65 protein-coding genes and 6 pseudogenes (2 of these 71 cut by a window edge) are annotated in these 55,079 nt (G+C 41.8%); 55 read left to right on the top strand and 16 right to left on the bottom strand.

What is annotated here, in order from left to right; translation table 11 throughout:
• The 21 genes and pseudogenes from NP165_RS17935 to NP165_RS18050 form a co-directional block, all read left to right on the top strand.
• Positions 1-281, top strand: partial view of a hypothetical protein gene (locus NP165_RS17935; protein WP_025580527.1) — the 3' portion only. The gene continues 67 nt to the left of window position 1, outside the view; the window shows 281 of its 348 coding nt (coding positions 68-348); its start codon lies beyond the left edge, outside the window; it ends in the stop codon at positions 279-281.
• Positions 282-415: 134 nt separating this feature from the next.
• On the top strand, positions 416-892 hold the full coding sequence (locus NP165_RS17940) for a hypothetical protein (RefSeq protein ID WP_050905149.1): 477 nt from the start codon (positions 416-418) through the stop codon (positions 890-892).
• A gap of 119 nt (positions 893-1,011) precedes the next feature.
• The gene (locus tag NP165_RS17945; protein ID WP_257085872.1) at positions 1,012-1,467 is read left to right on the top strand and encodes a GNAT family N-acetyltransferase; all 456 of its coding nucleotides are present in this window, start codon (positions 1,012-1,014) and stop codon (positions 1,465-1,467) included.
• A 65-nt stretch (positions 1,468-1,532) separates the two neighbouring features.
• A complete protein-coding gene (locus tag NP165_RS17950) occupies positions 1,533-1,940 on the top strand; it encodes a hypothetical protein (protein WP_257085876.1) in 408 nt (135 codons plus the stop codon).
• A gap of 164 nt (positions 1,941-2,104) precedes the next feature.
• Positions 2,105-2,635: a GNAT family N-acetyltransferase gene (locus NP165_RS17955; RefSeq protein ID WP_257085875.1), complete on the top strand. Its 531-nt coding sequence runs from the start codon at positions 2,105-2,107 to the stop codon at positions 2,633-2,635.
• A 729-nt stretch (positions 2,636-3,364) separates the two neighbouring features.
• Positions 3,365-3,658, top strand: coding sequence for a hypothetical protein (locus NP165_RS17960; RefSeq protein WP_140263346.1), 294 nt, complete (start codon positions 3,365-3,367; stop codon positions 3,656-3,658).
• 247 nt (positions 3,659-3,905) lie between these two features.
• Positions 3,906-4,223 (top strand): antibiotic biosynthesis monooxygenase family protein, encoded by a 318-nt coding sequence (locus NP165_RS17965; RefSeq protein WP_029801295.1) that lies wholly within the window; start codon positions 3,906-3,908, stop codon positions 4,221-4,223.
• 158 nt (positions 4,224-4,381) lie between these two features.
• A complete protein-coding gene (locus NP165_RS17970) occupies positions 4,382-4,894 on the top strand; it encodes a GNAT family N-acetyltransferase (RefSeq protein WP_257085874.1) in 513 nt (170 codons plus the stop codon).
• A 205-nt stretch (positions 4,895-5,099) separates the two neighbouring features.
• Complete coding sequence (locus NP165_RS17980) at positions 5,100-5,390, top strand: YkgJ family cysteine cluster protein (protein ID WP_077281659.1); 291 nt, start codon at positions 5,100-5,102, stop codon at positions 5,388-5,390.
• 201 nt (positions 5,391-5,591) lie between these two features.
• Positions 5,592-5,951: a VOC family protein gene (locus NP165_RS17985; protein ID WP_029841057.1), complete on the top strand. Its 360-nt coding sequence runs from the start codon at positions 5,592-5,594 to the stop codon at positions 5,949-5,951.
• A 640-nt stretch (positions 5,952-6,591) separates the two neighbouring features.
• Positions 6,592-7,545 carry an IS1595 family transposase gene (locus NP165_RS17990; protein ID WP_257085860.1) on the top strand — a complete coding sequence of 318 codons (954 nt, stop codon included), beginning with the start codon at positions 6,592-6,594 and terminating at the stop codon, positions 7,543-7,545.
• Between the two features lie 87 nt (positions 7,546-7,632).
• On the top strand, positions 7,633-8,055 hold the full coding sequence (locus NP165_RS17995; protein WP_140314137.1) for a hypothetical protein: 423 nt from the start codon (positions 7,633-7,635) through the stop codon (positions 8,053-8,055).
• Between the two features lie 164 nt (positions 8,056-8,219).
• A complete protein-coding gene (locus NP165_RS18000) occupies positions 8,220-8,570 on the top strand; it encodes a DUF3147 family protein (RefSeq protein WP_257085878.1) in 351 nt (116 codons plus the stop codon).
• Positions 8,571-8,718: 148 nt separating this feature from the next.
• On the top strand, positions 8,719-9,231 hold the full coding sequence (locus NP165_RS18010) for a GNAT family N-acetyltransferase (protein ID WP_023585849.1): 513 nt from the start codon (positions 8,719-8,721) through the stop codon (positions 9,229-9,231).
• A 159-nt stretch (positions 9,232-9,390) separates the two neighbouring features.
• A complete protein-coding gene (locus tag NP165_RS18020) occupies positions 9,391-9,753 on the top strand; it encodes a hypothetical protein (protein WP_257085879.1) in 363 nt (120 codons plus the stop codon).
• Positions 9,754-9,874: 121 nt separating this feature from the next.
• Positions 9,875-10,015 (top strand): annotated as a pseudogene (locus NP165_RS18025) (GNAT family N-acetyltransferase); the annotation flags it as partial.
• A 70-nt stretch (positions 10,016-10,085) separates the two neighbouring features.
• Positions 10,086-11,039: an IS1595 family transposase gene (locus tag NP165_RS18030; protein WP_257085860.1), complete on the top strand. Its 954-nt coding sequence runs from the start codon at positions 10,086-10,088 to the stop codon at positions 11,037-11,039.
• Positions 11,040-11,041: 2 nt separating this feature from the next.
• A pseudogene (locus NP165_RS18035) lies at positions 11,042-11,365 on the top strand (GNAT family N-acetyltransferase); the annotation flags it as partial.
• Positions 11,366-13,101: 1,736 nt separating this feature from the next.
• On the top strand, positions 13,102-13,560 hold the full coding sequence (locus tag NP165_RS18040) for a GNAT family N-acetyltransferase (RefSeq protein ID WP_257085880.1): 459 nt from the start codon (positions 13,102-13,104) through the stop codon (positions 13,558-13,560).
• Positions 13,561-13,719: 159 nt separating this feature from the next.
• Entirely contained in the window at positions 13,720-14,124 is a 405-nt protein-coding gene (locus NP165_RS18045; RefSeq protein ID WP_257085873.1) for a DUF1801 domain-containing protein, read from the top strand.
• Positions 14,125-14,273: 149 nt separating this feature from the next.
• Positions 14,274-14,915, top strand: coding sequence for a hypothetical protein (locus tag NP165_RS18050; protein ID WP_257085881.1), 642 nt, complete (start codon positions 14,274-14,276; stop codon positions 14,913-14,915).
• 137 nt (positions 14,916-15,052) lie between these two features.
• On the opposite strand, the gene NP165_RS18055 is transcribed toward NP165_RS18050, so the two are convergent.
• Positions 15,053-15,331, bottom strand: coding sequence for a type II toxin-antitoxin system RelE/ParE family toxin (locus NP165_RS18055; RefSeq protein WP_257085882.1), 279 nt, complete (start codon positions 15,329-15,331; stop codon positions 15,053-15,055).
• The gene (locus NP165_RS18060; RefSeq protein ID WP_005483196.1) at positions 15,328-15,612 is read right to left on the bottom strand and encodes a type II toxin-antitoxin system TacA family antitoxin; all 285 of its coding nucleotides are present in this window, start codon (positions 15,610-15,612) and stop codon (positions 15,328-15,330) included. Before NP165_RS18060 ends, NP165_RS18055 begins: the two co-directional genes overlap by 4 nt.
• Before the next feature lie 194 nt (positions 15,613-15,806).
• Between NP165_RS18060 and NP165_RS18065 the strand changes: the two genes are divergently transcribed.
• From NP165_RS18065 to NP165_RS18085, 4 genes are all read left to right on the top strand, one after another.
• Positions 15,807-16,484 carry an HNH endonuclease gene (locus NP165_RS18065; RefSeq protein ID WP_257085883.1) on the top strand — a complete coding sequence of 226 codons (678 nt, stop codon included), beginning with the start codon at positions 15,807-15,809 and terminating at the stop codon, positions 16,482-16,484.
• Positions 16,485-17,100: 616 nt separating this feature from the next.
• Positions 17,101-18,081 (top strand): hypothetical protein, encoded by a 981-nt coding sequence (locus tag NP165_RS18070; protein WP_069540583.1) that lies wholly within the window; start codon positions 17,101-17,103, stop codon positions 18,079-18,081.
• Between the two features lie 661 nt (positions 18,082-18,742).
• Positions 18,743-19,177, top strand: a complete 435-nt coding sequence (locus NP165_RS18080; protein ID WP_257085884.1) for a GNAT family N-acetyltransferase — start codon at positions 18,743-18,745, stop codon at positions 19,175-19,177.
• A 139-nt stretch (positions 19,178-19,316) separates the two neighbouring features.
• Positions 19,317-20,078: a hypothetical protein gene (locus tag NP165_RS18085; RefSeq protein ID WP_050907847.1), complete on the top strand. Its 762-nt coding sequence runs from the start codon at positions 19,317-19,319 to the stop codon at positions 20,076-20,078.
• 183 nt (positions 20,079-20,261) lie between these two features.
• On the opposite strand, the gene NP165_RS18090 is transcribed toward NP165_RS18085, so the two are convergent.
• The gene (locus tag NP165_RS18090; protein ID WP_031778212.1) at positions 20,262-20,501 is read right to left on the bottom strand and encodes an RNA recognition motif domain-containing protein; all 240 of its coding nucleotides are present in this window, start codon (positions 20,499-20,501) and stop codon (positions 20,262-20,264) included.
• Positions 20,502-20,747: 246 nt separating this feature from the next.
• Here NP165_RS18090 and NP165_RS18095 point away from each other — a divergent pair, with 246 nt between their 5' ends.
• Positions 20,748-21,032, top strand: coding sequence for a hypothetical protein (locus NP165_RS18095; protein WP_257085885.1), 285 nt, complete (start codon positions 20,748-20,750; stop codon positions 21,030-21,032).
• Between the two features lie 142 nt (positions 21,033-21,174).
• On the opposite strand, the gene NP165_RS18100 is transcribed toward NP165_RS18095, so the two are convergent.
• Positions 21,175-21,567, bottom strand: a complete 393-nt coding sequence (locus NP165_RS18100; protein WP_257085886.1) for a hypothetical protein — start codon at positions 21,565-21,567, stop codon at positions 21,175-21,177.
• Positions 21,568-21,757: 190 nt separating this feature from the next.
• Between NP165_RS18100 and NP165_RS18105 the strand changes: the two genes are divergently transcribed.
• Positions 21,758-22,624 (top strand): FRG domain-containing protein, encoded by an 867-nt coding sequence (locus NP165_RS18105; RefSeq protein WP_257085887.1) that lies wholly within the window; start codon positions 21,758-21,760, stop codon positions 22,622-22,624.
• 1,295 nt (positions 22,625-23,919) lie between these two features.
• The gene (locus NP165_RS18110; RefSeq protein WP_257085888.1) at positions 23,920-24,405 is read left to right on the top strand and encodes a lecithin retinol acyltransferase family protein; all 486 of its coding nucleotides are present in this window, start codon (positions 23,920-23,922) and stop codon (positions 24,403-24,405) included.
• A 757-nt stretch (positions 24,406-25,162) separates the two neighbouring features.
• Here the strand turns inward: NP165_RS18110 and NP165_RS18120 are convergent.
• The gene (locus tag NP165_RS18120; RefSeq protein WP_140278164.1) at positions 25,163-25,555 is read right to left on the bottom strand and encodes a hypothetical protein; all 393 of its coding nucleotides are present in this window, start codon (positions 25,553-25,555) and stop codon (positions 25,163-25,165) included.
• Between the two features lie 702 nt (positions 25,556-26,257).
• On the opposite strand from NP165_RS18120, the pseudogene NP165_RS18125 reads away from it, so the two are divergent.
• The 12 genes and pseudogenes from NP165_RS18125 to NP165_RS18180 all read left to right on the top strand — a co-directional run bounded on the left by NP165_RS18125 (position 26,258) and on the right by NP165_RS18180 (position 35,380).
• Positions 26,258-26,753: pseudogene (locus NP165_RS18125) on the top strand (GNAT family N-acetyltransferase).
• 136 nt (positions 26,754-26,889) lie between these two features.
• On the top strand, positions 26,890-27,675 hold the full coding sequence (locus NP165_RS18130) for a hypothetical protein (RefSeq protein ID WP_257085889.1): 786 nt from the start codon (positions 26,890-26,892) through the stop codon (positions 27,673-27,675).
• A 679-nt stretch (positions 27,676-28,354) separates the two neighbouring features.
• On the top strand, positions 28,355-29,062 hold the full coding sequence (locus NP165_RS18135) for a phospholipase D family protein (protein WP_140309016.1): 708 nt from the start codon (positions 28,355-28,357) through the stop codon (positions 29,060-29,062).
• Between the two features lie 142 nt (positions 29,063-29,204).
• Entirely contained in the window at positions 29,205-29,555 is a 351-nt protein-coding gene (locus tag NP165_RS18140; protein WP_257085890.1) for a hypothetical protein, read from the top strand.
• Between the two features lie 149 nt (positions 29,556-29,704).
• The gene (locus NP165_RS18145) at positions 29,705-30,262 is read left to right on the top strand and encodes a hypothetical protein (RefSeq protein WP_257085891.1); all 558 of its coding nucleotides are present in this window, start codon (positions 29,705-29,707) and stop codon (positions 30,260-30,262) included.
• 247 nt (positions 30,263-30,509) lie between these two features.
• The gene (locus NP165_RS18150; protein ID WP_257085892.1) at positions 30,510-30,803 is read left to right on the top strand and encodes a hypothetical protein; all 294 of its coding nucleotides are present in this window, start codon (positions 30,510-30,512) and stop codon (positions 30,801-30,803) included.
• A 665-nt stretch (positions 30,804-31,468) separates the two neighbouring features.
• Positions 31,469-31,822, top strand: a complete 354-nt coding sequence (locus tag NP165_RS18155; RefSeq protein WP_257085893.1) for a hypothetical protein — start codon at positions 31,469-31,471, stop codon at positions 31,820-31,822.
• Between the two features lie 160 nt (positions 31,823-31,982).
• The gene (locus tag NP165_RS18160; protein ID WP_023585733.1) at positions 31,983-32,318 is read left to right on the top strand and encodes a hypothetical protein; all 336 of its coding nucleotides are present in this window, start codon (positions 31,983-31,985) and stop codon (positions 32,316-32,318) included.
• Between the two features lie 173 nt (positions 32,319-32,491).
• Positions 32,492-32,926 (top strand): GNAT family N-acetyltransferase, encoded by a 435-nt coding sequence (locus NP165_RS18165; protein ID WP_257085894.1) that lies wholly within the window; start codon positions 32,492-32,494, stop codon positions 32,924-32,926.
• 268 nt (positions 32,927-33,194) lie between these two features.
• Entirely contained in the window at positions 33,195-34,148 is a 954-nt protein-coding gene (locus NP165_RS18170) for an IS1595 family transposase (protein ID WP_257085860.1), read from the top strand.
• 4 nt (positions 34,149-34,152) lie between these two features.
• A pseudogene (locus NP165_RS18175) lies at positions 34,153-34,470 on the top strand (GNAT family N-acetyltransferase); the annotation flags it as partial.
• A gap of 136 nt (positions 34,471-34,606) precedes the next feature.
• A complete protein-coding gene (locus tag NP165_RS18180) occupies positions 34,607-35,380 on the top strand; it encodes an aminoglycoside phosphotransferase family protein (protein WP_257085895.1) in 774 nt (257 codons plus the stop codon).
• 611 nt (positions 35,381-35,991) lie between these two features.
• On the opposite strand, the gene NP165_RS18185 is transcribed toward NP165_RS18180, so the two are convergent.
• Both NP165_RS18185 and NP165_RS18190 read right to left on the bottom strand, forming a co-directional pair.
• Complete coding sequence (locus NP165_RS18185) at positions 35,992-36,282, bottom strand: type II toxin-antitoxin system RelE family toxin (protein ID WP_005377002.1); 291 nt, start codon at positions 36,280-36,282, stop codon at positions 35,992-35,994.
• Positions 36,272-36,520, bottom strand: a complete 249-nt coding sequence (locus tag NP165_RS18190) for a type II toxin-antitoxin system Phd/YefM family antitoxin (protein WP_040528287.1) — start codon at positions 36,518-36,520, stop codon at positions 36,272-36,274. The genes NP165_RS18185 and NP165_RS18190 overlap by 11 nt, the downstream gene beginning before the upstream one ends.
• 749 nt (positions 36,521-37,269) lie before the next feature.
• Between NP165_RS18190 and NP165_RS18200 the strand changes: the two genes are divergently transcribed.
• The 6 genes from NP165_RS18200 to nadS all read left to right on the top strand — a co-directional run bounded on the left by NP165_RS18200 (position 37,270) and on the right by nadS (position 39,826).
• On the top strand, positions 37,270-37,692 hold the full coding sequence (locus NP165_RS18200) for a GNAT family N-acetyltransferase (protein WP_193297996.1): 423 nt from the start codon (positions 37,270-37,272) through the stop codon (positions 37,690-37,692).
• A 144-nt stretch (positions 37,693-37,836) separates the two neighbouring features.
• On the top strand, positions 37,837-38,283 hold the full coding sequence (locus tag NP165_RS18205) for a GNAT family N-acetyltransferase (RefSeq protein ID WP_053316779.1): 447 nt from the start codon (positions 37,837-37,839) through the stop codon (positions 38,281-38,283).
• A 210-nt stretch (positions 38,284-38,493) separates the two neighbouring features.
• On the top strand, positions 38,494-38,745 hold the full coding sequence (locus tag NP165_RS18210) for a type II toxin-antitoxin system Phd/YefM family antitoxin (RefSeq protein ID WP_017038856.1): 252 nt from the start codon (positions 38,494-38,496) through the stop codon (positions 38,743-38,745).
• On the top strand, positions 38,735-39,022 hold the full coding sequence (locus NP165_RS18215; protein WP_257085870.1) for a type II toxin-antitoxin system RelE family toxin: 288 nt from the start codon (positions 38,735-38,737) through the stop codon (positions 39,020-39,022). Before NP165_RS18210 ends, NP165_RS18215 begins: the two co-directional genes overlap by 11 nt.
• Positions 39,023-39,323: 301 nt before the next feature.
• Positions 39,324-39,545: a type II toxin-antitoxin system RelE/ParE family toxin gene (locus tag NP165_RS18220; protein WP_197942595.1), complete on the top strand. Its 222-nt coding sequence runs from the start codon at positions 39,324-39,326 to the stop codon at positions 39,543-39,545.
• Positions 39,542-39,826, top strand: coding sequence for a NadS family protein (gene nadS / locus NP165_RS18225; protein WP_069502211.1), 285 nt, complete (start codon positions 39,542-39,544; stop codon positions 39,824-39,826). The genes NP165_RS18220 and nadS overlap by 4 nt, the downstream gene beginning before the upstream one ends.
• A gap of 1,525 nt (positions 39,827-41,351) precedes the next feature.
• On the opposite strand, the gene NP165_RS18235 is transcribed toward nadS, so the two are convergent.
• Together NP165_RS18235 and NP165_RS18240 are read right to left on the bottom strand one after the other, a co-directional pair.
• Entirely contained in the window at positions 41,352-42,305 is a 954-nt protein-coding gene (locus NP165_RS18235; protein ID WP_257085860.1) for an IS1595 family transposase, read from the bottom strand.
• Between the two features lie 341 nt (positions 42,306-42,646).
• On the bottom strand, positions 42,647-43,558 hold the full coding sequence (locus NP165_RS18240; RefSeq protein WP_248419187.1) for a toll/interleukin-1 receptor domain-containing protein: 912 nt from the start codon (positions 43,556-43,558) through the stop codon (positions 42,647-42,649).
• A gap of 264 nt (positions 43,559-43,822) precedes the next feature.
• On the opposite strand from NP165_RS18240, the gene NP165_RS18245 reads away from it, so the two are divergent.
• Complete coding sequence (locus NP165_RS18245; protein WP_257085886.1) at positions 43,823-44,215, top strand: hypothetical protein; 393 nt, start codon at positions 43,823-43,825, stop codon at positions 44,213-44,215.
• 142 nt (positions 44,216-44,357) lie between these two features.
• On the opposite strand, the gene NP165_RS18250 is transcribed toward NP165_RS18245, so the two are convergent.
• The 4 genes from NP165_RS18250 to NP165_RS18265 all read right to left on the bottom strand — a co-directional run bounded on the left by NP165_RS18250 (position 44,358) and on the right by NP165_RS18265 (position 46,952).
• Positions 44,358-44,642 (bottom strand): hypothetical protein, encoded by a 285-nt coding sequence (locus tag NP165_RS18250; protein WP_257085885.1) that lies wholly within the window; start codon positions 44,640-44,642, stop codon positions 44,358-44,360.
• A gap of 668 nt (positions 44,643-45,310) precedes the next feature.
• Positions 45,311-45,625 (bottom strand): helix-turn-helix domain-containing protein, encoded by a 315-nt coding sequence (locus NP165_RS18255; protein WP_140139434.1) that lies wholly within the window; start codon positions 45,623-45,625, stop codon positions 45,311-45,313.
• Positions 45,612-45,944 (bottom strand): type II toxin-antitoxin system RelE/ParE family toxin, encoded by a 333-nt coding sequence (locus NP165_RS18260; RefSeq protein WP_140139435.1) that lies wholly within the window; start codon positions 45,942-45,944, stop codon positions 45,612-45,614. Before NP165_RS18260 ends, NP165_RS18255 begins: the two co-directional genes overlap by 14 nt.
• 795 nt (positions 45,945-46,739) lie before the next feature.
• On the bottom strand, positions 46,740-46,952 hold the full coding sequence (locus NP165_RS18265; protein ID WP_025553613.1) for a hypothetical protein: 213 nt from the start codon (positions 46,950-46,952) through the stop codon (positions 46,740-46,742).
• Between the two features lie 261 nt (positions 46,953-47,213).
• Here NP165_RS18265 and NP165_RS18270 point away from each other — a divergent pair, with 261 nt between their 5' ends.
• The gene (locus NP165_RS18270) at positions 47,214-48,167 is read left to right on the top strand and encodes an IS1595 family transposase (RefSeq protein ID WP_257085860.1); all 954 of its coding nucleotides are present in this window, start codon (positions 47,214-47,216) and stop codon (positions 48,165-48,167) included.
• A 508-nt stretch (positions 48,168-48,675) separates the two neighbouring features.
• Here the strand turns inward: NP165_RS18270 and NP165_RS18275 are convergent.
• Positions 48,676-49,173 carry a GNAT family N-acetyltransferase gene (locus tag NP165_RS18275; RefSeq protein ID WP_011080392.1) on the bottom strand — a complete coding sequence of 166 codons (498 nt, stop codon included), beginning with the start codon at positions 49,171-49,173 and terminating at the stop codon, positions 48,676-48,678.
• Positions 49,170-49,442: a type II toxin-antitoxin system TacA family antitoxin gene (locus tag NP165_RS18280; RefSeq protein ID WP_257085896.1), complete on the bottom strand. Its 273-nt coding sequence runs from the start codon at positions 49,440-49,442 to the stop codon at positions 49,170-49,172. The genes NP165_RS18275 and NP165_RS18280 overlap by 4 nt, the downstream gene beginning before the upstream one ends.
• Before the next feature lie 173 nt (positions 49,443-49,615).
• Here NP165_RS18280 and NP165_RS18285 point away from each other — a divergent pair, with 173 nt between their 5' ends.
• The 4 genes from NP165_RS18285 (at position 49,616) to NP165_RS18305 (ending at position 52,010) form a co-directional block, all read left to right on the top strand.
• Positions 49,616-50,575 carry an IS1595 family transposase gene (locus NP165_RS18285; protein ID WP_257085897.1) on the top strand — a complete coding sequence of 320 codons (960 nt, stop codon included), beginning with the start codon at positions 49,616-49,618 and terminating at the stop codon, positions 50,573-50,575.
• A gap of 17 nt (positions 50,576-50,592) precedes the next feature.
• A complete protein-coding gene (locus NP165_RS18290) occupies positions 50,593-50,853 on the top strand; it encodes a hypothetical protein (protein ID WP_257085898.1) in 261 nt (86 codons plus the stop codon).
• Positions 50,854-50,997: 144 nt separating this feature from the next.
• Complete coding sequence (locus NP165_RS18295) at positions 50,998-51,525, top strand: PDDEXK family nuclease (protein ID WP_257085899.1); 528 nt, start codon at positions 50,998-51,000, stop codon at positions 51,523-51,525.
• 137 nt (positions 51,526-51,662) lie between these two features.
• Positions 51,663-52,010 (top strand): hypothetical protein, encoded by a 348-nt coding sequence (locus NP165_RS18305; RefSeq protein ID WP_257085900.1) that lies wholly within the window; start codon positions 51,663-51,665, stop codon positions 52,008-52,010.
• On the opposite strand, the gene NP165_RS18310 is transcribed toward NP165_RS18305, so the two are convergent.
• Positions 51,985-52,938, bottom strand: a complete 954-nt coding sequence (locus NP165_RS18310; protein ID WP_257085901.1) for an IS1595 family transposase — start codon at positions 52,936-52,938, stop codon at positions 51,985-51,987. The two genes, NP165_RS18305 and NP165_RS18310, sit on opposite strands and share 26 nt — an antisense overlap.
• 67 nt (positions 52,939-53,005) lie before the next feature.
• Here NP165_RS18310 and NP165_RS18315 point away from each other — a divergent pair.
• The 3 genes and pseudogenes from NP165_RS18315 to NP165_RS18325 form a co-directional block, all read left to right on the top strand.
• Positions 53,006-53,647: pseudogene (locus NP165_RS18315) on the top strand (hypothetical protein); the annotation flags it as partial.
• 110 nt (positions 53,648-53,757) lie between these two features.
• A pseudogene (locus NP165_RS18320) lies at positions 53,758-54,668 on the top strand (IS5 family transposase).
• A 131-nt stretch (positions 54,669-54,799) separates the two neighbouring features.
• Positions 54,800-55,079, top strand: the beginning of a protein-coding gene (locus tag NP165_RS18325) for a hypothetical protein (protein WP_257085902.1). The gene runs 581 nt beyond the window's last position; only the first 280 of its 861 coding nucleotides appear in the window; it begins with the start codon at positions 54,800-54,802; its stop codon lies off the right edge, out of view.

Below are 55,079 nucleotides of genomic sequence, written 5' to 3' on the forward strand. Positions count from 1 at the left end.
AAGAAGATGGTGATTTGCGAGCTGAATTTAAAGATTGGCAAGAAAAAGCGGTAAAGTTGTATTTCGCCGATTACGTCGCATGCAAGTGGCAGATGGTATTTGATTTACTTGAGGGGGAGCGAGATGACTGCTGTTATGAAATATGTTCATCTATTTGGCTTAAGCAACACGTCGAATCAGAAATAATCAATAGCAATGAAGGTTACAAGCATTTTCGGCTTAATTTTAATGAGTTAGGGCAACTTGACGTGATTGCGCTAAACATTGAAGTACGAACATAACAAACTGCTTAAGACGGACTATCAACGCTCGGCGAATTCATTTCAGGGTTGGTACAGTGTTTACGGTGGTATGTTTTAGTGTAGTGGTTGCGTTGCTAGCCACTTAGCAGGGCGTTATATTTTGCGGAGGAAATATGCCAATAAAGCAGTTTGATGAGTGGATAGACAACATTGTTTCTGAGTACGAAGAACAAGCTCAATCTTGCAGTAAGTTCTCAGGTGTATTTTCAGGTTATTACTCACCTGAATATTTGGCTGGGTGTAAATTCGTTGTCACTGACACCATTCCCAAGCCTGATATTCCCGAATTGCGACAAATCGGCTTGGGTGATTTCCTCGATATGGATTGTGGTGCGATCACATATAAGCATATGTACTTCATGAAGCCTCAACATCAAGCAAACTTGGAAATCCATATCCATGAACTCATGCATACAGTTCAATGGGACCAACTTGGTGGCGTTGGTTTTCTTGAAAGGTATGTTCAAGAAATTAATGAATATGGCTACGATGATGCTCCTCTTGAAAATATGGCTTATGATCTTGGTCGTAGCTTCAAGTCAGGCTCTGCTGCAACGGATGTCGTCAAGCTAGTGCGTCAAAAAATATAACAAGCAATTTAAGAGGGATTCACAACGCTTGGCACTTTTGCTTCTACTTCAGTTTTAGTGTTTATGGCACAATGCTTTAGGTTTGGGTGGAGGCGTTGTTCACCCCTTAATTGGGCGTTATGAGGCATATGGATATTCAACTAATACAAGTAGAAAGTGATGAGTTCGAAAGTCTGTTTACTGTTGTTAAACAAGGACTTTATTCGCATGTTGATGCCGTCTTTGGGTGGTGTGATGAGTTTCAGGTCAATCGTTTAAAAAATGATTATGAGCCGCTTTGGTTTCACTGGGTTTACCTCAATAACACGCAAGTTGGCATGCTATGCTTCAAGCCTTACGACAATGCACTTCATGTACATTTACTCATTGTGTTTCCTGAATTTCAAAATCAGAAACTGGGTGAAAGGGTCATGAGCATGATTCACGAAATGGCGCGTGAGCAAGGGCGTAGCTACGTAACCTTATCAAGTTTTACTAGAAACGAGCCTGCGGTAAGGTTTTACAAATCCCTTGGCTATCAGGTGACTGAAAGCGATGAAAACTTCCTTTCTTTGTCGCTTCAAGTTGCCTCATAACAAACAATTCAAGAGCGATTCGCAACGCATGGCATTTTTAGTTCAAATCAACTTTAGTGTTTACGGTGCAATCGGTTAAGTTAAGTGGTGGCGTTGCTCACGCCTTAATTGGGCGTTATGAGCTTCAAAGAAAGGAAGGGATATCTACATTGATTGATGTAATTGTATTTGTTGTCCTTATAGGGTTCTACGTTTACTCAGGTGGTAGTGAAACGTCTCAAAAGGAGGCTTGCATTGCTATTGGCGTTTATGGGACATATCTGGCTATTTATCAATTGATTGGTCCATTTCCAGAAGTAACGTCGAAATATATGGGGCAGCTCTATGGTTTCTTACCAATGTTATCTTTTGGAGTCATTCTTTTCCCTCATTTCAACACAAGTTCACCAGAAGTTGTCACTAAGACTCTTGGTTGGCTGGGGCTGATAACTGCTTTTATAATTCTTAGTTACTTTAAATTGCTCGTGTGGTAGTTGTGACCACGCTCATAACAAGGCGTTCAAGAGGGACAGTCAACGCGTGGCGAGTTTGGTTCAAATCTTGGTATTTGTGGTTATGGTGGTAAATTGAAGTTTAGTGGTAGTGCGTTGCTGCCCCTTAACGCGGCGTTATAAGCCTTAATTGGAGACTGGTTTAAATGGAAACAGGAAGACTCAAGCTACTACCTCCTTCAATGAAGTATCAGCCTATGATGCTTGAAGCGATACTAGAAAGCCAAGATGAGCTTGGTGTTTATCTTCCTTGGGTTCCATATGCGTTGACTGAAGCTGAATCAATCGAAAATACAAAGCGCGCGATTAGTAATTTTGAGAACTTTGAAGGTGAGTTGCGTTATTCAATCATAGAGAAGAGTACTGGTCGTTTTCTTGGAGCAATAGGGCTGATCATTCGTGACAAAGCAGTGCCGTACTTCGAAATTGGTTATTGGTTACGTAGTTCAAATGTTGGCTATGGATTCATTTCGGAAGCAGTCAAAGCCGTAGAAACTTACGCATTCAAAGAGCTTAAAGCGAATCGCCTCGAAATAAAAGCTGCTGAGCATAACTTGAGAAGTCGATCTTTAGCAGAGCGTGGTGGATATACGTTCGAAGGGATATTGCGTAATAACCGAAGGTTGCCGTCAGGTGAATTGAGCGGTACGGCTGTGTATGCGAAAACAGGCTTATAACAAACAATTTAAGAGTGATTCACCACGCATGGCATTTTTGGTTTGGGTTTAGTTTTGTGTTTACGGCGTTTAAATTAAATTGTGTGGGTGCGTGGTTCACACCTTAATTGGGCGTTATAACACAATGAGGGAAGTAAAAGGCATATAATGGAACTAGTCATCGGGTTTATCTTGGATTTACTTCTGAGCTCACTATTCTTGTGGGTTGGCATGAAGTTTACGTCAATGTTAGCGGGTATGCCACTTTCAAGTGCGTACTGTAGTGTTACATCAGTACTGAAAGTTTGTTTTCTCTCATCACTATGCTTTTTTATTCCGGTAGTTGGAGTAGCTCTGTCTTGGATAACTCTGTTTTATTTTCTAAAGAGCGAAACGGAAGCTGAGTTTTGGGAACTTATAGTAATGGTTTTAGTAGCAAAATTGAGTGCATTATTGGCACTAATCTCATTTGCTCCTCTTTGGGAATAGCCGGCTACCACGTGATTAGTGTTATAACAAAGCGTTCAAGAGGGACAGTCAACGCGTGGCGAGTTTGGCTCAAATCTTGGTATTTGTGTCTACGGTGGTAAATTGAAGTTTGTGGTAGCGCGTTGCTGCCCCTTAACGCGGCGTTAGCATTAAGGCGAAATATAGTAATTGTCTCTGTATGAATATGTTTAAATCTTTCGTACGATGTTTTGTTAAGGGTCTGGTAGAATATGAGGTTTGTTTAATAATCAAGGTGCTCTAATGAAAAAGTTCATATTCTTCTTACTCCTATCCTCTTCGTTCAATTCTTTTGCTTCTACTAAAGAGTTCCCAACTCATGATTTACCTAATTTTATTTTTGGTTGGGCGAAATATGCAGGTGAAAGGAAAGCTTGTTATGAGGGTTGGTTGTCTCCTTCCGTAGGTAAAGACTTTAAAAAAGCTTTTGATGAAGGTTGGTCTTCCATTGAAACAGAAGAGCAAGCTATCGACTTCCTGAATGTTGTAGAGTACTACAGTGAGGTAAGTGACTCTAGTAAGGCTTGTTTGCAATAAGTATCCGAAAATTTAATGCTAACAAGGCGTTCAAGAGGGACAGTCAACGCGTGGCGAATTTGGTTCAAATATTGGCATTTGTGTTTATGGTGGTAAATTAAAGTTTGGTGGCTGCGCGTTGCTGCCCCTTAACGCGGCGTTATACCCTTCCCGTGAAAATGGGCCAAGTCAGTTGAACAAATACCTTCTTAGTGTAGGGTAGCTTAGTTAACAATGGACTATTCTGCTTAGCTCAAAGGAAATTACCATGTCTCAAATAGCTCAGACCCCTAAGCCACCATATTATGCTGTTATCTTCACTTCGGTCCGAACTGAAGGTGACAACGGATACGGAGAAATGGCAGCTAAAATGCTTCGTTTAGCGGAGCTTGAGGAAGGTTTTCTAGGCGTTGAGTCAGCACGAGAAGAAGTGGGGATAACCGTCTCATATTGGACAGACTTGGCTTCCATTAGAAAGTGGAAACAAAATACGGAACACTTAGAAGCTCAAAAAATCGGGCGGAATTCATGGTACGAGTCATTCAAAGTACGTATCTCGCTAGTTGAACGCGATTATGGTATCTAGGCACTAAAAAACACGGGTATAACAAGGCGTTCAAGAGGGACAGTCAACGCGTGGCGAGTTTGGCTCAAGTCTTGGTATCGGTGTTTACGGTGGTAAATTGAAGTTTGGTGGTAGCGCGTTGCTGCCCCTTAACGCGGCGTTAGGCAGATAAGGAAATCATGAAGTTTAGAGTTAGAAGAGCATTACTAGATGATGTCGATAGAATCGCACATATACACGTTAGTTCATGGGCATATGCGTACAATGGCTTGATGCCTCAGAGCTTTATCGAAAGCTATACATTAGAAAAGCGTCAGAAATTGTGGTCGAACATCATTGAGCGAAATTTGGCGGAAGTTCTCGTCGCGGATTGTGATGACGGATTAGTTGGTTTTCTGTGCTTTGGGCAGCCTAAAACTTTGAAAGGCACTGAAGTGTATGAACTGAGCTCGATTTACATTGCCCCTGATAAAATTGGGGCTGGTATTGGTCAAGCGCTTTATAATGAGTGCGAGAGAATGCTTCGCGTATTGAAGGCTCAAAAGGTTTCGTTGTGGGCACTTGATAGTAATGAACGTGCATTGAATTTTTATACAAAGCAGGGCTTTACTCCAACAGGTGAGATCAGTAAAGAGCGTACCAATGACGTTGTTTTGAATGATATCGAGTTAGCTAAGGAGCTATCTGCCTAACAAATTGTTCAAGAGTGATTCGGCACGCGTGGCATTTTTACTATGCGTTAAGTTTAGTGGTTAAGGTGGTATGCTGAAGCTTCAGTATTGCGTGCCTCACACCTTAACAAGGCGTTATGGCTCACAAGGTAAGCAATCTCAGAAATGAAGGTTGTCCGCATCAAATTTACGGTATCATGCACAATTGACTAAACTGTAGTTACTTATGCTTATACCAACTAATACACCTCCTTCCTCAAATGTATCTTGCTCAAACTGCAAAGCTTGCTGCTGTCGTCTTGAAGTTATGATTATCTCTGATACTGGCGTGCCAGAAGAGTTCATCGCACGTGACCAGTATGGCGGTGAAACAATGATGCGATTAAATGATGGTTGGTGTGCGGCTTTAGATAGAAACACTCTAATGTGCACAATTTATGAAAATCGTCCTTGGATATGCCGCGAATTCGAAATGGGTTCCAATGAGTGCTTAGATGAACGTGTTAAGTTTATATAAAACAACCGATTAGCGTTTCTATTTGTTCGTGAGTTGTAAGCCATAACAAAGCGTTCAAGAGGGACAGTCAACGCGTGGCAATTTTGGCTCAAGTCTTGGTATTTGTGTTTACGGTGGTAAATTGAAGTGTGGTGGTAGTGCGTTGCTGCCCCTTAACGCAGCGTTATACGCTTATCAGGACAATCAATAAGGAGCAAGGAAATGAATCAGCATGAAAAACTTAATTATGTTGAGTTTGGCGCAAAAGACTTAGAGTCGACAAAATCATTCTTCTCTTCAGTTTTCGGTTGGGAGTTTGTCGACTACGGACCTGAATATACAGCTTTTTCAAATCAGGGATTAGACGGTGGTTTCTTCAAAGCTGATTGCTGCAGCCAAACTAATACGGGTGGAGCACTTTTAGTATTCTACAGCTCTGACATTGAAGGTACTCTAAATAAAGTCGTTCAAAGTGGTGGTGAAATCATTCGCCCTATATTCGAATTTCCTGGCGGTTGCCGTTTTCATTTTCTAGAACCAAGTGGTAATGAGTTCGCAGTTTGGTCGGAAGCCCGCGTATAACAAAGCATTTAAGAGGGATTCACAACGCTTGGCAGTTTTGGTTTGAATCAGCTTTAGTGCTTACGGCACAATGGTTTAGGTCGGGTGGTTTGCGTTGTTCACCCCTTAATGCGGCGTTAGCTGCTCTGGGTGGATTTACTCCATGTGAGGCTATTTTGTCTTTGCTAAAGTTTGTGTGGCGCATCTAAAATTTGGAGAGCGAGTTTTAAAAGCACTAACTTTGCAAGAAAAGTAATCTATTCTAACGACCGGCGAATTTTTCAGAAAGTCACTGGAAGCATATAAAGTTCCTCATAAGGTTAAACATGAAATATATTGTTCTATTTTTATTTGCCTATCTTGGGTCAAATTTGATTTTCAGCTTTTTCAATTTTAATTATAACTTCATGTCAGACTCATTTGATTTAACCAAGCTTCTTATAGATTTTGGCGTATTTATTGTGCTCTGGGCTATCGCTGATTTGGGCTATAAAAAGTTCACTAAAAGAAGTGGTGTAACAAACAGCTAACAAGGCGTTCAAGAGGGACAGTCAACGCGTGGCGAGTTTGGCTCAAATCTTGGTATTTGTGTTCCTGATTACCACTAACTTTCAGTTACGTGGAGCGTCTATAATTAGAGTATCTGGATGGAGGATTGAGCATGGCAAAGAATCTCATTCAATTTCAAAAAGGTCTCTCAGTACATGAATTTATGCGCCTGTATGGTACGGAAGAACAATGTTATCAGCGGCTGTTTAACATACGGTGGCCAAATGGATATATTTGTCCTAACTGCCACTCTACGCACCATTGCCAACTCCAATCCCGCGCACTCTATCAATGTCACTCCTGCCATCAGCAGACGTCTATCACTTCCGGAACCCTGCTGTCGAATACAAAGCTTCCTTTAACGGTCTGGTTTCTCGCCATTTACTTACTCACTCAAGCCAAAAACGGCGTGTCGGCGCTCGAACTCTCGCGGCACCTTGGGATTTCTTATAACGCGTCTTGGAGGCTTAAGCACAAACTGATGCAAGCCATGAAGGAAAATGATGATAAACAGCCGCTTGACTATATTATTCAGCTCGATGATGCGTATTGGGGCGGCAGAACAAAGGGACAGAAGCGAGGAAGAGGCTCACCAAAGAAAACACCGTTGGTCGCCGCGGTCGCCTTAAATGAAGATTACCATCCCGTTTATATGCGAATGAGTGTGGTGAAGCGCTTAGAGAAAGCGGAAATCACGAAGTGGGCCCGTAAGCATGTTGCGCCTAAAACCCTAGCGATATCAGACGGTTTGTCCTGTTTTGACGGGCTTGTGAAAGCCGATATTTATCATGAGGTTGAAACGAAAAGTACCGCCGAAGATTTAGAGGAGTTGCAAGACAAGTACTTTCATTGGGTAGATACCATGCTCAGTAACGTGAAGAACTCGCTACACGGGACTTATCATGCGCTGAGGAAGAAGCATTTACCCAGGTACTTGGCCGAATTTTGTTTTAGGTTTAATCATCGATACCGCTTAGAGAAAATGGTGAGTGCTTTGCTCAGAGCGGCTGTTGAGGCTCCTCCGATGCCAGACAGGTTGCTTAGACTAGCTGAAAGTCGGTGGTAATCAGGTTTGTGTTTATGGTGGTAAATTGAAGTTTGGTGGTAGCGCGTTGCTGCCCCTTAACGCGGCGTTAGTTTACAGGAGGTAATTATGCGACAGGTTCTTCTATTAATTATTTTTATCGGTTTAGCTCCTATCTCTGTGCTTGCTTCTGAATCCATAATAAATATGTCGGTTACGGCTGCGAGTCAAGAGAGTGCAGATTGTGGAAAAAAGAGAGTCGTGCATAAATACATATTTACAGACCTAGTTATGCATTTAACGAGCGCAATAACTTTGAGCACCATACCTTATGGTGATGATAGCCTTATTGAAGGAGAGATTAAGCTTGCTTTAGCAATTACAGAAGACCTTGAATTAGAAGGGTACAAACTTGCTAAAAACGTTTCAGAGGATTCCCCTAGAGTAAAAGCAATTTTGAATAGTGCTCCATTTCCTGAGCTTCCAGCTGGTGCGGAGTGTTTTGTTGGTAAAGTATTTATCTTTGAGTTCACCGAATCAGAAGTAAACTAACAAGGCGTTCAAGGTGGATTCACAACGCGTGGCATTTTCAGTTTGAATCAGCTTAAGTGTTTACGGCACAATGGTTTAGGTTTGGTGGTCGCGTTGTTCACCACTTAACGCGGCGTTAGGCTAAATATGTCAAATTCAGATGTTACGGACAAGGAGGTCTGATAATGCTTTGGATTGTAATTAAGTACCTTACAACGGCAGCTATTGTAGTGTTGGTTTCAGAAGTCGCAAAACGAAGCGATAAAATGGGAGCTTTAGTTGCAGCGTTGCCTACGGTAACCATATTGGCGCTAGTTTGGATGTATGTTGAAGGGCAAGAAAACAGCAAGCTTTCAAATCACGCTTTTTATACTTTTTGGTATGTATTGCCAACCTTGCCAATGTTTTTGCTATTTCCTTACTTGCTAGCCAAATATTCGTTTTGGGTTACGTTACTAATTAGTTGTTTTGTTTCGATAGCTTGTTTTGCAATTACTCACGCAGTAGTAAAGCAATTTGGGTTAAATTTGCTGTGAGAAAGTTTAGCCTAACAAACTGTTCAAGATGGATTCGCAACGCGTGGCATTTTTACTATGCGTTGTTTTTAGTGATTAAGGTGGTATGCGGCGGCTTTTGTATTGCGTTGCTCACCCCTTAACAGGGCGTTAGGCAGATAAGGAAATCATGAAGTTTAGAGTTAGAAAAGCATTACTAGATGATGTCTATAGAATCGCACATATACACGTTAGTTCATGGGCATATGCGTACAATGGTCTGATGCCTCAGAGCTTTATCGAAAGCTATACATTAGAAAAGCGCCAGAAATTGTGGTCGAACATCATTGAGCGAAATTTGGCGGAAGTTCTCGTCGCGGATTGTGATGACGGATTAGTTGGTTTTCTGTGCTTTGGGCAGCCTAAAACTTTGAAAGGCACTGAAGTGTATGAACTGAGCTCGATTTACATTGCCCCTGATAAAATTGGGGCTGGTATTGGTCAAGCGCTTTATAATGAGTGCGAGAGAATGCTCCGCGTATTGAAGGCTCAAAAGGTTTCGTTGTGGGCACTCGATAGTAATGAACGTGCATTGAATTTTTATACAAAGCAGGGCTTTACTCCAACAGGTGAGATCAGTAAAGAGCGTACCAATGACGTTGTTTTGAATGATATCGAGTTAGCTAAGGAGCTATCTGCCTAACAAATTGTTCAAGAGTGATTCGGCACGCGTGGCATTTTTACTATGCGTTAAGTTTAGTGGTTAAGGTGGTATGCTGAAGCTTCAGTATTGCGTTCCTCACACCTTAACAAGGCGTTAGCTATTGAAAATGTACAAATAATATAAGCAATGGAGTTATAAGTGGATAAAAAGGTAGTTAGTTTAAGTTTAGGGATAATCGGAGTGTTTTTATGGTTCATGCCATTTATAAAGGTAGAGATGTCAAGTTTCGTTAGTTACCAGAGTGGAAAACATATTGGCGGTATTGCTAATTTACTTGTTGTAGCATCATTAGCTTACTTAATACTGTCTGTGCTCGAACTACATGCGCCTAGAGTTGTGGCTGCTGTTGTTGCTTCCGCTATTTGTGCACAATTAATTTTGCAGGTTGGTAGTTGGGCTGGCTGGGGCTTGATTGCACACACAGTTGTAAGTTTAATAGGTGTATATTTATCAGTAGAAGACTATTCTTCTATTAAGAAAAGTCCTGTTTCGCAAAAATAGCTAACAAACGCTTTAAGAGGGACAACCAACGCTCGCGAGTTTAGCTCATAGCTTACCTTCTGTGTTTAAAGCACTCTATTTTAAGTTAAGAAATGCGTTGTTTGCCCCTTAAGCGAGCGTTATGAGGCATATGGATATTCAACTAATACAAGTAGAAAGTGATGAGTTCGAAAGTCTGTTTACTGTTGTTAAACAAGGACTTTATTCGCATGTTGATGCCGTCTTTGGGTGGTGTGATGAGTTTCAGGTCAATCGTTTAAAAAACCTGATTACCACTAACTTTCAGTTACGTGGAGCGTCTATAATTAGAGTATCTGGATGGAGGATTGAGCATGGCAAAGAATCTCATTCAATTTCAAAAAGGTCTCTCAGTACATGAATTTATGCGCCTGTATGGTACGGAAGAACAATGTTATCAGCGGCTGTTTAACATACGGTGGCCAAATGGATATATTTGTCCTAACTGCCACTCTACGCACCATTGCCAACTCCAATCCCGCGCACTCTATCAATGTCACTCCTGCCATCAGCAGACGTCTATCACTTCCGGAACCCTGCTGTCGAATACAAAGCTTCCTTTAACGGTCTGGTTTCTCGCCATTTACTTACTCACTCAAGCCAAAAACGGCGTGTCGGCGCTCGAACTCTCGCGGCACCTTGGGATTTCTTATAACGCGTCTTGGAGGCTTAAGCACAAACTGATGCAAGCCATGAAGGAAAATGATGATAAACAGCCGCTTGACTATATTATTCAGCTCGATGATGCGTATTGGGGCGGCAGAACAAAGGGACAGAAGCGAGGAAGAGGCTCACCAAAGAAAACACCGTTGGTCGCCGCGGTCGCCTTAAATGAAGATTACCATCCCGTTTATATGCGAATGAGTGTGGTGAAGCGCTTAGAGAAAGCGGAAATCACGAAGTGGGCCCGTAAGCATGTTGCGCCTAAAACCCTAGCGATATCAGACGGTTTGTCCTGTTTTGACGGGCTTGTGAAAGCCGATATTTATCATGAGGTTGAAACGAAAAGTACCGCCGAAGATTTAGAGGAGTTGCAAGACAAGTACTTTCATTGGGTAGATACCATGCTCAGTAACGTGAAGAACTCGCTACACGGGACTTATCATGCGCTGAGGAAGAAGCATTTACCCAGGTACTTGGCCGAATTTTGTTTTAGGTTTAATCATCGATACCGCTTAGAGAAAATGGTGAGTGCTTTGCTCAGAGCGGCTGTTGAGGCTCCTCCGATGCCAGACAGGTTGCTTAGACTAGCTGAAAGTCGGTGGTAATCAGGTTAAAAAATGATTATGAGCCGCTTTGGTTTCACTGGGTTTACCTCAATAACACGCAAGTTGGCATGCTATGCTTCAAGCCTTACGACAATGCACTTCATGTACATTTACTCATTGTGTTTCCTGAATTTCAAAATCAGAAACTGGGTGAAAGGGTCATGAGCATGATTCACGAAATGGCGCGTGAGCAAGGGCGTAGCTACGTAACCTTATCAAGTTTTACTAGAAACGAGCCTGCGGTAAGGTTTTACAAATCCCTTGGCTATCAGGTGACTGAAAGCGATGAAAACTTCCTTTCTTTGTCGCTTCAAGTTGCCTCATAACAAACAATTCAAGAGCGATTCGCAACGCATGGCATTTTTAGTTCAAATCAACTTTAGTGTTTACGGTGCAATCGGTTAAGTTAAGTGGTGGCGTTGCTCACGCCTTAATTGGGCGTTAGGCGGCGGGCAGGAAAGTTCTTTGTTCTCATCTTCTTAGTTCTCTTTGAGTATTCGTTTTTCTAAGTCGGCAATTTGGTATTGTCGGCTAAAATTCTTGAATCTCTTTGGCCGTAAAACATGCCAAGGTTCGCGGGTTGCCTCATTGGTTTTAACAGTCGCTTGGGTGTGAGTTTAACTGGTTCAAAGTGTGGAAAGGGCAAGTTAATCGATGCTTTCGTTTCTGCTATTAGCTCGTAGCTGTTACTTTCTCTGGTTCAAAAACTACTTAGTCGCTGCAAATTCGCATTTCGTGGTCGTTGGAATTGTGGCTGAAACATAGTGAGTTTTGTGGTTCTTGAATTACAAAAAGTCAGTAGGTGTTTGGTTGCTTATTTGGTTTCGGGTAAACTGCTTTCAAAACAACTTAAACACTGGTGGAAAACTTCGCCTAACAAGGCGTTTAAGGCGGATTCACAACGCTTGGCGATTTCAGTTCAAGTTGAATTTAGTGTTTAAGGTACAATGGTTTAAGTTTGGTGGTTGGCGTTGTTCACCACTTAACGCGGCGTTAGGCGACGGGCAGGAAAGTTCTTTGTTCTCATCTTCTTAGTTCTCTTTGAGCACTCGTTTTTCTAAGTCGGCAATTCAACATTGTTGGCTTGAATTCTTGAACCTTTCCAGCCGTAAAACATGCCAATGTTCGTGGGTTGCCTCATTGGTTTTCAGCGTTGGTTGGTGGTGAATCTCACTGGCTCAAAGTGTGGAAAGGGCAAGTTAATCGAGGCTTTCGTTCTCGCTTTAAGTTTGCAGCTTTACGTCTCGCTTCCTCAAAAGCAACTTGATCGCTGAAAGTCTGTATTTCGTGGTTGTTGAAATTCCGGCTGAAACATAGTGGCTTTTATGGTTCTTGAATCACAATAAGTCCGTAGGTGTTTGGTTGCTTATTTGGTTTCGGGTAATCCGCTTTTAAACAACTTAAACACTGGTGGAAAACTTCGCCTAACAAAGCGTTTAAGGTGGATTCACAACGCTTGGCGATTTCAGTTCAATTTAACTTAAGTGTTTAAGGTACAATGGTTTAGGTTGGGTGGTAGCGTTGTTCACCACTTAACGCGGCGTTAGTTGCCAACGAGGAAAAATGTACCCACAGCAGAATGTTTAGGGCTAATGTCCATTTTTTTTGGCTAGGTTTAGCAATTCGGTTTTGAGTCATTTGGGTTTGTAAAAATCGCGCTTTGGTTTCTTTGGCTGTTAACTTTTCTGTTTCAGACGCTGATTAGCTTGTTGAAAGTCTGCTCTGCTGCATTGTCGTTCCAAAAGGTTTGTTTGGTGTTCAAAGTCCGTTTTCTACGGCGCTGTTTGTTCCAAGTGGTTTCAGTGACAGGCGCTTTGAAACTGCGCCTGATTTGAGTTTTACAAAATACGTAAAGGTCGTGTTGGCAAAGTGCTCATAAACTTCAAATTAAAGCCTTGAAGCTGGCAACTAACAAACTGTTCAAGAGGGATTCCCAACGCTTGGCGGTTTAATGCTAAATTTGGTAAAAGTGTTTACGGTGTAAATTTTAGGTTGGGTGGCTAGCGTTGCTCACCCCTTAACAGGGCGTTATATGCCTTAGTCAATTTAGGAAATCGCAAGGATGCATTTGAGAGAAGCAAAAGTTCATGAGCTTGACGCAATTTACACTATCGGCTTTGATGCGTGGAGCGACGGGCTTGCCTATGAAAAATATTTATCTGCTTGTCGTAGCAGTAAAAAGTATCAAGCTGGAACTTGGTATGTGCTAATAGAAAATGAGCAAATTCTATCGTCTCTCATTGTCTATCAGGATTTATTTGGCCTTAAAGATGGTTGCTTTGGTATAGGTTCTCTTGCTACACCTGAAAGCTTTCGTGGCAAAGGTTATGCTTCCGATTTGATTAACCTTGTGAAAGCAGACTTGTTTGCAAATCAGAACTGTACAGCCATTTTTTTACATAGTGATATTGGGCACCAGTTTTATAGCAGGCTTGGTTTCATCACTATTGAGGGGGCCAATTGCATGTATGCCCCAAGTGACTCTTTTAGTTTTGACGGTTCGATACCAAGTTACTTTTAGGTTTGAGTTCAGGCATATAACAAAGCGTTTAAGAGGGACTCCTAACGCTTGGCGGCTTTAGCTCAAAGTTCAGCTTAAGTGTTTATGGCACAATATTTAAGTTTAGGTGGTATCGCGTTATCGCCCCTTAACGCGGCGTTATGTGAATAGGAGGTTCCAGTGAACAAGGTAGTCAAAGAACGCTTCGATGAATACCCGGAAAATGCTCGTATTAGGCTAGAGGAGCTACGAAATCTAGTCTTTCAAATCGCATCTGATTTGGAGCTGGGTGAAGTCGATGAAACTCTAAAGTGGGGTGAACCTAGCTATAGTGTAAAAACAGGCAGCCCGCTAAGAATGGACTGGAAGCTAAAATCTCCTAATAATTATTACCTGTTCTTTAATTGCCAAACTAAGTTAGTCGATACATTTCGAGAATTGTATGGTGAAGAACTGGTGTTTCAGGGAAACAGAGCAATCGTTCTGTCCATATCGCAAGTGTTGCCAGAAACAGCAATCAAGTCCTGTTTAGAGTTAGCTTTAACCTATCAGCAGCGTAAACATTTACCTCTTTTGGGAGTGTGAAAAATTCACATAACAAAGCGTTCAAGAGGGATTCCCAACGCTCGGCATTTTGGGTTTGATTCAGCTTTAGTGATTACGGCACAATGGTTTAGGTTGGGTGGTCTGCGTTGTTCACCCCTTAACGCGGCGTTATATTTTTTAGGTGAGTTATGGACAAAATAATATCAACTGCTTTTGAAGAGATGTGCGGTACTTATGAGCGGATGCTATGCTCATTTTATCCAGCGAGAGATTCCACAGGATTTACAGAGCAAAATCAGGTTCACAATTTTGTGAACGCGTTAAAAACTGCATTAGATGATGAAGATTCAGTACATTGGTTAGAGTTTCCGTGGGTTTCTAAGAGTGAGCATATTGATGGGATGGTATTTTCTCCGAAGTACAAGTCAATATTTTACATTGAAGCAAAGCGCCTTTCTAAATCGATTCAAAAGTCACTAGTGGTGGATGATATTGAAAGGGTTATTAGTAATGATCGGTCTTTTATCAATAGCAATGAGCTTTACGCTGAGAACGAATACATAATTGCTTTGTCTGATGTCTGGCTTGAAGATAAATGGAAAACGGCAATTCCCCATTGGTGGTTAGGGAGTGAAGATCTACCTGTTCAGTTCCAGTCTTGGGAGCATAAGCATAAAAGAAAGCTAGCTACGTCTAAAAGTACGCTCCAAAAGGAACTACAAAAAAGAAACATAGATTGGGCAAACTCAAAATCCCTTGTTTACTTGGTTGGTGATAAAGTAAATAAGGTGAAGAACTACTGTCTATTATTAGCAAGCAAAAAAATATAACAAAGCATTTAAGAGTGATTCTCAACGCTTGGCATTTTTCATTCCATCGTTGGGTTTCGTGTTTAAGGCGCAGTGGTTTAGTTTTGTGGTTGCGTTGCTCACACCTTAATGCGGCGTTAGTTCCCCAGAGCGAGTAATCAATCTGTAGGGAATTTTTGTTTCTGGTGGAGCACACGCATAACTCGGATGATATCGCCCTCGACCCAGTAAGACACAATCATCGAAATATCAGGAATAATGAGCAATCGTCCGCGGATGCCATCTCGTTGTACACCCATTAAAGGTTGTTCAAGCAAGTTTTCTACTTTTTCTTCAATGAGGTTGTCAGTTTTTTCTGCCGCATCAGGGTTAAAGTCATAGAGAAACTCGAAGATCTTTTCACGATCATTAAGTGACTCTTCTTCCCATAAAATCATTGCTTACCTCGATTACGGATTCTTGCTTTGCGCTCTTCCATTCGAGACTTAGCAGTTTGGTGCTCAAGGAAAACGGATTTTCCTGAGTCAAACTTCTCAAATGCTAGGTTTACTTGTTCAGTTAGCCATGCATCGTGAGATAATGTTTTTCTTTGTTGCTCAGCGAGTTGCTCAGTAAGTTCACGGCAAGCATCACTTAGAGTTCGACCTTGGCTTTCAGCCATTTGTTGAGCTAGGCGTTTTGTTTCTTCATCAACACGAAATTGAATTCTAGTGTCCATGATTTATTCCTTTGTTGGTGTGTGTACAAATGTTAGCACTAGGCTTTGAGATGGGCAACTAACAAACAATTTAAGAGTGATTCGGCACGCGTGGCATTTTTACTATGCGTTGGTTTAAGTGATTAAGGTGGTATGCGGGAGCGTCGTATTGCGTGCCTCACACCTTAATTGGGCGTTAGGCAAATGAGAGTACAATGGAAAATTTTCGAATATTTGATGAGTCCGACTTAGAAGAGTGGGTAACCAATAACCCTGAAGGGTTAATTGTGAACTCAAACCCAAGTGGGTTTAGCTCTAAATATATTGTCTTGCATCGCTCTAGCTGTGAGTCTTTTTCAAAAACAGGTCGCTCACAAATTACTTACTCTAAGTACTGTTTTGAAAATGCCCATATTCTATACCTTGAACTCCAAACGTTAGGTATAGATCTTAAGGGTGTGCGCATGGGCTGCACGACATGCCATGTAAATCGATTTATACCAGTACAAGATAAGAAAGATTTAGATTTAAAAGTCAATCAGCTGCTGAAAACTGGGCTTCAATCTAAGCCGAAGGGAAACGATAAGCCTCAAGAATCAAACTCTACAATTACTGCTTATTTACGAGATCCTCAGGTTGTAGCATGGGTTAAAAATCGAGCTAAAGGTAGTTGTGAGTTGTGTATGAAAAATGCGCCTTTTCTCAACAAAGATGGTTTCCCATACCTAGAGGTTCACCATGTAAAGCCTCTATCTGAGGGCGGAAAAGATGTTGTGAAAAACTGTGTTGCTCTTTGTCCTAACTGCCACAGAGAGGCTCACTATTCGCAGGAAAGTAGTACTATTGCACAAAGGCTTGCTCGTATTGGCGCTAAATTAGACAAATTTGCCTAACAAAGCATTTAAGAGTGATTCCCAACGCTTGGCATTTTCAGTTCAAGGTTAGGTTTTGTGTTTACGGTGCAATGGTTTAGGTTTAGTGGTAGCGTTGCTCACACCTTAATGCGGCGTTATACGCAGAGTGAGTTTTTGCTGATTATTCCTTGTGCCAAAGTCCCCTTTTCTTGTGGTTCATCACTTTGTATTTCCTTGTGTTTTCGTTAAATCATCAGGTAATGTCCCCGAAGCCTTCTCGCTCAAATTCGACGCGATAGTGTTTGTTGAAACTCAGCCCTATCAAGTAATCTGCCCAAAAGCTTACGTGCTTGCTGAAGTTCTGTTTTCTTTGGTGTTGTGTGTTTCAAGTGCGCTTCAATCAAAAATCGCTGAATGTCTTAGTCTCACAAAAGTGCATCAATACACATAAAAATTCGTGCTTACAAAGTGGAGCTTGGCTTAAAATCGTAGCTTCAGCGTTGGGCGTATAACAAAGCATTTAAGCGCGATTCACAACGCGTGGCATTTTTGGTTTGCGTAGAATTTTGTGTTTAAGGCGCAATGCGGTAGCCGTTGTGTATTGCGTTGTTCACGCCTTAATGCGGCGTTATGCCTATGAGGATATTGAAAAAGTATGGCAAATGAAGAAATGCTCAAATATGTAGAAGAAGAAAAACGTAAGAATCGTGAGTACTCTTTAGCATACGAGGAATTGAACGAAAGACAGCATTCGTTACAGCAACAAATTGCTAAACAACAAGCACTACTAAACGAGCAAGAGAAAGAACTTAATCTTAACCGTAACCGGTTAAAGACAGAGCAAATGAGACATGAGAAAGAACTCATGATGGAAAGTCGTGAGCGAGAGCAGTTCTATGAAGAACGTGAGAAAGAGCTCATGTCTAGGCGACAGCAAGTAGAGGCTCAGTTAAACGAGCAAAAAGCCGACCTAAATGCATTCATGGACCAGAAGCAGAGGGAGATTGCAGAAAAAGAAAAGCAGCTAGAAGCTGCTTACGTTGAGTTGGCACAAGAAAGAGAGAGATATACAGAGGAAAGTAGAAGGAAAATTGAAAGTAAATCTCAAGACTATGTGAACACTGCCTTGACAGGACTTGAATCGAAAGAAAATAGCTTTCATTGGCTAGCAAAAATGTGGTCTTGTATTGGAGCTGTATCTATAGTTCTCGGTGTGTTGTTTATGATTGCATCGACATTTTATGGATCTGATAACTTCCATAATATTCAAGGCTTTAGTTGGACATATTTCCTATATATTACATTCAGAGGACTTATTGTAGTCGCAATGTTTATTGCATTGGCGCGATATGCTTTTGTTTTTAGCAATTCATACATGCATGAATCATTGAAAAATTCCGAGCGACGACATGCCATTAATTTTGGAAAGTTTTACTTAGAAGCATATGGTGCGAATGCTAGCTGGGATCAGGTAAAGGAAGCCTTCCAACACTGGAATATAAGTAGTGATAGTGCATTTACAAAACGAAATACTTCAGATTTTGATCCTAAAGTTATGGAAAATGTAGTGGAACTGAGCAAGGCGTTATCAAAAGATGCTAATAACAATAAAACTGAGTCCGTCAATCAACAATAGGCATAACAAACAATTTAAGAGTGATTCAGCACGCTTGGCATTTTTGGTTTGGGTTGAGTTTAGTGATTACGCTGGTTAAATTAAGTGTTGTGGTCGCGTGCTTCACACCTTAATTGGGCGTTAACTTACTGCATATAAAACAAAGCCTTAAAGTTAGCTTGAAATCTGGTCTTTAGATTATTCAACATACTTGTTTAAGTCGCTTGTGAACGTCTCAAAAATTGCCAAAGCTATTCTGGGTTCTGGGTTCTGGGTTCTGGGTTCTGGGTTCTGGGTTCTGGGTTCTGGGTTCTGGGTTTTTAGTTGGCGCTATTGGCAATGGTGAACGGCGAAAATAGCAATTCCAATCCAAGCATCGGTGGGTGAATTTCCGTGAGACTCTCAGGATGGCATTAATGGTTCAAATTCAAGCCAGTTCAAAGTTCGGCGTGGTTCCAAGGAAAGTTTCACTTTTCAGTTGTAGAATCACTTAGTAAACAGGCTAAAGTATTGAAAGTAATAAGTTAACAAGGCGTTCAAGAGGGACAGTCAACGCGTGGCGAATTTGGTTCAAATCTTGGCATTTGTGTTTACGGTGGTAAATTGAAGTTTGGTGGTAGCGCGCTGCTGCCCCTTAACGCGGCGTTATGAGCTTTCAACGATAAAGAGTCTGGAGAGTATTTTGTTTGTAACTCGTCAAGCTGAATTAGATGACTATGAATTCCTATTTGAGCTTAAGAAGGCAGCTGAGTATGAGCCAATTAATGCGGTTTTCGGTTGGGACGAATGTGTTCAACGGGATATCCATCGACAAGAGTGGGAAGATGGTAAGCCTAAAATTATTGAAATAAATGGTGAATCTATCGGTAGTTACTTGGTTCAAGAACATTCCGATTACTTATATTTTGGACGCTTTTTCTTACTGCCGCAGTTTCAAGGGAAAGGCTTAGGCAGCAAAATTTTAAAAGGTGTTGTTGAACTAGCGCATGAAAAGTCCTTGCCTATCAAGCTTTGTTATTTACAAGGCAATCGGGTAGGTCAGTTGTATTCAAGGTTTGGTTTTCAAGTAGTATGTCAAGACAAGCAGTTCGTGCATATGATTAAACCACGCTCATAACAAAGCGTTCAAGAGGGACAGTCAACGCGTGGCGAGTTTGGCTCAAGTCTTGGTATTTGGGTTTACGGTGGTAAATTGAAGTTTGGTGGTAGTGCGTTGCTGCCCCTTAACGCGGCGTTATAACGCTTAAGGAGAAACAGTGGAAATTGTTAAGGCATATAAGGAGAAAGTTTCTTCTCTTACCAACGAAGAAGCTGCTTATCTAATTGGTTTCATTTCATTTTTAGCTATGCCATTGATTAACTATTTTGCTCCATTTCCAAGCTATTGGGTCTTCCTTGGTTTTGTTTTGTCGGGAGCAATAATATGGCTCAATGGGATAGCTAAGCAGGCTAGTTCATTGCTTTTTGTAAAAGCCTTTTGGGGTGTAGTCATTATTGCAGGCACTGCACTCAATTTAGGGCTAGCATCGACAAATGTAAATTCAATCCTCGAAGTTCCTAGCAGTCCTTTTGCTTATACTATTACCGTTGCGTCCGTACTGCTTATCCCAATCACACTCTCAATTATCGGGTTATTTTTGGCATTACCACTAGTGCCAATAGCAATGTTTAGTTCAGTATCACAATTAGATGACTTTGCTCCTAAAAAACTTTTAACTCTGAGCTTTCTTAAAAATTTTGGGCGGAAGTCTCCAGTTTTGCTCTTTGGACGTATAGTTGCTTGTATATGCTTATTGTCAACTTGCATTGCGTTCAACAAAGACACTTCATGGTACTTGGATGTTGTTGATGAAAAGATTAAATGGTTTGCATATCACCTCGAAACAGAGGAGTTTAGTTACTGTAAGCTTGGTGAAAATGAAAGAGTTGCTTATTTACCGAATGGAAAAGTAGTTATCGCAAGTAAGTCATTAGATTCATACAATTTTCGTGTTAGTTTGTGCGAATCAGCGTTATAACAAAGCATTTAAGAGTGATTCCCAACGCATGGCATTTTTCATTCCATCGTTGAGTTCAGTGTTTACGGTGGTATGGTCGGGTTTCGTGGTAGCGTTGCTCACACCTTAATGCGGCGTTAGGTACAATGCGAAAAGTTTGAAATCGAGCCAGCAATATCTAAGGCTTACTGGCTCTTATTGTTATTAGTTTTGAGCTAATTTAACTCTGATTTTGCTCTTAGCTACCGTTGAAAGGTGTAATTTTTCAATGGCTGTTTTTGCTTCGTTTTCGTCAGGCATTTCAACAAACGCGAAGCCTTTTGATTGACCAGTTTCTTGGTCTAAAACGAGATTGCACTCAGTTACGGTGCCGAAAGTGGAAAATAGAACACGAATTTCATGTTCCGATGTTGTACGCTCTAAATTGCGAACTAAAAGTTTCATAGTGGTTGCCTAATATAAAATGCGAGCTAAGTGTGGCAGGTAACGGTAAACAAACCAAGTTATTGATCACTTACCTTGAAAAATTGTACCTAACAAAGCGTTTAAGGCAGATTCGCAACGCGCGGCATTTTTGGTTTTAATCAGCTCAAGTGTTTATAGCACAATAGGTTAGGTTCAGTGGTAGCGTTGCTCACTACTTAACGCGGCGTTATATGTACCTCAGGGAATTTGATACCGAGTAGAAATATGGAAAAATCAATTACTTTAAATCTTACTTTCGAATTAATCCATCAGAATGCCGAGAGAATAATGGAAATTTATTCTGGATTGGATGGATGGTTATCGGATTCCCAATATCCTGCCTGGTATGGGCAATACGGAGACGAGAACTATATTGTTGTTTCTAGTGAGCCTAGTGGTCTTGTTGTAACTGGCAATGTTGGCAATCAACTTTGGTTAGGCTGGGTTACCGTTTTATGTTCTAAATTGACTTTGGCTGTAGGTCAGCCAATCCATGATGCAGAGATGTAAAGTACATATAACAAAGCATTCAAGAGGGACAGTCAACGCGTGGCGAGTTTGGTCTAAATCTTGGTATTTGTGTTTACGGTGGTAAATTTAAGTTTGGTGGCGGCGCGTTGCTGCCCCTTAATGCGGCGTTATGTCGCTTCCATTACTTATAGTTTTCAGGTAATAGAGCGTGACCATCTTTTTCAGCTAGATAGACGAGTGCATCAATCACTCGGACTGGCGTTAAAAGGTTCTCTTCATTACAGCTATCTAATTCAAATGAAAGGTAAATACGGTCGAATTTAACTTTAAGAAATAAGTTGCCCTGAGGAGCTCTGTCTTGGGTTAAAGCGAAGACGCCGACCCCGATAAAGTGAGAACTGTTCAGGTTGTTAGTAGCGTAGATATCGCACTTTAACTTGTGGGCAAGCGTTAAAAAATCGAGAAGTAGGTTAACTTGCTCGTCTGAAACGTTATCTAGTGCTTTTATATGCGGTTCTTTACAGAAACGTTCTAAATAGCTAATCATTTCGTCGATATCGTTGTTAAATAGCATCGTTGGTCGCTCGTGTTGTAAGGCCGGCGATTGTACTTTAGAACAGCAACATAACAAAGCGTTCAAGAGGGACAGTCAACGCGTGGCGAGTTTGGCTCAAGTTTTGGCATCGGTGTTTACGGTGGTAAATTGAAGTTTGGTGGTAGCGCGTTGCTGCCCCTTAACGCGGCGTTATAACGCAGGAAGAATTATGAAATATCCAGCATTTGAAGAACTTAACTACGAGACAGCAAACGAGTTATGGGACGCTTTGAGCCCAACTAAGTCTTTCTTCAAAGAACCTTATAATATTATATATCGTGGTCAAGCTGATTCAGCTTGGAGCTTAATTCCATCGCTGTTAAGAAACAAAGAGTCGAACCCGCTTTTGGAGTTTATGGGGCAGCCAAGAAAAGCAGACGAGCTTGTGTTCACAGAGGTTCGTTTACTCGAAGAGTTTGCAAGCTACTGTGATAATGTTGGTATTCGTATCCCAAATGACTCTATGAAGTTCCGTAAAGAGACATTGAGCTCTCAAGTTCAGGATAAATACTACATTAGACCTGAGTTATGGCCGAATCCAGAGCTCATTGAATTAATGGCTCTCGCGCAGCACCATGGTGTTCCAACAAGGTTACTGGATTGGACTAAACAGCCATATGTGGCTGCATATTTTGCGGTTTCTAGCGCTATGGCTAATTATAAAAACTGGAAGTCCAATACTAAGCTTGCAATATGGGTATTTAACACTGAGTTAGTTAACTTATACAAGAACGTAAATATTGTTCAGGTGCCAGGTAGTACTTCTCATCATGTGTCAGCTCAATCCGGCTTATTTACTGTCCACCCTCATTCCGGTTATCGAAACGAAGAATTTGAAATTACGGGTCTCGAATATGAATTTTCAACATTACCGAATTCACCGCTATTAAAGCTAACACTTTCCGTTGATGAGGCACTGAACTTGTACCGCCTATGCTTAAAAGCTGGTATTAATGGTGCTACGATTTACCCTAGTGCAGATGGGGCAGGAAAAGCAGTGCAAGACTCAATAAACTCATGGGCAATTGGTGGGTAGCGTTATAACAAAGCATTTAAGAGTGATTCGCAACGCTTGGCAGTTTCGCTTCGCTCAAGTATAGCCAAGCGTCGCTCACACCTTAATGCGGCGTTAGCTTACAACTGTAAAATTAGGGTCTTATAGCTAGTGTGAGGCTGGGAACATCATCGAAAGTTAGTGCTTTGACTACACATTCTCTTGTTCTAGATATATCAATGAACAAGCTTTTCTTGGCTCTTGGCTCTTGGCTCTTGGCTCTTGGCTCTTGGCTCTTGGCTTCTAGTGTCTAAGCTTAAAAAGTTGGTGCTTCATTTCAATCACGCCTTGGTTAGAGCCATGTGCAAGGTTTTGTACGTGAAAACAGCAATTCAAATGTCAGCTTTTGTGTGTGAAGTTCCGTGAGTCTCCACGCTCGTCGGCTTTGGCTTAGTTCAAGCTAATTCAAAGTTCAAACCTGCAAATTCGGCTCAGTTGTATGTCTCAAGTTCATACTTCGTGGCGTAGTAGGATCAGTTTTTTGGTATACAATGGCTTGCATGAATTAAGCTAACAAGGCGTTCAAGAGGGACAGTCAACGCGTGGCGAGTTTGGCGTAAGTCTTAGTATTTGTGTTTACGGTGGTAAATTGAAGTTTGGCGGTAGCGCGTTGCTGCCCCTTAACGCGGCGTTAGCTGAAAACGAGGATAGAGCATTATGATTTGCGTGAAATGTAATGCACACATCAAGGAAGGTAGGTTTCTAAAGCATTTTAATATCAAATGCTTAAACTGCGGTGCGAGTTATATACACACAAGAACGTTATTGAACAAGAAGTCGGTTATTATCTGGTACTTGGCAATTTTTTTATCTAGTATTTCATACCCCTTTGCAAGGGTGTTTCTGGTCGAGCTTTTTCCGTCAGTTTTTGAAATTGTGCTATCAATGATCTATTTTGGGGTGATTCTAATACCTTTAGATCGTTTTAGGCCAAAGTACAAAATTGATTATGTTCTGGTTGAAAACTAATAGGCAGAACTTGTGAAGTATGCTTTGGGGTGCAGCTTTATGGAACAATCCATTGCAGTTAGTGGCTAAAAGCTGCGTAACTTTGCCATGGCACAATTCAGCTAACAAAGCATTTAAGAGGGATTCACAACGCTTGGCGGTTTTGGTTTGAGTTGGCTTTAGTGTTTACGGCACAATGTTTTAGTTTAGGTGGTGGCGTTGTTCACCCTTTAACGCGGCGTTAGCCCTAAAGCGTCAAATCTAACCTTGAATATCTAGTGATATGTCCTCATATTCATACAAACAATCATGAATGAAAGGAATCAGAAATGTACGAGCTAGGACAAGTATTGAAAATCCAATATACAGGTTTTAAACATTACGGAATTTATGTTGGCAACAATACTGTTATCCATAATTCCAAAAAATATCTTCGCGTCGAAGAGATAGACTTGCACGCTTTTGCTGATAACAGAACCATACAGAAAAGCTCAATTAAGGCAGAAAACCCAGCTTTAGCGGTGCAAACAGCACGAAAATACTTAGGTATTCCTTACAGCCTGTTTTCTGAAAATTGTGAGCATTTTGTTCGAACTGCATGTGGTCTAGTAAAAGAGAGTACGCAAGTTCAGAAATACTTAATTTCTGCTATTGGCGTAGGTGCGTTGCTCACGTCTGATAATACTGTGATAAAAGCAGCTGGAGGTGCAGCTGCGTTAGCCTCTATGCTCACCCCGACAGAGCAAAGCCCGGTCAAAAATGTGGCTGTAGCTGCTTGTTTAGCTGCTGGTATTGCGTTCTTGGCGTCAAAATAGGGCTAACAAAGCATTTAAGAGTGATTCCCAACGCTTGGCATTTTTCATTCCATCGTTGGGTTTTGTGTTTACGGTGGTATGGTTAAGTTACGTGATAGCGTTGCTCACACCTTAATGCGGCGTTAGTCGCCAGAAAAAGCTAGCAGTCAAAATCACGTTTCTAAGCTTAAAATTTGGCTGATGATCGTTTGATACGCAGGTGCGTCGGCGATGTTCAAAACTCAGTTTCAACTGTTTCAAGTCCAAAGTTTTGTCACTATCCTAGCGGTTGTTTTGTTCTTTGGTGCTGACAGAGCAGGGCAATAGATAGTTTGTTTTTGGCTGCAACTCTGCTCGGTGAACTTGCTGGCTCAAAAGCAGATCTACTCGCTGAAAAGACGTTTTCTCTGGTGTTGTAAGTTCCACGTGGTTTCAGTGACTTTGTTGAAAGTCCGCACTGCCAGATTAGTTCTTCCAAAAGCGCTTTTGGGTGTTGTCAGTCCGTTTTCTACGGCGTTGGTTGTTCCAAGTGGTTGCATTGAGTAGCCGCGGTGAAACTACGCCTGACTTAAGTGCATCAAAGCACATAAAGTTAGTTGTTCGTAAAGTTTAGTTCGGCTTAAAATTGTCGCTCAGTGCCTCGCGACTAACAAACTGTTTAAGAGTGATTCGCAACGCGTGGCATTTTTACTATGCGTTGGTTTTAGTGTTTAAGGTGGTATGCGGCGGCTTCGGTATTGCGTTGCTCACACCTTAACAGGGCGTTATGTTGCTTCCACTACTTATAGTTTTCAGGCAATAGAGTGTGGCCATCTTTTTCAGCGAGATAGACGAGTGCATCAATCACTCGGACGGGCGTTAAAAGGTTCTCTTCATTGCAGCTATCTAATTCAAATGAAAGGTAAATACGGTCGAATTCAACTTTAAGAAATAAGTTGCCCTGGGGAGCTCTGTCTTGGGTTAAAGCGAAGACACCAACCCCGACAAAGTGAGAACTGTTCAGGTTGCTAGTAGCGTAGATATCACACTTTAATTTGTGGGCGAGCGTTAAAAAATCGAGAAGTAAGTTAATTTGCTCGTCTGAAACGTTATCTAGTGCTTTTATATGCGGTTCTTTACAGAAACGTTCTAAATAGCTAATCATTTCGTCGATATCGTTGTTAAATAGCATCGTTGGTCGCTCATGTTGTAAGGCCGGCGATTGTACTTTAGAACAGCAACATAACAAAGCGTTCAAGAGGGACAGTCAACGCGTGGCGAGTTTGGTTTAAATCTTGGCATCTGTGTTTACGGCGGTAAATTGAAGTTTGGTGGTAGCGCGTTGCTGCCCCTTAACGCGGCGTTAGCTTACTCTCTAAAAATCAGAATCTTATAGCAAGTGTCTAGCTCCGAACTAAACCGAAATATCGTGCTCTGGCAATGTTTTGTCTAGTACTCGTCTTGCTCCTATCTAAGCTATATCGGTTATCGGTTTGATATTAAGGCGGTGCAAATTCAAGCATCGCCTCGCTAGGTGTAAGTGACAAAGTCGTCGTGTGAAATCAAGCAATTCAAATGTCAGCTTTTGTGTGTGAAGTTCCGTGAGTCTCCACGCTCGGCGGTTTTGGTTTAGTTCAAGGTAATTCAAAGCTCAAACCTGTAAATTCGGCTCAGTTGTCTGTCTTAAGCTCCTACTTCATAGTGTAGTAGGTCAGTTTTTTGATATACAATGGCTTGCATTAAATAAGCTAACAAGGCGTTCAAGAGGGACAGTCAACGCGTGGCGAGTTTGGCTCAAATCTTGGAATAGGTGTTTACGGCGGCAAATTGAAGTTTAGTGGCAGTGCGTTGCTGCCCCTTAACGCGGCGTTATGTGCTTTTGAGGAAAATTGACATGGAAGTAGTAGAAGCGAGTCCAGATTTAGCTCCAATATTAGCGAGTTACGCGAAAGAATGTTTGGAGTCGGGTATCCCTTAAGTATTTCGGCGTTGATCAAGATCCTGAAGCTTATTTATCAGGTTTGGCTGAACGTTCTAAGGCAACTTCTGAATTACCAAACGGTTATTTACCCAGCACAACTTATTATTGCGTATCTGGCTCTGAAATCTTAGGTGCTATTCGAATTCGTAAAGGTACTAATGCCAACGTAGAAAATGTCATTGGGCATGTTGGCTACGAAACTAGACCGCCAGCTCGTGGTAAAGGTGTAGCCTCATTTCTCCTCGCTTGGGTGCGAGACCATGTTGTCACTGACTCAGTTATTGTTACTTGTTCAATTGACAATCCTGCATCCCAAAAGGTTATCGAAAACTGCGGCGGTGAGTATCTTGGTAACTACACAAGTGAAAACGAGGGCACTGTAAGGCGCTACCGTTTAGCACGCACATAACAAAGCGTTCAAGAGGGATTCTCAACGCTTGGCAGTTTTGGCTCAAAGTTTAGCTTTTGTGATTATGGCACAATGGTTTAGGTAAGGTGGTGGCGTTGTTCACCCCTTAACGCGGCGTTAGGGCTCAGGAGTAAATATGGACAATTTAGGTAACTTCCCACCTCATTTTTGGAAGCAACTAGAGTGGATTGAAAAGGTAACTAATCCAGTTATTAACATAATTCCTCCTGCTTTAAGCCGGCAGCTTGAGCTGATAGATAAGCTGTTTCCTCCGGGCCTTTGTGATTTATTAAATGATATTGAGAATCAGCAAGATCAACTTAAAGAGGCTATCATCGCGTTAGCTAATAATGGTTGGTTTGTAGGTTTGTCTTTGCCTCTACGAATTCAAAAGCAAGTGCTTAAGAAAATTTCAGAATATCCTGAGCAAGTCGATAGCATTTTGTGTGACTATTATGAATCAAACCTCGAAAGCATGGAGCAGACTCTAATTACTGGACAACCAGACCGGAGTTCCGTCATAAGAGATATTTTCGCAGGGCATAAAGCTAAACTTTATTCATTAACAGTCCCTACAGCATTTGCTCAAGTAGACGGTATCTGTGTTTCAAGCGAGTTTCAGGGGCATTTATTCATGCGCCCCCGTGGTAGCGAGTTATCTCAGTTTGGCAAAAACATAATTGAAGCCGATCTATGCGACTACCAAAAGTTACTGTTTAGTCCATTTATGATGAGCTTACCTATAGCATTCAACATGAAAGAACGTGAGAGTTCAGAAGTTAACAAATTAAACAGACATACTGTAATTCATGGTGAGTCAACAGATTACGGGAATAGGGTAAACTCATTAAAGTCGATAGTTTTACTGTGTTACGTGAGTGAAGCCCTAACAAAGCATTTAAGAGTGATTCCCAACGCTTAGCATTTTTTATTCCATTGTTTGGTTTTGTGTTTACGGTGGTATGGTTAGGTTTTCGTGGTAGCGTTGCTCACACCTTAATGCGGCGTTAGGCGCAGTAAGAAATTCTTGGTTCAAATCTCTAATTTCTCTTTAGCTATTTGTTACAGTATTTCGGCAATTTGGCCTTATCTACCCAAGTTCTTGAATCACTTAACCGGTAAAACATGCCAAGTTTCGCGGGCTGCCTCATTCGGTTTCTGGTCGGTTTGTTGTTAGTTTTTAGGGCTCAAATCGCTTCAATTTCATTTGTCTTCGAAATGCGTTTATCGGCTGAAACGTCGCTCTGAGAGGTTGTCTTTCCAAATCCCATTTTTATGTGCTGAAAAGCCAATTTCTTTGATGTTTTGGTTGCAGTGGGTTTCAGAGGCTTAGCCGCTTTAGCATTTGGGGGTTAATCAAATTCAGCGGGTTACGTGTATTTCTTTTTCCCAGAAGGTGGTTTTCTAAATCTAATTTAAACTATTTGCGTGAAGCGCCTAACAAAGCATTTAAGAGTGACTCACAACGCTTGGCGATCTCAGTTTAAACTTGGCTTTAGTGTTTAAGGTGCAATGGTTAAGGTTAGGTGTTTAGCGTTGTTCGCACCTTAATGCGGCGTTAGTTTTTATATATTTCGGTGGCCAATAACAAGGAGTTTTAAATGGCGAAGTTTTTGAATACAAGTGCGACAAACTATTACTTAGAGGAGCTTATAAAGAGTGCTTCTGAGCGTTTAGTATTAATCAGCCCATTCTTAAAACTAAATGATCGTATAAAAGAGTTATTAGAAGACAAAAATAGGTTAAAAATCGATGTAAGAATCGTCTATGGGAAAAGTGAACTACAACCAGAAGAAATTAACTGGCTAAAGGAACTCACTTATATTCGAACTAGTTTCTGCAAAAACTTGCACGCAAAGTGCTACCTAAATGAAGAATCTTGCATAATCACAAGTTTGAATTTGTACGAATTTAGTCAAATCAATAACAATGAGATGAGTGTGACCTTTTCACGTGTTGATGATCCTGAACTTTACAAAGATGCGTATGATGAAGCTCAAAGAATTATTAGGATTAGCGATGAAATTCGTATTTCTTTGGAAAAAATATCGCAAGGTGAGGCCTCTGATTTAAACGTAGGCACTGGTGCAAATGATACGAATCAGGAAAAGTTAACATCCTCTAAGTTGGCAAAAAAATTAGGCTTAAAAACAAACGACTTACTAAGTAAGCTAGCGGATTCTGGGTACCTTGAAGTGTCAGATGGTAAGCATAAGCTAACAGAAGCAGGTAAAGCCCAAGGTGGTGAATTTAAGTACAGCAAACGTTTTGGTGCTTATTTTTTATGGCCAGAAGAACTAAATATATAAACTAACAAAGCGTTCAAGAGGGACAGTCAACGCTTGGCGACTTTGGTTTAAATCTTGGCATTGGTGTTTACGGTGGTAAATTAAAGTTTGGTGTTAGCGCGTTGCTGCCCCTTAACGCGGCGTTATGCTCTAGGAGGAAATTTTGCTCGATCTACTGAAGAAAGTAGTTCTAATTAACCTTACTGCGGCGTTGATCGTAGTAGTCCTATCACAATTTGTTTCTTTCTTTGCTACGACAAAACTCGTCGATTTTCTTTTCTTTGTAGTTATCGTCATTTGGTTTTTGGCGAAGCTTATGTGGGAAGGTGGAGTTCATAGCAAAACAACACGTCTTGATGACCCTCGTACAGATAAAGTGTACAAAATGGTAGAAGGACATGATTTTGATAAAGAGCAACAAGAACACTACCGAATGAACTATCAAATGGGTTTAGTGTTCTTCATTGCAGGTTTACCTGCTTTTATCACTTGTTTGGTTCTTCAATTTCTTTGAGCACGAGCATAACAAAGCGTTCAAGAGGGACAGTCAACGCGTGGCGACTTTGGCTCAAATATTGGCATCAGTGTTTACGGCGGTAAATTGGAGTTTTGCGGTAGCGCGCTGCTGCCCCTTAACGCGGCGTTATACAAACGGAGAAAGTTGTGAGTCAGGAAGAATTAAATATTGAACATTTACCACTTCAAAATGAGTTAGTTAAGTCCGCCTGTATATCATTTTCCTCTGAGGACAATGTATTAGCAGCGGTTCTGTTGGGTTCACTTGCTGCTGGCAAAGGCGATCGAATATCTGATGCTGACATTCTCATTTTTACCCAAAATGGGTTCCACAAAATCGCGGACTCGTGCTTCTCCAATTTCGAAGCTAGTAAAGAAATCTTCTACTGCCTTGAAGGTTTTCATAATGAAAATGCGTTCTTTAAAAAGTATATTTTCAACGATTTGACCAGCGCGGAGATTCACTGTTTAGACGTAAATGAGCCTTTCAATATATCTAAACCGTTTAAAGTTCTATTCGATAAATCTGGTATCGTAGTGTCGCGTCTAACCGATGAGCCGGCTCCAAAGCACGAGGACTTTCCAGCTTATACGAATGGCGACAAAGGTTTAATATGGGAGCTGTTCGACTGTATAAAATGGTTAAGCCGTGACAATAATGAATTGGCTAAAGCTCACCTTAAAAAGCTATCTGACAAGCTGTAACTGTTTGTATAACAAGGCGTTCAAGAGGGACAGTCAACGCGTGGCGAATTTGGCTCAAATCTTGGTAATTGTGTTTACGGTGGTAAATTGAAGTTTGTTGGTATCGCGTTGCTGCCCCTTAACGCGGCGTTAGCATTAAGGCGAAATATAGTAATTGTCTCTGTATGAATATGTTTAAATCTTTCGTACGATGTTTTGTTAAGGGTCTGGTAGAATATGAGGTTTGTTTAATAATCAAGGTGCTCTAATGAAAAAGTTCATATTCTTCTTACTCCTATCCTCTTCGTTCAATTCTTTTGCTTCTACTAAAGAGTTCCCAACTCATGATTTACCTAATTTTATTTTTGATTGGGCGAAATATGCAGGTGAAAGGAAAGCTTGTTATGAGGGTTGGTTGTCTCCTTCCGTAGGTAAAGACTTTAAAAAAGCTTTTGATGAAGGTTGGTCTTCCATTGAAACAGAAGAGCAAGCTATCGACTTCCTGAATGTTGTAGAGTACTACAGTGAGGTAAGTGACTCTAGTAAGGCTTGTTTGCAATAAGTATCCGAAAATTTAATGCTAACAAGGCGTTCAAGAGGGACAGTCAACGCGTGGCGAGTTTGGCTCAAGTCTTGGCATCGGTGTTTACGGTGGTAAATTGAAGTTTGGTGGTAGCGCGTTGCTGCCCCTTAACGCGGCGTTAGTTGTCAACGAGGAAAAATGTAGTCAAAGCAGAAAGTTTAGGGCTAATGTCCGTGTGTTTTTGGCTAGGTTTTCGTATTTCAATTTCTAGTTATCTGGATTTGTGAAAATCGTGCTTTGGTTCCTTGTACGGTTTGAGTTTTCTGTTTCAGACGCTGATTAGCTTGTTGAAAGTCTGCTCTACTGCATTGTCGTTCAAAAAGGTTTGTTTGGTGTTCAAAGTCCGTTTTCTACGGCGTTGTAAATTCCAAGTGGTTTCAGTGACAGGCGCTTTGAAACTGCGCCTGATTTGAGTTTTCCAAAATACGCAAAAACAGTGTTGGCAAAGCGGTAATAAACCTCAATTCAAAGCCTTGGGTCTGGCAACTAACAAACTGTTCAAGAGGGATTCCCAACGCTTGGCGGTTTGATGCTAAATTTGGTAAAAGTGTTTACGGTGTAAATGCTTGAGTAAGGTGGTTAGCGTTGCTCACCCCTTAACAGGGCGTTAGAACACTTCGCGTTTTCTACTATAGGGAATAATTATGAAAAATCTTGTTTTAGTAATCATTACATTATTGTCAGTGGGCAATGTTTACGCAAAAGAAATCAGCAACAAAGAAGAGCTATCTGCACTTAAGAATGAAGTGCGAATGCTTAGGAAAGAAATACAAAAGTTAGAGCTTATGATTGTTAAGCTATCCCATTCGATAGACGATAACGCTTTACCTGGCAATCAACGAAATAGTTGGGGCTGCTACCTAGATGATATTAAAGCCGGTGGAGTTTATGGAACTGGGTTAACAGAAGCAGAGGCTAAAGGAAAAGCGTTAGAGAAATGTAATGCAAAAGGTGGTGTCTGTTTTACCAGTAGTTTGAGCTGCACTCAAAGTAAATAATCTATATAAACCGGTCGTTCTAACAAGGCGTTTAAGAGGGACAGTCAACGCTTGGCGAGTTTGGCTCAAACTTTTGCGTCTGTGTTTTCGGCGGTAAATCTAAGCTTGGTGGTTGCGCGTTGCTGCCCCTTAACGCGGCGTTATGGCTTAGGAGATAAAAATGGCATTTGTATTAGCAAATACAGCAACTAAAAATCAGGCGCTCTATGCATTTGAACCAAGTCTTTCATTAGAAAGTGTCGAGTTTAAGACTGTTCGTCTTGAACATGTACATTATGATCATGATGGTAATATATTGGTTGACTCGGATACCCTAAAGGAGTTTGAAGCTTTAGGCATTCCGGTATTCGAAAGGAAGTCATCTGCTAAACAGTTTTTGGTGGGTTTAAATTTGGTAGGTAAGGCAAAGTATGTTGGTGTGCGTTACAAGCGTGCTTTTGAGCATCAATATACAGATCTTGGCTTATTCTCAAGTTGGACGGAACTAAATCGCTAAACGTGAGCTTCGCCATAACAAAGCGTTTAAGACGGATTCCCAACGCTCGGCATTTTTGCTTCTACTTCAAATTTAGTGTTTACGGTACAATGCTTTAAGTGCAGTGGTAGCGTTGCTCACCACTTAACGCGGCGTTATAAGCTTTCAAGATACTGTTGAATTTGGAGATAAAAGTGTTTGAAGTTCGTGAAGCCATAGATGAAGACTACGAGTTCCTATTTGAGCTAAAGAAGGTTGCCGAATACGAACCAGTAAAAGCCGTTTTTGGTTGGGATGAAAACGTACAAAAAGAAATTCATCGCAATGAGTGGAATGAAGCGAAGCCAACCATAATAGAAATTGAAGGGGCACCTGTTGGTAGTTACCTAGTTCAGGTCCATCCCGAGCACTTATATTTTGGTCGCTTTTTCTTATTGCCAGCCTGCCAAGGTAAAGGTATTGGTAGCCAAGTTTTGAAAACTGTAATTCAACTTGCTAACGAAAAATCACTGTCAATTCAGCTCTGTTATTTGCAAGGTAATCGAGTAGGGCAACTATATAAAAGGTTTGGCTTTGAGGTAACAAAGCAAGATGAACAGTTCGTGCATATGCTCAAGCCACGCTTATAACAAAGCGTTTAAGACGGATTCACAACGCTTGGCATTTTCGGTCTAATTCAGCTTAAGTGTTTACGGTACAATGGTTTAGGTGGGGTGGTCGCGTTGTTCACCACTTAACGCGGCGTTATGTAACATGCCTCCAGTTAAATATTTAATCGTTGTTTTTCTTTAAATTTATGAGTGGTTTTCATTAAGGTGTCTAAATTAATCCTGATTACCACTAACTTTCAGTTACGTGGAGCGTCTATAATTAGAGTATCTGGATGGAGGATTGAGCATGGCAAAGAATCTCATTCAATTTCAAAAAGGTCTCTCAGTACATGAATTTATGCGCCTGTATGGTACGGAAGAACAATGTTATCAGCGGCTGTTTAACATACGGTGGCCAAATGGATATATTTGTCCTAACTGCCACTCTACGCACCATTGCCAACTCCAATCCCGCGCACTCTATCAATGTCACTCCTGCCATCAGCAGACGTCTATCACTTCCGGAACCCTGCTGTCGAATACAAAGCTTCCTTTAACGGTCTGGTTTCTCGCCATTTACTTACTCACTCAAGCCAAAAACGGCGTGTCGGCGCTCGAACTCTCGCGGCACCTTGGGATTTCTTATAACGCGTCTTGGAGGCTTAAGCACAAACTGATGCAAGCCATGAAGGAAAATGATGATAAACAGCCGCTTGACTATATTATTCAGCTCGATGATGCGTATTGGGGCGGCAGAACAAAGGGACAGAAGCGAGGAAGAGGCTCACCAAAGAAAACACCGTTGGTCGCCGCGGTCGCCTTAAATGAAGATTACCATCCCGTTTATATGCGAATGAGTGTGGTGAAGCGCTTAGAGAAAGCGGAAATCACGAAGTGGGCCCGTAAGCATGTTGCGCCTAAAACCCTAGCGATATCAGACGGTTTGTCCTGTTTTGACGGGCTTGTGAAAGCCGATATTTATCATGAGGTTGAAACGAAAAGTACCGCCGAAGATTTAGAGGAGTTGCAAGACAAGTACTTTCATTGGGTAGATACCATGCTCAGTAACGTGAAGAACTCGCTACACGGGACTTATCATGCGCTGAGGAAGAAGCATTTACCCAGGTACTTGGCCGAATTTTGTTTTAGGTTTAATCATCGATACCGCTTAGAGAAAATGGTGAGTGCTTTGCTCAGAGCGGCTGTTGAGGCTCCTCCGATGCCAGACAGGTTGCTTAGACTAGCTGAAAGTCGGTGGTAATCAGGAAAATGATTATGAGCCGCTTTGGTTTCACTGGGTTTACCTCAATAACACGCAAGTTGGCATGCTATGCTTCAAGCCTTACGACAATGCACTTCATGTACATTTACTCATTGTGTTTCCTGAATTTCAAAATCAGAAACTGGGTGAAAGGGTCATGAGCATGATTCACGAAATGGCGCGTGAGCAAGGGCGTAGCTACGTAACCTTATCAAGTTTTACTAGAAACGAGCCTGCGGTAAGGTTTTACAAATCCCTTGGCTATCAGGTGACTGAAAGCGATGAAAACTTCCTTTCTTTGTCGCTTCAAGTTGCCTCATAACAAACAATTCAAGAGCGATTCGCAACGCATGGCATTTTTAGTTCAAATCAACTTTAGTGTTTACGGTGCAATCGGTTAAGTTAAGTGGTGGCGTTGCTCACGCCTTAATTGGGCGTTAGTTGAACAGGGAGGTATCGTGGAAGAATTATCAGGCGGAAGAGAGTCTGCAATATATCGAGATGGTGAAGTCGTCTATCGACCTCTTCAGTCATGGAGTTCTACAATTCATCTTATTTTGAAGCATCTTGAGCGAGCAAAGGTAGATGAAATCCCAAAGTTTCTAGGTGTTAAGCAAAACCAAGAGATCTTAAGTTTTGTCGCAGGTAATACCTACAATTATCCGTTAGTTGGCGCAATCGCAACAAATGATGCACTCATGTCTGCGGGTAAATTATTACGTAAAATACATGACTCAACAGTTTCACTCTTGGAGCAAATTGATGTTAATGCACACCGATGGATGTTAGAGCCGAGAGAACCATTCGAGGTTATCTGTCATGGTGACTTTACCCCATACAATGTTGCTCTATTAGAAAATACAGTTGTTGGTGTGTTTGACTTCGACACGGCGCACCCAGCACCAAGAATATGGGATTTAGCATATTCGGTTTATTGTTGGTCTCCTTTCAAAACTGACAGCAATGATAAGCTAGGCACAACTTCAGAGCAGGTGGCTAGAGCCAAGTTGTTCTGTGATAGTTACGGTGCAACTTATTTAGAAAGAGAGCAATTAGCTGATGCTATGGTTCAGCGATTACAGGCTTTAGTATCCTTCATGCGTAGTGAAGCTGAAAATGGCAATGAATCCTTTACTGAAAATATAGAGCAAGGTCATCTTCAAGCCTATCTAGATGACATAGAATATATCACTGAAAATAAACAAAAAATTCAGTGCGCATTGTGCAGCTAACAAAGCGTTTAAGGCAGATTCGCAACGCGTGGCATTTTGGGTTTTAATCAGCTTTCGTGTTTACGGCACAATGGTTTAGCTTTGTGGCAGCGTTGCTCACTATTTAACGCGGCGTTAGTTGCCAACGAGGAAAAACGTACCTAAAGCAGAATGTTTAGGGCTAATTTTCGTGTGTTTGGCTAGGTTTTTGTATTTCAATTTCTAACTATTTGGATTTGTGAAAATCGAAAATTGGTTTCTTGTGTGATTGGGTTTTCTGTTTCGTAAGCTTATTTGGGTGTTGAAAGTCAGTTCGGTTAAATTATCTGTCCAAAAGAGCTTTTTGGTGTTGTTAGCCCGTTTTCTACCGCGTTGTATGTTCCAAGTGGTTTCAGTGACAGGCGCTTTGACACTACGCCTGATTTGAGTGTTCCAAAACACGTAAAGCTAGTGTTGGAAAAGCGGTAATAAACTCCAAATCAAAGCCTTGGGTCTGGCAACTAACAAAGCATTTAAGAGGGACAGTCAACGCGTGGCGGGTTTGGTTTAAATCTTGGCACATGTGTTTACGGTGTTAAATTGAAGTTTGGTGGTGGCGCGTTGCTGCCCCTTAATGCGGCGTTATACCGCAATCAATCATCTAACCTTTTCATGGCTTTACGGTAAACATCGCTACGTTCGCGTTTTCCGACTGCTAAGACGGTTACAATGATGACATCGTCTTCAACTTTGTAGACGAGACGGTAGCCAGATTGACGCAACTTAATTTTATACATGTTGTCAGCTCCAGAAAGCTTTGAAGCCGGAACATGTGGGTTATCTAAGCGTTCTATCAGCTTTTTCTTAAATTGTTGTTGCAGAGTAGAGCCAAGCTTTTTCCACTCTTTGAGTGCGCTCTTTTTAAAGTCGAGTTTATAGGTCATCAATATTTACCGAAATGCTCTCTTCAGATTCACGCTCCTTAGCGATAGCTAGTAGTTCAAGATCTTCGAGTTTGTCCATCATCATTTCGTACGCCTCGGCAGGTACACAATAAAATGCGGGCTCATTTCGGTTTAATACAGCAACAGGTTCGCCATAAGCACTAGTTGCAACTTTCATAGGGTTAGCTTTCAACTCGGTAATGCTTGCAGCAACATCGGCTAAAATTCTAGCGGTCATATAATCGGTCTCTTAAGTGGTCTTTATGTTGGTCATTTTAGCCTCAACAAAGCGGTATAACAAGTTGCTTAAGAGTGATTCGCAACGCGAGGCATTTTTACTATGCGTCGGCTTATGTGTTTAAGGTATTATGCGGAGGCTAAGGTATTGCGTTGCTCACACCTTAGCAAGGCGTTAGGCGACGGGCAGGAAAGTTTCTTGTTCTCATCTTCTTAGTTTTCTTTAAGTATTCGTTTTACTAAGTCGGCAATTCAACATTGTCGGCTCGAATTCTTGAACCTCTCCAGCCGTAAAACATGCCAATGTTCGTGGGTTGCCTCATTGGTTTTTGGAGACGGTTAGTGGCGAGTTTAACTGGCTCAAAGCGTGGCAAGGGCAAGTCAACTGAAGCTTTCGAATTTGCTGTTAGTTTGCAGCTTTGGGTTTCTCGGGTTCAAAACCTTCTTTGTTGCTAGAGGTCTGCATTTCGTGCTCGTTTGAATCTTGGCTGAAACATAGTGATATTTGTGGTTTTTGAATCACAAAAAGTCTGTGTGTATTTGGTTGGTAATAGGGTTTCAGGTAATCTGCTTTCGAAACCACTTAAACATTGGTGGGAAACATCGCCTAACAAAGCGTTTAAGGCGGACTCACAACGCTTTGCGGTTTTGGTTTAAGTTGAATTTAGTGTTTAAGGTACAATAGTTTAAGTTTGGTGGTTAGCGTTGTTCACCACTTAACGCGGCGTTAGCCGTCAAAATGGAGAAAACATGGAAGTCCAATTTTTAGAGAAAAACTCTGATTATGCTTTAGCAATGGAAGTGTTATTGCAACTTCGCCCAAACTACGATTTAGACTCTTTGACTACCCAAGTTGAGAAGCAGCAATTAAATGGCTATAAAGTCGTTTACGTTAAATCATCAGAAGGTGTACTTGCTGTTGCTGGTTTCAGTGTTGGTGAAAAGCTATCGTGGGGTAAGCATATCTACATCGAAGACTTGGTGACGAACTCTCAATTTCGCTCACGAGGTGTAGGTAGTTTTCTCATCAATTGGTTTAAATCATATGCGTTAGAAATAGGTTGTGAGCAAATCCATCTAGATTCTGGTGTCCAGCGTTTCCCTGCACATAAGTTCTACTTGCGCGAAGGCTTTAATATTGCAAGTCATCATTTTTCAATCGTTGGCGTCTAAACGGCTAACAAGGCGTTCAAGAGGGACAGTCAACGCGTGGCGATTTTGTCTCAAGTTTTGGTATTTGTGTTTACGGTGGTAATTTGAAGTTTAGTGGTAACGCGTTGCTGCCCCTTAACGCGGCTTTATGTGCTTGGAGGAAAAATGCAATATATCGAAGTCAAAAGTAGCCAGATTCCGCTAGATTTGCTGCTTGAAGCTGATCCTTCTGAAGCGAGTATTTCTTCATATTTATCCGATTCATGGTGCTTTGCTGCACTAGATAATGGGCGTGTTTTAGCTGCTTGCATAGTGAAGCCACAAACCAATAGGCTGGCTGAGATATTCAATGTCTCTGTATATCCAAAGTTACAAGGTCAAGGTGTTGGTTCTGAATTGCTTAAGTCAGTTCTGTCTCAGCTATCAAATAAGGGAATCTCTCGTGTTGAACTGGGTACAGGCACCTTTGGCTATCAACTGACTTATTATCAGCGTCTTGGCTTTCGGGTTGACTCAATCGTCAAAGATCACTTTTTGCTGAATTATCCAGAGCCAATCTATGAAAATGGTATTCAACACAAAGACATGCTGAGATTGTACGCACAACTTTAGTACGCACATAACAAAGCATTTAAGAGGGATTCACAACGCTTGGCAGTTTTGGTTTGAATTGGCTTAAGTGTTTACGGCACAATAGCTTAGGTTGGGTGGTGGCGTTGTTCACCCCTTAATGCGGCGTTATGCTACTTACATAAACCTCTAGCTATGACTTAAAAAGAGAGCTAAAATTAGCACTGATTTAAATGCTTAATTGGTGTTCTTATGAGACAAGTTTTGGCTGATTGTTCAGCAAGTATTTCTGAACTTAAGAAAAACCCAACCGCTTTGCTAAATGAAGCCGATGGTTCTGCTATTGCTATTTTAAACCACAATAAGCCTGCTGCTTATCTTGTTCCTGCGGAAACTTACGAGTTTCTAATGGATATGCTAGATGACTATGAGCTTGCCAAGCTAGTTGAAAGCCGTCGCGGTGAACTGTCTGAAGCTGTGGAAGTTGATATCGATGACTTATAGACTTAAATTTCTGCCTGCTGCAAAGAAAGAGTGGAGCAAACTAGCTCCACCAATCCAAAGCCAGTTTAAAAAGAAACTTAAAGAACGTCTCGAAAATCCGCATGTCCCATCTTCCAAGCTTCGTGGCTATGACTCTGTTTATAAGATCAAACTGCGCACAGCAGGCTATCGCTTGGCTTATGAAGTCATTGATGACGAAATTGTCGTGTATGTGTTAGCTATTGGAAAGCGTGACAAAGATGCCGTGTACAAAAAGCTCGCATCAAGGTTTGCATGAAACAGTAGCATAACAAAGCGTTTAAGACGGATTCACAACGCTTGGCATTTTTGGTTTGTATCAGCTTAAGTGTTTACGGCACAATGGTTTAAGTTAAGTGGTTGCGTTGTTCACCACTTAACGCGGCGTTATGTGTGTTAATCAATAATTTGCCAAAAGTAATCCATTGGATTACACTTCAGCTATGCATACAATCGTTGAATTACCCTAATATAAGAAACGAGTTGAGAAACTCCTTTCTGAAGACGAGAACAAACAAATCATCAGCTACTTAGCTGAGCACCCTAAAGCAGGTGTGCTAATGCAAGGTACAGGTGGAGTTCGTAAGCTAAGATGGGCAAAAGAGGGCGGTGGTAAAAGTGGTGGTGTGAGAGTTATTTATTACTACCACAGCGAAGAAATACCACTGTTTATGCTTTCTCTCTTTGGTAAAAATGAGAAAGCAAACCTATCTAAAGCTGAATGTAATGTTCTTAGTAAACTAACCAAAATACTTGCAGATAGTTACAGGAGGCAATCATGACTAATGCATTTGAAAGTATCCAGCAAGGTCTAATGGAAGCCATTGAATTTGCCGAGGGTGAAACTAAAGGGGCTACTGTCCATAAGTTTGCCCCTGTTGACGTAAAAGCTGTGCGTAATAATGTTGCAATGACACAAGCTGAATTTGCATCTACTTTTGGTATTAGCCTTGGCACATTGCGTCACTGGGAGCGTGGAGACAGAACTCCAAGAGGCCCAGCATTAGTGCTACTAAATGTACTTGCGAAAGACCCTCAAGCGGTGATTAGGGCTCTTACGTAACCAAACACATAACAAACAATTTAAGAGTGATTCCCAACGCATGGCATTTTTCATTCCATCGTTGGGTTTTGTGTTTAAGGTGGTCTGGTTAAGTTTCGTGGTAGCGTTGCTCACACCTTAATTGGGCGTTAGTTGCCAACGAGGAAAAACATACTTAAAGCAGAATGTTTAGGGCTAATGCCCGTGTGTTTTTGGCTGGTTTTTCGTATTTCAATTTCTAGCCATTTGGGTTTGTGAAAATCGAACTTTGGTTTCTTGTGCGATTGGATTTTCTGTTTCAGACGCTGATTAGCTTGTTGAAAGTCAGCTCGGTTAAATTATCAGTCCAAAAGGGCTTTTTGGTGTTGTTAGTCCGTTTTCTACGGCGTTGTATGTTCCAAGTGGTTTCAGTGACAGTTGCTTTGAAACTGCGCCTGATTTGAGTTTTCTAAAACACGTAAATCTAGAGTTGTCAAAGCGGTAACAAGCTTCAAATGAAGGTGTTAGGTCTGGCAACTAACAAAGCATTCAAGAGGGACAGCCAACGCGTGGCGAGTTTGGTTTAAATCTTGGCATCTGTGTTTACGGTGTTAAATTGAAGTTTAGTGGTAGCGCGTTGCTGCCCCTTAATGCGGCGTTAGTCGCCAGAAAAAGCTAGCAGTCAAAATCACGTTTCTAAGCTTAAAATTTGGCTGATGATCGTTTGATACGCAGGTGTGTCGGCGATGCTCAAAACTCAGTTTCAACTGTTTCAAGTCCAAAGTTTTGTAAGTGTCCTAGCGGTTGTTTTGTCCATTGGTGCTGACAGAGCAGGGCAATCGATAGTCTGTTTTTTGGTTGCAACTCCGATCGGTGAGTTTGTTGGGTACAAAAGCCGATTTACTCGCTGAAATGACGTTTTCTCTGGTGTTGTAAGTTCCACGTGGTTTCAGTGACTTTGTTGAAAGTCCGCACTGTGAGATTGGCTTTCCAAAAGCGCTTTTTGGTGTTGTCAGTCCGTTTTCTGCGGCGTTGTTTGTTCCAAGTGGTTTCATTGACTAGCCGCTTTGAGACTACGCCTGACTTAAGTGCATCAAAGCACATAAAGTTTGTTGTTCGCAAAGTTTAGTTCGGCTTAAAATTGTCGCTCGGTGCCTCGCGACTAACAAACTGCTCAAGAGGGATTCACAACGCGTGGCATTTTTACTATGCGTTGATTTTAGTGATTAAGGTGGTTTGCGGCGGCTTCGGTATTGCGTTGCTCACCCCTTAGCAGGGCGTTAGCTTTCAGGGAGGTACATTTGACAATTATATCTGTTTCGGAAGATGTACCTTTAGCGTACTACAATTTGATTCTTACTTTTGGAGCAACTCTCTGTGCGCTATCTTTTATATATTTGGTGATAACTCAAAAATATACAGTAGCGAAAAATGCGATATTCACCATTTTTCTGTTTTCCTGTTTTTACTATTTGGCGTTCTCACTTGTAGATAAATTCTATGAGTTGTCTTTAAATGGTGATTACATTGAGTTGAAGTATGCTCCGCCTAGCAAAGATAAACCTGATTACCACCGACTTTCAGCTAGTCTAAGCAACCTGTCTGGCATCGGAGGAGCCTCAACAGCCGCTCTGAGCAAAGCACTCACCATTTTCTCTAAGCGGTATCGATGATTAAACCTAAAACAAAATTCGGCCAAGTACCTGGGTAAATGCTTCTTCCTCAGCGCATGATAAGTCCCGTGTAGCGAGTTCTTCACGTTACTGAGCATGGTATCTACCCAATGAAAGTACTTGTCTTGCAACTCCTCTAAATCTTCGGCGGTACTTTTCGTTTCAACCTCATGATAAATATCGGCTTTCACAAGCCCGTCAAAACAGGACAAACCGTCTGATATCGCTAGGGTTTTAGGCGCAACATGCTTACGGGCCCACTTCGTGATTTCCGCTTTCTCTAAGCGCTTCACCACACTCATTCGCATATAAACGGGATGGTAATCTTCATTTAAGGCGACCGCGGCGACCAACGGTGTTTTCTTTGGTGAGCCTCTTCCTCGCTTCTGTCCCTTTGTTCTGCCGCCCCAATACGCATCATCGAGCTGAATAATATAGTCAAGCGGCTGTTTATCATCATTTTCCTTCATGGCTTGCATCAGTTTGTGCTTAAGCCTCCAAGACGCGTTATAAGAAATCCCAAGGTGCCGCGAGAGTTCGAGCGCCGACACGCCGTTTTTGGCTTGAGTGAGTAAGTAAATGGCGAGAAACCAGACCGTTAAAGGAAGCTTTGTATTCGACAGCAGGGTTCCGGAAGTGATAGACGTCTGCTGATGGCAGGAGTGACATTGATAGAGTGCGCGGGATTGGAGTTGGCAATGGTGCGTAGAGTGGCAGTTAGGACAAATATATCCATTTGGCCACCGTATGTTAAACAGCCGCTGATAACATTGTTCTTCCGTACCATACAGGCGCATAAATTCATGTACTGAGAGACCTTTTTGAAATTGAATGAGATTCTTTGCCATGCTCAATCCTCCATCCAGATACTCTAATTATAGACGCTCCACGTAACTGAAAGTTAGTGGTAATCAGGATATAATTTGGCGTGTCCACATAATTATTGGCCCCTATCTTTTAGCACCACATGCTCCAGAACCTAGAAATATTTACTTTGGATTGAGGATCAGATACTTATTTAAGTTAGCTTACTTGAAGCTCAGCCTGATACTTGCGTCTGCACGCATTCGTATAACGCCCGCTTAAGTGGTGAGCAACGCTACCACAATACTCAATTATTGCACCGTAAACACAAAAGCTAAATCAAACTAAAACCGCCGAGCGTTGCGAATCCGTCTTAAAGCGTTTGTTAAGCTTCTGTTCCCATGACTACTTCTCGCAAATCATTAGCAATATCTTCAATACTGCTTATGGACGTATTTAAGGCAACTTTGTCTGCGAGACTAGGGCTGAAATTCAAGACGTCATCTTTTGTTACTTTATGCCAGATCGGTAGAATCATTTTATGGCCATTCATTTCACGAGCCACCATTGAATCCAGTTCATACTGCGTCCAGTTCTTTTTGCAAAATGCAGATGAAATGATCACCGTTCCATACTTTGAATTAACCAAACCTTTGTCTATGCTTTTACGCAGGCTATCCCCTACTTTTAACGTAAATTCGTCGTACCAAACTTTAACTCCCATATGCTCTAACGTTTCTGCAAGAGGCCGAACAAATTCCTCTTTATCTTCAGATGCATGAGAGATAAATAAATCATATTCAACTTCTGAGATACTAACCTCGTTGCCATTTGATTGCACATGTTCAGCTTGAGCAGCCAGCTCTAACGTACGAGCAATTTCTTCTTGTAGTTTTTTCTGATGAGCAATTTGATCTCGTTGAATCCTCTTTTCTGATTCTAATAGTCGTTTTTGCTCACGCTCTTGAGCTTGCTGCTGTTTCTTAACTTCTTGTTCCTGCTTTTTGCTAAGCTCTTGACGGGCTTTTAATAGTTTACCCTCAACGTCTGAAAGCTTTTTGAAAAACTCAGCTTTTTTTGCTTGAGCTTTGGAAATGTCAGACTCTTTTCGAGCTATATCAGCCATTTTACTTTTCAGCATAGAAACCGAAGTATTTTTATTTATCCCTCGCTCAATTTGTGAAATTTTAGTTTTAAGATCAGCTTCTTTTTTACTTTCAAGGCTAACTTTATGTTGTAGGTTTGCTTGCTCACGTGCCAGTCGATTAATAGTGCTAGTTGTTGATGAAATTGTCATATAGCCCCTACTGTATTATTGGATTAAGACATTAATTTATATGGTGTTATTAGGCGGCATTTTCAATGCTATGATCTGGTTAAAGAAGCTTAACGCCGCGTTAAGGGGCAGCAACGCGCTACCACCAAACTTCAATTTACCACCGTAAACACCGATGCCAAAACTTGAGCCAAACTCGCCACGCGTTGACTGTCCCTCTTGAACGCTTTGTTATGTTGCTGTTCTAAAGTACAATCGCCGGCCTTACAACACGAGCGACCAACGATGCTATTTAACAACGATATCGACGAAATGATTAGCTATTTAGAACGTTTCTGTAAAGAACCGCATATAAAAGCACTAGATAACGTTTCAGACGAGCAAGTTAACCTACTTCTCGATTTTTTAACGCTTGCCCACAAGTTAAAGTGCGATATCTACGCTACTAACAACCTGAACAGTTCTCACTTTATCGGGGTCGGCGTCTTCGCTTTAACCCAAGACAGAGCTCCTCAGGGCAACTTATTTCTTAAAGTTAAATTCGACCGTATTTACCTTTCATTTGAATTAGATAGCTGTAATGAAGAGAACCTTTTAACGCCAGTCCGAGTGATTGATGCACTCGTCTATCTAGCTGAAAAAGATGGTCACGCTCTATTACCTGAAAACTATAAGTAATGGAAGCGACATAACGCCGCATTAAGGGGCAGCAACGCGCCGCCACCAAACTTAAATTTACCACCGTAAACACAAATACCAAGATTTAGACCAAACTCGCCACGCGTTGACTGTCCCTCTTGAATGCTTTGTTATATGTACTTTACATCTCTGCATCATGGATTGGCTGACCTACAGCCAAAGTCAATTTAGAACATAAAACGGTAACCCAGCCTAACCAAAGTTGATTGCCAACATTGCCAGTTACAACAAGACCACTAGGCTCACTAGAAACAACAATATAGTTCTCGTCTCCGTATTGCCCATACCAGGCAGGATATTGGGAATCCGATAACCATCCATCCAATCCAGAATAAATTTCCATTATTCTCTCGGCATTCTGATGGATTAATTCGAAAGTAAGATTTAAAGTAATTGATTTTTCCATATTTCTACTCGGTATCAAATTCCCTGAGGTACATATAACGCCGCGTTAAGGGGCAGCAACGCACTGCCACTAAACTTCAATTTGCCGCCGTAAACACCTATTCCAAGATTTGAGCCAAACTCGCCACGCGTTGACTGTCCCTCTTGAACGCCTTGTTAGCTTATTTAATGCAAGCCATTGTATATCAAAAAACTGACCTACTACACTATGAAGTAGGAGCTTAAGACAGACAACTGAGCCGAATTTACAGGTTTGAGCTTTGAATTACCTTGAACTAAACCAAAACCGCCGAGCGTGGAGACTCACGGAACTTCACACACAAAAGCTGACATTTGAATTGCTTGATTTCACACGACGACTTTGTCACTTACACCTAGCGAGGCGATGCTTGAATTTGCACCGCCTTAATATCAAACCGATAACCGATAACCGATATAGCTTAGATAGGAGCAAGACGAGTACTAGACAAAACATTGCCAGAGCACGATATTTCGGTTTAGTTCGGAGCTAGACACTTGCTATAAGATTCTGATTTTTAGAGAGTAAGCTAACGCCGCGTTAAGGGGCAGCAACGCGCTGCCACCAAACTTCAATTTACCACCGTAACCACCGACACCAAAATTTGAGCCAAACTCGCCACGCGTTGACTGTCCCTCTTGAACGCTTTGTTATAGCTCAGCGATGTGCGACAGAGTTTCTGGATGACGCTGAACCAGTTTTAAAAGGGTTACGGCTTGCCCATTTGGTGCGCTACGCCCTTGCTCCCAGTTCTCTAGTGTGCGAGATGAGGTATGTAACAAACGAGCAAATACACCACGCGACATATTAAACTGCTCACGAATACTCACAATTTCATCGGGTGAGATATTTAACTCACTGATGTCGTTAACTTGATGTGTTTTAAGGGTAAGCTTACCCTCTGAGTGCTCTTTAGCCTCGGTAAGAGCTGAACTTAACTCTGCAAATAGATCACGATTGCTCATTACGCCACGCCTCCATAAAAGCTTTTAACTGTTTCTTTTGGTCTGCGGTTAAATCGGACATTTCGTTCTTGCCATAAATTGTCAGCAAGTAGAAACGTCGCTTTTCATCGAGGAAGTAATAGATAACACGAGAGCCACCACGCTTGCCCTTACCTTTACTTGCAACTCGAATCTTTCGCAAACCACCTGTACCTTGAATGACGTCACCCTGTTTTGGGTTAGACATTAACTCAGCTTGGAAAAGTCTAAACTCTTCATCACTGAGGTATTCACTACGGTACTTTTCAAATATGGTTGATTCGACAAATACACTTTTCATACGCAAAGTATACGCAAGTGACGTACAGATAGCAAAACTATACGTGATTAACGTAGTTATTATCATTTGAGGTGCAGATCTGTACTGAGCTATAACGCCCAATTAAGGGGTGAGCAACGCTACTACCCAACCTAAAGCATTGTACCGTAACCACTAAAATTGAAGTAGAAACAAAAATGCCAAGCGTTGGGAATCCCTCTTAAATTGTTTGTTATGTTTTACCACAAACACATGATTTACTTGAGAAAGAACTGCTGTTTCTAACTAGTTTTCTGAAGCAAACCGCACGGTATGAGCCGACTTGGCCTTCAGATGCGCCAAACCTTGAGCGCATAAGGCCACTTCCCTGCCCAATGAGGCAACTCGATAAACGTTCAACAAGCGCCCTCTCTTTCCAACCAAAGCGACTTTAAGCCAACTAAACAAGAACCCAACCGACACGATCTGCAAATGAAGCAACCCACGAATATTGGCATGTTTTACGGGCTGAGAAGTTCACGAAATTGAGCCGACAATGCAGATTTGCTGAGACAACTCGGACCAACTGCCAAAGGGGCAAAGAACATAGACCGAAGATGCTTTAAGACACTGAAATACAAGTAAACATAACGCCGCGTTAAGGGGTGAACAACGCAAGCCACCCAACCTAAATTATTGTGCCATAAACACAAAAGCTAAACTTAGAACTAAAATTGCCAAGCGTTGAGAATCCCTCTTGAACGCTTTGTTATGTTCGTAGCTATTTGAAACCACTGATATTTACATAACTAGGTCTGAACGATGCAACAGACTTGCTCAAGCTAGGTGCTGCAACACTTCAATTTGAATGTCTCTCAGTAAGTTTTGAGTATGCTCCGACTGTAAATTAAGTTCGCACCAGCCATCAGTTCCCATATATTCAGCAGAAATATAGCTGATATTTTTAATACCACTTTCATTGTTGAGGATTCCAGATAGTCGGAAAATACCTAATTTTGTGTGGATTCTGCTAATTTTGAAGTTTTCCATAAACCTCCAAGAACATAACGCCGCGTTAAGTGGCGAACAACGCGACCGCCTAACCTAACAATTACGCCCTAAACACTAAACCCAATTTGAACTAAAAATGCGAAGCGTTGAGAGTCCGCCTTAAACGCTTTGTTATGCGACTGACTCTAGGAGGATATCTCTAACTTTCATTAGTGCAAAGCCCAAAAGGTTTCCTGATTACCACTAACTTTCAGTTACGTGGAGCGTCTATAATTAGAGTATCTGGATGGAGGATTGAGCATGGCAAAGAATCTCATTCAATTTCAAAAAGGTCTCTCAGTACATGAATTTATGCGCCTGTATGGTACGGAAGAACAATGTTATCAGCGGCTGTTTAACATACGGTGGCCAAATGGATATATTTGTCCTAACTGCCACTCTACGCACCATTGCCAACTCCAATCCCGCGCACTCTATCAATGTCACTCCTGCCATCAGCAGACGTCTATCACTTCCGGAACCCTGCTGTCGAATACAAAGCTTCCTTTAACGGTCTGGTTTCTCGCCATTTACTTACTCACTCAAGCCAAAAACGGCGTGTCGGCGCTCGAACTCTCGCGGCACCTTGGGATTTCTTATAACGCGTCTTGGAGGCTTAAGCACAAACTGATGCAAGCCATGAAGGAAAATGATGATAAACAGCCGCTTGACTATATTATTCAGCTCGATGATGCGTATTGGGGCGGCAGAACAAAGGGACAGAAGCGAGGAAGAGGCTCACCAAAGAAAACACCGTTGGTCGCCGCGGTCGCCTTAAATGAAGATTACCATCCCGTTTATATGCGAATGAGTGTGGTGAAGCGCTTAGAGAAAGCGGAAATCACGAAGTGGGCCCGTAAGCATGTTGCGCCTAAAACCCTAGCGATATCAGACGGTTTGTCCTGTTTTGACGGGCTTGTGAAAGCCGATATTTATCATGAGGTTGAAACGAAAAGTACCGCCGAAGATTTAGAGGAGTTGCAAGACAAGTACTTTCATTGGGTAGATACCATGCTCAGTAACGTGAAGAACTCGCTACACGGGACTTATCATGCGCTGAGGAAGAAGCATTTACCCAGGTACTTGGCCGAATTTTGTTTTAGGTTTAATCATCGATACCGCTTAGAGAAAATGGTGAGTGCTTTGCTCAGAGCGGCTGTTGAGGCTCCTCCGATGCCAGACAGGTTGCTTAGACTAGCTGAAAGTCGGTGGTAATCAGGATTTGGTATTGTCGGCTAAAATTCTTGAATCTCTTTGGCCGTAAAACATGCCAAGGTTCGCGGGTTGCCTCATTGGTTTTAACAGTCGCTTGGGTGTGAGTTTAACTGGTTCAAAGTGTGGAAAGGGCAAGTTAATCGATGCTTTCGTTTCTGCTATTAGCTCGTAGCTGTTACTTTCTCTGGTTCAAAAACTACTTAGTCGCTGCAAATTCGCATTTCGTGGTCGTTGGAATTGTGGCTGAAACATAGTGAGTTTTGTGGTTCTTGAATTACAAAAAGTCAGTAGGTGTTTGGTTGCTTATTTGGTTTCGGGTAAACTGCTTTCAAAACAACTTAAACACTGGTGGAAAACTTCGCCTAACAAGGCGTTTAAGGCGGATTCACAACGCTTGGCGATTTCAGTTCAAGTTGAATTTAGTGTTTAAGGTACAATGGTTTAAGTTTGGTGGTTGGCGTTGTTCACCACTTAACGCGGCGTTAGTTTGCTAAAGGCTATCGGTTAACTAGCCTAAGCTTGCTCTCACATCAGCAATGGTGATGAAGAGTTTATTTTCAGCGTCTTCAAATGCTTGAAAACCATAGCGTTCATAGAAGTGTTTCGCACCGTCTTTGGCGTCAACGATAACAACTGGAAATGCAACGCTATCACTTGCAGCTAATAGCTTTCTGAGTGCGTCGATAAGCAGCCACTCACCAAAGCCTTTCCCTTTGTATCGATCATCGACAGCAAGGCGGGCAATCAGACCACCAGAGGTGGATGATTGGTGTTTTTTTTGTAACTTATCGGGCAATGCCTTTAAGTCAATTGGTGTCATTGTTAGCGTGTAAAAGCCGATGACATGTGAGTTGTCGTTATCATCTTCCAAAACAAACGTTCTGGTGTTGTCTTTTTTTGCTTGCTGACTCGCCATTACTTTTAAGTAATTATTGAGAGCTTCGATACCACAGTTGAATCGGTTTCTATCGTGTTTAGCTTTATCTAGAAGTACCGTATTCATCATTGAGTTTTGCTCTCGTATCGATCAGCAGCAGCTTTTAGTTTTGAGTTCTCTGTAGCAGGGCGGTCTAAAGCTTCCATCAGCAACATAGTATCAGCTTGGCTCAGTTTTAAAGCCTGTTCACGTTCGATGACTTGTTTAGCTTTTTCGATTGCAGCGCTTAGAACAAACGAGTTGATGCTAGACATGCCGGCGATCGCGGCAGCCTTAGTAAGTAAGTCTTGTGTATCGACATCAACTCTAGCGGTGATGCGAGGCAAAGTAGTAGCCATAATTATATCTCCTGTTGTGTCAAAGTGTCACATAGGTATTATGGTCTTAAAGTGTGCAATAAGCAATCTTTGTGTCACTTTGGCACTCAAACTAACAAACAATTTCCTGATTACCACTAACTTTCAGTTACGTGGAGCGTCTATAATTAGAGTATCTGGATGGAGGATTGAGCATGGCAAAGAATCTCATTCAATTTCAAAAAGGTCTCTCAATACATAAATTTAAATTTATGCGCCTATATGGTACGGAAGAACAATGTTATCAGCGGTTGTTTAACATACGGTGGCCAAATGGATATATTTGTCCTAACTGCCACTCTACACACCATTGCCAACTCCAACCCCGCGCACTCTATCAATGTCACTCCTGCCATCAGCAGACGTCTATCACTTCCGGAACCCTGCTGTCGAATACAAAGCTTCCTTTAACGGTCTGGTTTCTCGCCATTTACTTACTCACTCAAGCCAAAAACGGCGTGTCGGCGCTCGAACTCTCGCGGCACCTTGGGATTTCTTATAACGCGTCTTGGAGGCTTAAGCACAAACTGATGCAAGCCATGAAGGAAAATGATGATAAACAGCCGCTTGACTATATTATTCAGCTCGATGATGCGTATTGGGGAGGCAGAACAAAGGGACAGAAGCGAGGAAGAGGCTCACCAAAGAAAACACCGTTGGTCGCCGCGGTCGCCTTAAATGAAGATTACCATCCCGTTTATATGCGAATGAGTGTGGTGAAGCGCTTAGAGAAAGCGGAAATCACGAAGTGGGCCCGTAAGCATGTTGCGCCTAAAACCCTAGCGATATCAGACGGTTTGTCCTGTTTTGACGGGCTTGTGAAAGCCGATATTTATCATGAGGTTGAAACGAAAAGTACCGCAGAAGATTTAGAGGAGTTGCAAGACAAGTACTTTCATTGGGTAGATACCATGCTCAGTAACGTGAAGAACTCGCTACACGGGACTTATCATGCGCTGAGGAAGAAGCATTTACCCAGGTACTTGGCCGAATTTTGTTTTAGGTTTAATCATCGATACCGCTTAGAGAAAATGGTGAGCGCTTTGCTCAGAGCGGCTGTTGAGGCTCCTCCGATGCCAGACAGGTTGCTTAGACTAGCTGAAAGTCGGTGGTAATCAGGTTCTACAATGCATTGAAGTTTATTAGTCAACTAGCTTTTTTTGCTGGCTGTTTGTTTGGTATTTCCACCGTCGTAACTGGTTATAAATATCTTGAACTTAGTCAAGATATGGGGTTAATGACGATGCTAACAGGTGTCGTAGCTATCTTATCCGCTATTGCTTTTCTCGGTTTGATTAATGGTTTTTTATCTATTGTCAAAACTCAAATTGAAACTAGAAATGCGATTATTGAACTTGTTGAAGCAACGAAAAATAAATCAATGAAGGACTAAAAACATAACAAGGCGTTCAAGAGGGACAGTCAACGCGTGGCGACTTCGGCTCAAATCTTGGCATCTGTGTTTTCGGTGGTAAATTGAAGTTTGGTGGCAGTGCGTTGCTGCCCCTTAACGCGGCGTTATGTGCTTGGAGGATAAATGACATATTTGACAGAAAAAAGAATGGGCGAAATTTTTAGTTGTTTGCTTCCAGATGAAGATATCGTTCATGATAAATCTGTACCTGAATCAAGCAATAAAAGAAGACGTCCAGATTATCGTTTTGAAGAACGAAAGCTCATAGTAGAGTTTGATGGAGACTCACATTATTGCCAAGCTAAGCGAATCATAACGGATAAAGAAAAAGATCATGATTACTCTAGTATTGGATATAAAGTAGTCTGGATACCTTACTTCGTTCAAATGAATAGCCATCTATTAGAGCATATATTCGGCTCAGGGCATAGTTTGGAGTTCAATCAAGTTTATGAACATGGCTTTATTGACAAGAAAGCTATACTGCCAGCAGATTACTGCGAATTAGGCGTAAGGCAATTTGAGCAAGATCTTGCTACGTTCTCAGCATTTAAAAGTGATATCGTGAAGTCACTAGAAAACAAAATTTCAGAGCTTGGTAATATAGATCTTGTACTGCCAAGTTCGTTGCATTATTTAGTACGCACATAACAAACAATTTAAGAGTGATTCAGCACGCTTGGCATTTTCGGTTTGGGTCAAGTTTAGTGTTTAAGGTGTTTAGTTTGAGTATAGTGGTAGCGTGCTTCACACCTTAATTGGGCATTAAGTTGAAAGAGGAAAGTTAAATGGAAGTTATTAAGAAAGAGTCTAATAAGGGAGCAGTCTCTAAATTAATGTCAGGAGAGTATCGCTTAGTCGATGTTTTTTGGGCAGGTTATATTATTTTGGGGGCGGTATTAACAAGCTTTGTTACTAAGCTCTCAACGGTGGAAGCAGCAATCGCGGGAGTTATTCTTCTGTCAATCTACTATTTATTCTTGAGCGTAGCTGTATGGAGATCTGCTAATAAATATACTGGAAGAAAGCTTTGGGTGGTTTTAGCAAAGGTTATTGTCGTTCTTAATTTGTTGCAAACTACTGTTAGTATGGGCGCAATCGTTTACCTGATTACCATCGACTTTCAGCTAGTCTAAGCAACCTGTCTGGCATCGGAGGAGCCTCAACAGCCGCTCTGAGCAAGGCTCTCACCATTTTCTCTAAGCGGTATCGATGATTAAACCTAAAACAAAATTCGGCCAAGTACCTGGGTAAATGCTTCTTCCTCAGCGCATGATAAGTCCCGTGTAGCGAGTTCTTCACGTTACTGAGCATGGTATCTACCCAATGAAAGTACTTGTCTTGCAACTCCTCTAAATCTTCTGCGGTACTTTTCGTTTCAACCTCATGATAAATATCGGCTTTCACAAGCCCGTCAAAACAGGACAAACCGTCTGATATCGCTAGGGTTTTAGGCGCAACATGCTTACGGGCCCACTTCGTGATTTCCGCTTTCTCTAAGCGCTTCACCACACTCATTCGCATATAAACGGGATGGTAATCTTCATTTAAGGCGACCGCGGCGACCAACGGTGTTTTCTTTGGTGAGCCTCTTCCTCGCTTCTGTCCCTTTGTTCTGCCGCCCCAATACGCATCATCGAGCTGAATAATGTAGTCAAGCGGCTGTTTATCATCATTTTCTTTCATGGCTTGCATCAGTTTATGCTTAAGCCTCCAAGATGCGTTATAAGAAATCCCAAGGTGCCGCGAAAGTTCGAGCGCCGACACGCCGTTTTTGGCTTGAGTGAGTAAGTAAATGGCAAGAAACCAGACCGTTAAAGGAAGCTTTGTATTTGCCAACAGGGTTCCGGAAGTGATAGACGTCTGCTGATGGCAGGAGTGGCATTGATAGAGTGAGCGGGATTGGAGTTGGCAATGATGCGTAGAGTGGCAGTTAGGACAGATATATCCATTTGGCCACCGTATGTTAAACAACCGCTGATAACATTGTTCTTCCGTGCCATATAGGCGCATAAATTTATGTATTGAGAGACCTTTTTGAAATTGAATGAGATTCTTTGCCATGCTCAATCCTCCATCCAGATACTCTAATTATAGACGATCCACATAACTGAAAGTTAGTGGTAATCAGGATGATAGATGGCAAGTATTTCAAGGATTCCAACGTTCCCCTTTTATTTATTGGCCGGAGTCGGGGGACTATGCCATTTTCATTGATACCGGTATTCAAATGCTGCCGGAGTTTGAAGCTGTCGCTGAGCGGTTACGTGAATTGAAAGAAGGGCGTTCGCAAGATGTTCCAATTGCATTAGTGACTCAGTTCATCGAAGAACATCCAGCTAGTAACGTCGTAAACAAACTCAGAGCAATACTTTCAGAGTGGGACGATACTGCGCCTCTACCGTTTGATGAGTTTTCGACAATTGCATACAAAAGCAGCGATGAGAAAAAATTTTATGACTGGTTGCGTGAACAAGGGTTCTTTTTTAAAACATCGATGAGAGGGCAAAGTGAGGGATTCTTTAATGCATCTTTAGGTTTCTTCTATAACCGAGAGCTGGGGATGTACTTTGCTGGTGGTAAAGGCAGTCCACAAAGCAAAATCGAAACTTTTAGCCATTTATACGTGATAAAACATTCGTTTGACGCATTACCTGAGGAGGTAGAAAACCTGTTTGATGTTTATCACTTAAGGCATCGCCTACCAACCGTAACGCCTTATCCATTTAAGCATCTACGTGAATATGCTGAGATGCAACGTTTTAAATCTTGATAACAGACTCAGTAAATGAGCTAGTAGTGAGGGCTTTGTTGCGTAATTCAATTGAACTTAATCAGGAAGTTACGATCTGATCGGCTACACCCATAACTTCATGTAGCCTCATGCCAAGACCTCGTTACAAAACAACCAACTGGAAGCAATACAATCAAGCCTTAATAAACCGTGGTTCCCTGACCTTTTGGATTGATGAGGAAACGATAGCCGAATGGAAGCAAAGCAAACAGGACAAACGAGGCAGGCCTCGTCAATTCAGTGACCTAGCTATTACTACCGCACTGATGGTAAAACGCATTTTCTCTATGCCATTGAGAGCGCTGCAAGGTTTCCTAGACTCCGTATTTAAACTGGCTAACATACCGCTTGTTTGTCCGCATTACACCTGTATAAGCCGTCGAACTAAGGAAGTTAAGGTTTCATTTAAAACCAAAACCAGAGGCGTGATACAGCATCTGGCTATTGATGCTACTGGCCTCAAGGTTTATGGCGAAGGTGAATGGAAGGTCAAAAAGCATGGTACTGATGGGAAGCGCAGAGTCTGGCGTAAGCTACATTTAGCAGTAGATACCAGCACCCACGAAATAGTCGCAGCAGAACTGAGTTTATCTCACGTCACCGATGCCGAAGTTCTTCCCAACCTACTTAAGCAGACACGTCGTAAAATCATTGAAATATCAGGCGATGGTGCTTATGACACAAGACATTGCCATGATGCAATACGGATCAAGCGTGCGGTTCCGCTCATCCCACCAAGGGAAGGAGCAGCCTTCTGGGAACAAGGACATCCTCGCAATTTAGCGGTAGGTTGTCAGGCTCGAACAAGAAGTGGAAAAGGCGGTATGGCTATCATAAGCGCTCGCTATCAGAGACAGCAATGCATCGAGTGAAACAGTTGCTAGGTGGAAAGCTAAGCCTAAGAAATTACAACGCTCAGGTTGGCGAGACTTACGCAATGATCAAAGCGCTGAACAAACTTACAGGGCTAGGTATGCCCAAAACTCAGTGCGTTGTTTAATAATTATTCAATTTTAGACATCTTCGCTTTCCATTGGAATTACGCAACAAAGCCATTCCCTAATCACGACGACGACCTAAACGGAAAAAGCATCACACTTCAGACTAGAATTTTTGGCTTAAGTCTAATGTGTGAACTACGCTAAATTTGTTGTGATTAAGAAATACCCTTTTGAAAACAACTTGGTGGAAGCGATGGAAAGCAAAAAGATACAAGAACCAAAAAAAAATGATGATGTTGAGAAACAATTGGAAGGGAACGATAGCGGAAATGTTAATACTCGTTCGCGGTTCTCAAGAAGACGCTTTATCCGTTCAACCGCGGTAGCGTCACCAATATTACTATCAGTGAAAAGCCCTGTAGCTTGGGGGGGGGGCTTACCTAACGAGCAATACAGTATTGCAATGTACT

Origin of the sequence: Vibrio japonicus, assembly GCF_024582835.1 — a bacterium.
Lineage (GTDB): Bacteria > Pseudomonadota > Gammaproteobacteria > Enterobacterales > Vibrionaceae > Vibrio > Vibrio japonicus.

Bases quoted from the DNA above. Each gene is read 5' to 3' on its own strand.
- NP165_RS17940 (WP_050905149.1), top strand. From the start codon at position 416: ATGCCAATAAAGCAGTTTGATGAGTGGATAGACAACATTGTTTCTGAG.
- NP165_RS17945 (WP_257085872.1), top strand. From the start codon at position 1,012: ATGAGGCATATGGATATTCAACTAATACAAGTAGAAAGTGATGAGTTC.
- NP165_RS17955 (WP_257085875.1), top strand. From the start codon at position 2,105: ATGGAAACAGGAAGACTCAAGCTACTACCTCCTTCAATGAAGTATCAG.
- NP165_RS17960 (WP_140263346.1), top strand. From the start codon at position 3,365: ATGAAAAAGTTCATATTCTTCTTACTCCTATCCTCTTCGTTCAATTCT.
- NP165_RS17965 (WP_029801295.1), top strand. From the start codon at position 3,906: ATGTCTCAAATAGCTCAGACCCCTAAGCCACCATATTATGCTGTTATC.
- NP165_RS17970 (WP_257085874.1), top strand. From the start codon at position 4,382: ATGAAGTTTAGAGTTAGAAGAGCATTACTAGATGATGTCGATAGAATC.
- NP165_RS17980 (WP_077281659.1), top strand. From the start codon at position 5,100: ATGCTTATACCAACTAATACACCTCCTTCCTCAAATGTATCTTGCTCA.
- NP165_RS17985 (WP_029841057.1), top strand. From the start codon at position 5,592: ATGAATCAGCATGAAAAACTTAATTATGTTGAGTTTGGCGCAAAAGAC.
- NP165_RS17990 (WP_257085860.1), top strand. From the start codon at position 6,592: ATGGCAAAGAATCTCATTCAATTTCAAAAAGGTCTCTCAGTACATGAA.
- NP165_RS17995 (WP_140314137.1), top strand. From the start codon at position 7,633: ATGCGACAGGTTCTTCTATTAATTATTTTTATCGGTTTAGCTCCTATC.
- NP165_RS18000 (WP_257085878.1), top strand. From the start codon at position 8,220: ATGCTTTGGATTGTAATTAAGTACCTTACAACGGCAGCTATTGTAGTG.
- NP165_RS18010 (WP_023585849.1), top strand. From the start codon at position 8,719: ATGAAGTTTAGAGTTAGAAAAGCATTACTAGATGATGTCTATAGAATC.
- NP165_RS18030 (WP_257085860.1), top strand. From the start codon at position 10,086: ATGGCAAAGAATCTCATTCAATTTCAAAAAGGTCTCTCAGTACATGAA.
- NP165_RS18040 (WP_257085880.1), top strand. From the start codon at position 13,102: ATGCATTTGAGAGAAGCAAAAGTTCATGAGCTTGACGCAATTTACACT.
- NP165_RS18050 (WP_257085881.1), top strand. From the start codon at position 14,274: ATGGACAAAATAATATCAACTGCTTTTGAAGAGATGTGCGGTACTTAT.
- NP165_RS18055 (WP_257085882.1), bottom strand. From the start codon at position 15,331: ATGATTTTATGGGAAGAAGAGTCACTTAATGATCGTGAAAAGATCTTC.
- NP165_RS18060 (WP_005483196.1), bottom strand. From the start codon at position 15,612: ATGGACACTAGAATTCAATTTCGTGTTGATGAAGAAACAAAACGCCTA.
- NP165_RS18065 (WP_257085883.1), top strand. From the start codon at position 15,807: ATGGAAAATTTTCGAATATTTGATGAGTCCGACTTAGAAGAGTGGGTA.
- NP165_RS18070 (WP_069540583.1), top strand. From the start codon at position 17,101: ATGGCAAATGAAGAAATGCTCAAATATGTAGAAGAAGAAAAACGTAAG.
- NP165_RS18090 (WP_031778212.1), bottom strand. From the start codon at position 20,501: ATGAAACTTTTAGTTCGCAATTTAGAGCGTACAACATCGGAACATGAA.
- NP165_RS18095 (WP_257085885.1), top strand. From the start codon at position 20,748: ATGGAAAAATCAATTACTTTAAATCTTACTTTCGAATTAATCCATCAG.
- NP165_RS18100 (WP_257085886.1), bottom strand. From the start codon at position 21,567: ATGCTATTTAACAACGATATCGACGAAATGATTAGCTATTTAGAACGT.
- NP165_RS18105 (WP_257085887.1), top strand. From the start codon at position 21,758: ATGAAATATCCAGCATTTGAAGAACTTAACTACGAGACAGCAAACGAG.
- NP165_RS18110 (WP_257085888.1), top strand. From the start codon at position 23,920: ATGTACGAGCTAGGACAAGTATTGAAAATCCAATATACAGGTTTTAAA.
- NP165_RS18120 (WP_140278164.1), bottom strand. From the start codon at position 25,555: ATGCTATTTAACAACGATATCGACGAAATGATTAGCTATTTAGAACGT.
- NP165_RS18130 (WP_257085889.1), top strand. From the start codon at position 26,890: ATGGACAATTTAGGTAACTTCCCACCTCATTTTTGGAAGCAACTAGAG.
- NP165_RS18135 (WP_140309016.1), top strand. From the start codon at position 28,355: ATGGCGAAGTTTTTGAATACAAGTGCGACAAACTATTACTTAGAGGAG.
- NP165_RS18150 (WP_257085892.1), top strand. From the start codon at position 30,510: ATGAAAAAGTTCATATTCTTCTTACTCCTATCCTCTTCGTTCAATTCT.
- NP165_RS18155 (WP_257085893.1), top strand. From the start codon at position 31,469: ATGAAAAATCTTGTTTTAGTAATCATTACATTATTGTCAGTGGGCAAT.
- NP165_RS18160 (WP_023585733.1), top strand. From the start codon at position 31,983: ATGGCATTTGTATTAGCAAATACAGCAACTAAAAATCAGGCGCTCTAT.
- NP165_RS18170 (WP_257085860.1), top strand. From the start codon at position 33,195: ATGGCAAAGAATCTCATTCAATTTCAAAAAGGTCTCTCAGTACATGAA.
- NP165_RS18185 (WP_005377002.1), bottom strand. From the start codon at position 36,282: ATGACCTATAAACTCGACTTTAAAAAGAGCGCACTCAAAGAGTGGAAA.
- NP165_RS18190 (WP_040528287.1), bottom strand. From the start codon at position 36,520: ATGACCGCTAGAATTTTAGCCGATGTTGCTGCAAGCATTACCGAGTTG.
- NP165_RS18200 (WP_193297996.1), top strand. From the start codon at position 37,270: ATGGAAGTCCAATTTTTAGAGAAAAACTCTGATTATGCTTTAGCAATG.
- NP165_RS18205 (WP_053316779.1), top strand. From the start codon at position 37,837: ATGCAATATATCGAAGTCAAAAGTAGCCAGATTCCGCTAGATTTGCTG.
- NP165_RS18210 (WP_017038856.1), top strand. From the start codon at position 38,494: ATGAGACAAGTTTTGGCTGATTGTTCAGCAAGTATTTCTGAACTTAAG.
- NP165_RS18215 (WP_257085870.1), top strand. From the start codon at position 38,735: ATGACTTATAGACTTAAATTTCTGCCTGCTGCAAAGAAAGAGTGGAGC.
- NP165_RS18220 (WP_197942595.1), top strand. From the start codon at position 39,324: ATGCAAGGTACAGGTGGAGTTCGTAAGCTAAGATGGGCAAAAGAGGGC.
- nadS (WP_069502211.1), top strand. From the start codon at position 39,542: ATGACTAATGCATTTGAAAGTATCCAGCAAGGTCTAATGGAAGCCATT.
- NP165_RS18235 (WP_257085860.1), bottom strand. From the start codon at position 42,305: ATGGCAAAGAATCTCATTCAATTTCAAAAAGGTCTCTCAGTACATGAA.
- NP165_RS18240 (WP_248419187.1), bottom strand. From the start codon at position 43,558: ATGACAATTTCATCAACAACTAGCACTATTAATCGACTGGCACGTGAG.
- NP165_RS18245 (WP_257085886.1), top strand. From the start codon at position 43,823: ATGCTATTTAACAACGATATCGACGAAATGATTAGCTATTTAGAACGT.
- NP165_RS18250 (WP_257085885.1), bottom strand. From the start codon at position 44,642: ATGGAAAAATCAATTACTTTAAATCTTACTTTCGAATTAATCCATCAG.
- NP165_RS18255 (WP_140139434.1), bottom strand. From the start codon at position 45,625: ATGAGCAATCGTGATCTATTTGCAGAGTTAAGTTCAGCTCTTACCGAG.
- NP165_RS18260 (WP_140139435.1), bottom strand. From the start codon at position 45,944: ATGAAAAGTGTATTTGTCGAATCAACCATATTTGAAAAGTACCGTAGT.
- NP165_RS18265 (WP_025553613.1), bottom strand. From the start codon at position 46,952: ATGGAAAACTTCAAAATTAGCAGAATCCACACAAAATTAGGTATTTTC.
- NP165_RS18270 (WP_257085860.1), top strand. From the start codon at position 47,214: ATGGCAAAGAATCTCATTCAATTTCAAAAAGGTCTCTCAGTACATGAA.
- NP165_RS18275 (WP_011080392.1), bottom strand. From the start codon at position 49,173: ATGATGAATACGGTACTTCTAGATAAAGCTAAACACGATAGAAACCGA.
- NP165_RS18280 (WP_257085896.1), bottom strand. From the start codon at position 49,442: ATGGCTACTACTTTGCCTCGCATCACCGCTAGAGTTGATGTCGATACA.
- NP165_RS18285 (WP_257085897.1), top strand. From the start codon at position 49,616: ATGGCAAAGAATCTCATTCAATTTCAAAAAGGTCTCTCAATACATAAA.
- NP165_RS18295 (WP_257085899.1), top strand. From the start codon at position 50,998: ATGACATATTTGACAGAAAAAAGAATGGGCGAAATTTTTAGTTGTTTG.
- NP165_RS18305 (WP_257085900.1), top strand. From the start codon at position 51,663: ATGGAAGTTATTAAGAAAGAGTCTAATAAGGGAGCAGTCTCTAAATTA.
- NP165_RS18310 (WP_257085901.1), bottom strand. From the start codon at position 52,938: ATGGCAAAGAATCTCATTCAATTTCAAAAAGGTCTCTCAATACATAAA.